Genomic DNA, 55,023 nt, shown 5'->3' with positions numbered 1-55,023 from the left:
CGGCCACGGCTGCCTACCTGGACCGCGCCCGCTGGTGCGCTAACGGTTGTGGCAAGCCTGTCGCCACAGGCGAAAACGGCTGGACTCCATGTTGTTCGGAAGCTTGTCACGGCCAGTGGGTGGCCGTCGTCGCGGCGCATTTCGACTCGCAGCAGGCGCGACGCGCCCGGCGCACGGTTTGAGACTTATCTTAGAAAGCCTATGGATAGTTTCTGGGCCGATGGGTAGCTTTGGATTACATGTAGCCGAAAGCTACCCACCTAGCTGTGGACATTCGCAAATAGCGTTGTGCGTTCTCAATTAGGCGGTGAAACCTACACCGGTGAGCTCGTGGAGTCCCAGTGATGCAAAGGTTTTTCATCGACGCGCAAGCTGCGCGCCGTTTCATGCGGAAGGAATGCGGCTGACCGGATCGGGATATCGATGCGCTGGCCAGCGTGCGGCCCTTGGATGGCTGCGAGTGCGAGCCGTACTTAGGCGCCTGGATTGTTTGGCAGGCTTGCGCTGGCTGCGGCAAAAAGCTGCCGTGCGCGCCGGATGCCGTGGCCGACTATGCCTGCGACGCCTGCGGCAACGACACGGACCAGGCTCTTTGACAGAAAACGCCCCCCTTTGTGGTATTCGCGCCCATAGCGTAGTCCCGCCCCATGTGCGACAGTAGGCTCCCAACTTCACATCAGGGCGCAAATAATGGCGAGTAAGCAAGACGCAATCGATGCAATGGTCGACCTACTTCATAACGGGAAAAACGGCACTGACCGTGCTGGCGCCGCAGCGGGACTCGGCGTGGTTGGAGGCGAGGCAGCGAGAACGGAATTGATCGCCGCGCTGAAGAAAGCTAAGTCTTCCGAAGAACGGGGGGCTATCGCAACGGCCCTTGGGCACGCGACTCTGCGTTAGACGTCTGTTCCCCCGAGCCGCCCGCGAGGCGGCTTTTTCACGACAGCCCCCCATGCCGATAACTGAAATTATCGGCATGGCGTTTGCCCGCAACTCAGGTGCCAGCGCCGGTCACTTCGGCGATTCCCGCGACCTTCTTGCTATCTCTGTCCTTGTCCTGACTCGTCTCTGGACTAGGTTGAACTTGTCTGCGATTACCGCCGCTGACGCCCAACAAGTGTGCAAGGCTTCCAAGCGGCAACAGCAGAGTATTGGAAGCTGCCGGACCCCGCCGCTTCAGTATTTGCGCGCGTACGAAACCTCCTGGCGCTGGCTCAAGCGCAATACGAAGCGGGGATGCGGATGCGTCGTTCGCAGCCGATGCCGAACGAATGGCGAACACCAATGCGTCCGTCGCCGCGGTCAGGCCCTGCAAGCGCCGGATACCTACTGGCCGCACCCGGGGCAACCATGCCACAAGCGCGCCGAGGGCATTCGACCGCAAGATGGTCTCGCACGCCCACTGTGCGTCGGCCGGAGATTCCGCCTTTACCCATCGAACGTGCTTGCCCACGCCAATGCGCGCAAGCTCGGGCCCGTTTGGAGCAAATGGACACCCTACCAACCATATCGGGCGATTGCGTTGTGCCGCTGCGTCCAGCGCTCCTCGAAGCATTGATAGTTCGCCAATGCCCGAATGCTTGACGATTAGTTCGGCCACTGATCCTTCTGCCCAGCCGCCGCCAGGCAACTCCCCATCCAGAACATCGATGCCGCTCGGCACAACTTTGCCAATGGGACGGGCGAGTTGGCTGGCTCGCCATAGAGAAGGGTGGATCGCGCCTGGATCTGTTAGGGGGTTCAACCTGCCGGAGCATCTGCTTGGTTCTGTTGGTTCCGGTGGCTGCAGGGCAAGGTTCGTGGCGATGGGGCGAACAGGCTCCACGTCACCCAACAGCGACATCTGCTGGGTAGGTACATCAGGCGGATGGTGCGCGCGAACTCTCTGCATACTGTACGTATATACAGTATTCGAAGACCCCTTGCAATTTAATTGATAGATATCTAGTAGCTACTAGATATCTATCGTCGCGCTTGTGTCGCGCCATTTAGCCGGCTAAACGGCTTTGTTTACATTGAACATAAGGTTAATTATGCTTTATAAATCACATTCGGTAGCTTTTGCGCCACACGCCTTTAAATTTGTGCTCCGCCGCCCACACGTCGAGAACCTGCCGCTACACTAGCTCCCCGCCGGGAAATCATTCTCGCTGCGGTTTTGGCGAAGGAGTGCCTATATGTCTTCGTACAAAGACGAAGAGCTCGATAACTATGCGCCCAGCGTAGAAGAGCAGAACGAGCAGGATGCGATGCGTGCGCTCGGGTTCGACGGGCTCTCGGACGACGAGATTACCGACGAAGTCCGCGCGACCGTTCATGATCTTGCCAAGCAGACTCGATGAGTCAAAAGAAGAGCCCGCCGAGTGCGGGCTCTTTCTTTTTAGGTCCACCAAATGATCGACCTACTAGCCATCGAAAACATCGCGCAGGCGTGCCGAACCGGCCTTTTAGCGCTTAGACAAAGCTCCCGCTTCCGCGATTTCCCCCGCGGAAATTGTGGCGAAGCGGCGGAGTTAGTTGGCAGAATTCTGAAAGAAAGGTTGGATTGCGACGGCCATTACGTTTGCGGGTCTTACCACCCTCTTCTGAAGCGAACGCAAAGTCACGCGTGGTTCGAAACCAGTGGCGTCATTGTCGACATCACTTATGACCAATTTGGCGCCATCGGCCTTGCCGGTTGGGTATTTCCGGCTGGTTCAGACTGGCATGCTGCCTTCACTGAGATCGACAAGCAGGACGTGTGCATGCCCGAGCACTGGCTAATGTATCCGCATGAAGGGTATCGGTCGATGCTCCAAGAGCTCGCAGAACGTCCGTAGGACCCTACCTGATACCCCAATGTTGCCCCGAGGAGAACACTAGAAGAGGGTCAACAATGGAGACCATCATGGCCAACGATATTCACGTGGTTCCGGCTGGCGAGGGCTGGGCGGTTGAGGCGGCTGGAGGGGGCAAGCGGACGATGTTCGCCACTCAGGAAGAAGCCATATTGGCTGGCACCGAGCGCGCCAAGCAAGACAAGGTCGAGCTGCTGATTCACGGCCGCGACGGCCAGATCCGCGAGCGAAACTCGTTCGGCCATGACCCGCGAGACGTTAAGGGCTAAGTCCCATGCCGCGCGCTATGGCGCAGTTGGATCTTGCCGCGTTCGCGCCCATGCTTCCAAGCCTGCGTAAGTCGCTGCCACGCGGCGAAGGCTGGTGGGCCGAGGTCAAGTACGACGGTTATCGAGCCTTGGCCTTAACAGGCTCGGTCCCTTCTGTGCGAACGAAGAACGGTGCGGACTGCACCCCCTGGTTCCCAGAACTGCTTCAAAGCCTCAGGGCCCTTCCCGCCAGCACCGTGCTCGATGGTGAGGTATGCGTGTTGGATGCCGTCGGCCGCGCCGACTTTGAGCGGCTGCATCGGCGGGCCAGGCGCAAGTGCTGGTATGAAGGCGCTGATCCGATTGTCTACTGCGTCTTCGACATCCTTGCGTTCAGGGGTCGGGACGTGCGAGTGCTGCCGATCGAGGAGCGTAAGGCCATGCTGCGCCCGCTACTCGCTTCCCTGCCCGGCCTTCTCTACGTCCAGGCTGTCCTTGATCAGTCCGATTGGCTCTTCGCGAACGCGCTGGCGCTCAATCTAGAAGGCATCGTCTGCAAGCGTGCCAGCAGCCCCTATCGAGCCGGGCCTTCGGTGGACTGGATCAAGGTAAGGCGTCGTGGAGTGCATGAGCACGGCGCGTTCAGGCGTGGACCCTGATCTCGCGAAAAACAGTCACGCAGTCTCGATGGCCACGCGCAAGTTGTTGAACCACGCCGAAAATTCATCGGCCTCAGTAAATACTCGCACCGGCGCTTCGGCATTGCCAAGTCCAACCGAGTAGCCGCCATTGAGCAAGCTGACAATGCTGTCCTCAAAAATCGATGGATTTCCCTGTTTTGTCAGCGAATCGCTGATTGTCTCCTGGGAAATATAGACCGCAGGCTTGTCCATAGTTTTTCTCTCGTTGTTTGCGTCAGGCTCCGAGCCCGTGCGGCCCACAGATACCTCCGCCATTGTTGGTTACCCGGGCATGTCGATGAGCCAAAAAAATGACCCGCAGTTGATTGCGGGCCGTCATAGTCCTCGTGGGGTCAAGTCACGAACACGGGATTGTGAGTCCGAGGTGCTTCATTGTCACCCCGACACTTGGGGGATACAGCTCTCGCACCACTTACCGTGCATGTGCCTTGCCGCAAGATCGATGAGCACTGTATATTTATACAGTATGCTGTTTGAAGTCATGAAACTCTGCCTGGAAGGACGCCGGCTACACCGAGGATGGTGGGGCGGGCAGCTGCTTTGGCGTGGCCAAGTGGTAATCGAGGACCGGATGGATACGCGCGCCCACCGCGTCATACCGCATGCGATCATGACCCACAGCAAGCACCAAGACACAGCCGAACTTGGCATCTTGTATGACGCGCGGATCGTGAGAATGTCCGGAGACGATTTGGTCCTTACGGGATTCGAGCGCGCCGACTTCGAACTGAAGGAATATCGGCAAGCGTGGCTAATGCGGCCGATCACGCGCGAGGAGATGGAAACGCCCATCCCTGCCGACGTGGTACGCGGCCGGGGGAAGTCCGGCAAATTGAATGGAGGGTGATGATGTGCGTCAACTACGCGCCGGTCCAACGGCAAATGCTCCGGAACGTGTTTGGCGTCGAACCGCCTGTCGGAGAATGGCGATCGGAAGCCTGGCCTGACTACTCTGCCCCGATCATCCGCGCAACTGAGAGTGGTGAGCGTGAAGCCGTGCTCGCATCTTTCAGTATGGTGCCCAAGGGGAAGATTCCACCCGGCGTACGCTACTACCCCACAGCCAACGCTCGCGCCGAAACCATCGGAAAGCTCAGCTCGTTTGCAAAACACTGGAAGGCTGGTCAGCTATGCCTGATAGGAGCAACATGAGTCGCCCATGTGGCGCATACTCCTTTGTATTACTCCTCTCTTTCGCATAGCTTGGAAATATGGAAGAGCAAGACATTGTCCGCTCCCTCGCGGCGCTAGCCCACAACATCCGCCTGCAAGTCTTTCGGATGCTGGTAGTCGCTGGCCCGGGAGGTTTGACCCCGGGGGCCATCGCCGAGGAGCTTGACGTGCCGAGCGCCACGCTGTCGTTCCACTTGAAGGAACTGATGCACGCGCGCCTGGTGACGCAGCAGCGTGAGGGTCGCAATCTGATCTATCGGGCAGAGTTCGCCCATATGAACGAGCTGCTCGGCTTCCTGACGGCCAACTGCTGCCAGGGGCATCCCTGCCTGGAAGCCAGCGCTACCTCATGCCAATGCTGACGGAAATTCCGCAACAAGAGCCACGGCAAGCGCGCGGCGGCTGCGCCAATTTCATTGAGTCTTCCGATCAGCATCGGGCGGGTCGGTACTGAAGGCAACCTATGTCGACTCCGACCTTTCGACTTGCTCGCCCCGACGACTTCGCGTCCATCCGTGCGCTGCTGGCCGAAGAAGACCTCCTTGTCGAGGACGTAGCTGCAGAAAACTCCAGCCGCTTCTTCGTGGCTGTACAGGACGGAAGCCTCTTGGCCTGTGCTGGGTTAGAGCCCTATGGGACGGATGGACTGCTCCGATCAGTCGCCGTTGCGAAGGATGCCCGCCACAATCAGTTCGGCCGCGTCCTGGTGGACCTCATAGAACGAGATGCCGGGACGATCGGTGTACGACGACTCTACCTGTTGACGACCTCCGCAGCGGACTACTTTCTCAATCTTGGGTACAGGATCGTCGAGAGAAACGCTGCGCCCGCAGCACTGCAATCCAGCGCGCAGTTCGCCGCTCTATGTCCAGCATCTGCGACTTGCATGACGAAGGCCACCGCCTGAGGCTGGTGGCCCGTCGACGCCGGCGCGAACGCCGGCGTGCAGTGTGATGCGCGCCTAGGCCGACTCAAAGCGACGTCTCTTGAAGCTGACAGTCTCCTTGAAATCTTCGCTGCTGCCGATTCGGCGAAGATCTGCCCAAGTACCCTTGTAGTAAGGCACGACATTGCGATCCGTCCACGGTGTGGTCACGTTGCCCATGACACCGTTGTAGTGGCCGAACTGCATGAAGGTCTGATTTCGCTTGATGTCTGGCTCGAGATAGGCCAGCGCGTAGGTCGAGCCATAATCGTTGTAGACCTCGACCACGTCGCCGGAGCTGATGCCGAGCGCACGTGCATCCTCGGGGTTGATTTCGAGATAGGCCATCGGCACCCTGGCGCGCACGAATTCGTTGAACTGGTCGTGGTACATCGTTTGCCAGACTTCGTTGACGCGGCCGTTGTTGATCCAGAAATGGTACTTGGCCTTCTGGTCTGCTACGGGCTTCGGCAGGCCGGGCCAGGTTGCTGGCTTGAACTCTGCCTTGCCGTCGGCGGTATCGAACTTGCCGTCGGTGTAGAGCATCTCGGTGCCGACTAGCTTGCCATCGCGATACGCCTGAACCGGCAGTTGAACGCCGTTGTTGCCCATGGCGCGCAGGCGCTCAAAGGTAACGAGGTTGCCCGTCTTGCCACCCTGGCTATCAATCGGTGCTGCGCCGGGCTGCCCAGCCTGGCGGAATCCGTCATTGAAAGCATCCTCCTCAGTCTTCCAGTCGAAGCCGCTGAAGCGTGCCGCCATGTCCTGCTTGCCTTCCGCCTCGTACGTGCGCTTGAGGGTATTGGCGATGGCTGCGGCGATCAGGCAATCCGGCCGCGCCGTGCCCGGCGGATCCATGAACCGATCGGACAGCCGCATCCGGCGCTCACCATTCATTGACGTGAGGTTCATTTCGCCGGGGTGGGCAGCGGGCAGCATCAGGTGAGCCCCGTCCGCCAGGGTGGTCGGGTAGAGGTTGATGTTGACAAGGAAGAGGCCGCCCTTGCTTTTCACGGCGTCGTAGATGGCATCCACCATCTGTTGCATCGACGCACCGCGTTGGCGGGACATGGCCTCCCGGACGATTCCCGACCGATGAAGAATGACGGCACGATGCTCTTGAGCGTTGAGCGTAGTCTGGAACGGATTCGCGCCCCATGCCGTGTACATCAAGCCCTTGCCGTGAATGATCTCCTGATCGACATAGATCTTGGTGTTGCCGGGGTATGGCGGCCTGGCGTAACCCTCCTGGTGCCCACCCATGCGTACGACGCCCGTGCCACGTCGGCCAACATTGTGCGTGGCCAGCACCAGGTCCACGAGTGCGGACTGAATCAGGTAGTTGTCATTGCCCCAGATAATGCCTTTCTCATAGGCATGCATCGTATGAGGGCGATGGCCAGAGGCCTTCGGCTTGTACGCCCACTCTGCCACGCGGCGCAGCTTGTCGGCAGGCACGCCAGTGATGCGACTGCATTCATCCAGCGGCAGCTTGTTGGCGCGCAGCGCGGCGTCGAACCCCTTGGTGTAGGTGGCAATAAACTCCTTGTCGTGCCAGCCCTGATCCACCACATAGGTAAGCAGCCCATTGAATAGCGCGATATCGGTACCGGGCTCGATATCCAGGTGCAAGACGTTTTCCTTGCCGGCGGCCTGCTCCGCTACCGCGATCGTTGTCGTGCGGCGCGGGTCGACGAATATCACCTTGGCGGCGGCCATGGTCTCGCCGGGGAAGCGCTGCTTGCGCTTGTCCATCGTCTGGCCCTGCAGGTTCGGCAGCCAGTGGGCGAGGAAATAGTTGGTCTGCGTCTCGTATGAGTTGCAGCCAATCGCCATGATCACATCGGCTAGTTCCGCGTCCTCGTAACTGTTGTTCAGCTCCCCAATTCCCATCTCGCGCGTGGCGTGGCATTCGGAGTTGTAGGCCGGGCGGTTATGGATGCGCACCAGCGGCGTTTTCAGCGCCGTGAACATCAGCTTGCCTGTGCCCCAGGTGTTCTCGAAGCCACCGCCAGCGCCACCGTGATCGAAGCAGTCAAACGCCAGTGCGGCGGGGCCGTCCCGATCGAGGATCTTCTTGGTCAGGCCGGCATAGAGTGCAAGGGCATCGTCCCAACTGGTGTCCACCCACTGGTCGGAAACATAGACGCGCGGGCTGCGCAGTCGCGCACGGCCCACGCCATCCGGCGTGAACATTACCTTGGCCAGTTGACCACCGCGCGTGGACGAGAGCCCCTTGTTCACCGAGCACTGCTTGTCAGGCACGATCATGATGTTCTGGCGCCGGCCATCGCGATCGACGATCGTGTTCTGCATGGCAGGTGTCATGATCACAGTCAGCGGTGGAAGCTGCTTGCGAAAATCCAGGCCGAGTGCGTTCTCGCCCGGCGCTCGGCCGCCTTCGCTATTTTCCGGCCACTTGTAGACGTGATACCCACATCCGACAATGCAGAAGTGGCATGTCAGGTTGGTCCGCTGCGCGCTCACGGGCGGCAATGTCACCCGATCCTTGTTCGTTGCCATGGCAGTGCCCCCTTACAGCAGGTTGGCTTGACGGCCGTAGATCAACCCGTCGACGCCAATGGCTTTCACGCTGCCATCTGCGGCGCTGTACTCGAGCTGGATTCTCGGAAGATTCTCGGTGGCCTGGCCGGATACCATCTGCCCGGACTTCTCGGGGTCAAAGATGCTGAAATGACAGGGGCATCGGAATGTGCGCGCCGTGGAGTCATAGGCGACCGGGCAACCCATGTGCGTACAGAGCGTGCTGTAGGCAACAATGTCACGGTCGGGGCCAACGCCACCTGGAACCGGCGCACCCGTCTTGATTACCGCGCATGGCGATGAGGCATCAGGGTACGTAAAGGTGACCGGTGTGTTGGGCCGAAGCTGGCCAGCCCGTGCGATCACCTTAGGCTTGAATGGCAAGGTCGTGCGACCTACGTCCGCTGGTGGCGCGGCAGCACCGGCCGGACTCACCACCGTACCCGAGATGCTTACGCCGGCCGCGGAACCGCCAGCAGCCTTCAGAAACTGCCTGCGCGAAATTGACATGTCGCCCTCCTTCCAAATGCGATCTCGGACCGAGCTGGGTGGCCTGAGGTACATCGTGGTCGCGGGGCTTTAGAGGGCGATTTGCCGGGCGGCCGCGCTCCCCGAGGGATCACGCGACTAGATCTTGATAATTCTGGAATTGTGTAACTAATTTCTAGGGCAATGACAGCCCCACTGCAAGTTGCATAGCAAAATAAAGCGGCGCCGATGGTCACGATGTTTGTACGCCATAGAGCACATCAAACAAACAGTGGGTAGTCTGATCTAGCGCAAGGAAAACAGCGCATGCAATCTCTTTATTTTGATAATATTGGAAACATGGAATTATGGGAACGCCGGAGCGATTCCTTCCCGTCTCCCTGAACACCGCACACCGTTCACCGATTGCTGTCAGCGAGCCCGAGGGCCGACTTTTTGAAAGGAAGTCATCATGAAAAAGCTGGAAGTGTTTGACCCTGCCATGTGTTGCTCGACGGGGGTCTGTGGCGTGGATATAGATCCGATCCTGGCGCAATTCGCGGCCGACCTCAAATGGGTCGAAGAACAAGGTGTCACTGTGACCCGGTACAACCTGGGGCAGGAGCCTCAAGCATTCGTGGCCAACCCCTCTGTGGTCAAGGAAATGGAGGGTGGCATGGATCGTCTGCCCATCATTGCAATCGATGGCCATATTGTATCCACCGGCATGTACCCCTCGCGCCAACACCTGGCGCAGAAGCTCAATCTTGCGCCGGCAACGGCCGAGAAGCCGCGGGTCAAGGCGGGTAGCTGCACACCCGGCTCCGGCTGCTGTTGAAGCGGGGACGCCATGACCTTGCCTTCTACACGTACCCGCTATCTGTTCTTCACCGGGAAAGGCGGGGTCGGTAAGACCTCGCTATCCTGTGCCACCGGGCTGGCCTTGGCCGAAGCCGGGCGTTCGGTGCTCATCGTTAGCACGGACCCTGCGTCTAACCTGGACGAGGTGCTGGGCGTAGGCCTGAGTCAACTGCCAACGGCGATCCCCGGGGCGCCTGGCCTGCACGCGCTGAACATCGACCCGGAAGCGGCGGCACACGCCTACCGGGAGCGGATGGTGGCCCCTTACCGAGGCATATTGCCGGCTGCTGCAATCCAAAGCATGGAGGAGCAGTTCTCCGGCGCGTGCACCGTCGAGATTGCTGCGTTCGACGAGTTCTCGAAACTCCTTGGCGACTCGTCCGGTACGGCCGACTTTGACCATGTCATCTTCGACACGGCTCCCACCGGACACACCCTGCGTCTGCTGACAATGCCCTCGGCATGGGACGAGTTCATTTCCTCATCCACTGGCGGCGCCTCCTGCCTCGGTCCGCTGGCCGGGCTGGAAAAACAGAAGGCGCTATACGCGGCAACCGTCGATCGTCTTTCCAATGCAGACGAGACCACGGTCATCCTGGTTGCCCGTGCCGATACCGCATCCTTGAGGGAAGCCAATCGCACGGGTGCCGAACTGGCGGATCTTGGGATACGTAACCAGGCCCTGGTCATCAATGGCCTGTTCACGGACGCCGGCTCCGGCGACCCAACGGCGACGGCCATGGCGCAGTTGGCGGACGAAGCATTGGCAAACATCCCGGCCGAATTGGCCGGGTTGCCGCAGGCGCGTATCCCCTTCCTGCCGCGTGGCACCGTCGGATTGGACGCGCTACGCGAAATGGCCCATCCCGAGACTGTGGCATTGCCGACCAGTCACGAGATGCCCGAAACCAGCTTGCCACCTGGCTTGAGCGGTCTGGTCGAGCGCATGGCGTCGGCCGGCCATGGCGTCATCATGACGATGGGCAAAGGCGGCGTGGGCAAGACCACTGTCGCTGCAGCAGTTGCCGTGGCACTTGCGAAGAAGGGCCATCGGGTCGTGCTTTCAACGACTGACCCGGCTGCGCATATTGCCGCCACCATTGAAGGCGAGCTTCCTGGCCTGACGATCGCCCGAATCGACCCAGCGGAGGAAGTGCGACGGTACACGGAGGAGGTGCTCTCCAAGGCTGGCCAGCAACTCGACGCCGCTGGGCGCGCGATGCTGGAAGAGGACCTGCGTTCGCCATGCACCGAGGAAATTGCCGTATTCCGAGCCTTTGCCCGCACCGTCGACGAAGGCAAGGACGGATTCGTGGTGTTGGACACGGCCCCCACAGGCCACACGATCCTGTTGCTCGATGCGGCGGAGGCCTACCACCGGGAAGTGATGCGCACGCAAGGGGATATGCCTGAGGCTGTGCGGCAGTTGTTGCCCAGGCTGCGCGACCCTGGCTATACGCGAGTGCTTATTGTTACCTTGCCGGAGGCCACGCCCGTTCACGAGGCGGAGCGTCTTGCCAAGGACCTGGCCCGAGCTGGTATCAAGCCTTACGCGTGGGTCATCAACCAATCGCTCCTGGCGAGTGGGACGACGCACCCCGTGCTGTGCCAGCGCGGCGCTTACGAGGTGCCTTTCATTCGCCGCGTCGTCGACGAGCTGGCGCAAAGCTGCGCCCTAATACCGTGGCTCTCCGAGTCCCCAGTCGGAGTCAAGGGCCTGGAGCATCTGGTCGCTCGCGAGCCAAACCGCGAGCCCGATCCATCTTCTGTGAGGTAACACCGTGAAGACACTTCCTATCGTTTGGCAGCGCCTCGTTTCCGGTGGGGAAACTTGCCCACGATGCGCTGGCACCGGAGATGAGGTTGAGCGGGCCTACCGGCAACTGCGCGAGCAGTTGATGCCGCTGGGCATCGAGCCAGTATTGGAGACTCGAGAGATTGATGACGCCACCTTCAAGGCCAATCCGTCTGAATCCAATCGGATCTGGATTGCGGGAAAACCGATGGAGGAATGGGTCAATGCCTCGGTAGGCAGCAGCCCCTGCTGTTCGGTTTGCGGCGACTCCGAATGTCGCACCGTCGACGTTGGTGGGACCGCCTACGAGGTAGTGCCAGAGGACTTGCTGGTCAAGGCCGGGCTCATTGCCGCGCTGACGATGAATGCGGAAAAGTAGGAACGGATGTGCCATCTGCAACTAGACGTCACGTTGGGACCGAGCGACATATTTGCCGTGTTGAGCTACGAGCGAGCGACAGGTCAAGCACGAAGTTCTCGCGCGGAACCCGGCCGCCCGGCCGGCGAGATGCATAAGCCGCTTGACCTTCCCCCTGTAGCAAGGTCGATAGTGTGAATAGGACCACCCTGATTGGGCGCCAATACATCATCGCCCGGCACTGGAAGTGCACAATGACTGACTTGTCTTCCCTTCCATTGGCGGAAGCCGTCTATGCCGCGTACGCACTGGCGTTGAGCCAACGGAACACAGACGTCGCTGATCCCCTGCTGCGCGCACTTGAGCTATTGGCCGCCCAGTCCGGGGATAGCTCACATTTGAATGCCGCCTACACGCTTATTGAGCGGTCCATAGCCGCGACGCACAACCTGCGTCCTCACGAGCGTTCCACGCACTAGGTCGGCGGCTATACCGGCAGGTCTTCCAGCATTGCAGATCACTCGGCAAAAAACTCCGGGTGGCGAGCTTGCAGCTCGTCTGCCGGCAATTCGCACTCTCCAGTGCAGGCTTCCTCGCCCGTCGTCATACAAAATTCACTTTGCAAGTTTTCATAATTCGAATATAGTCGAATCATGAAAACGGACCACGCCCTTGAAGCGCTTGCCGCGCTTGCCCATTCGATACGCCTGTCGGTGTTCCGGCTACTGGTAGAAGCCGGGCCCGAGGGGCTTGCCGCCGGTCGAATTGCCGAATTGATGGAAATGCCAGCGTCATCGCTATCGTTCCACCTGAAGGAATTGCACCGCGCCGGCTTGCTTTCCAGCCGCCAGGACGGTCGCTCGATCATTTACATGGCTCGCTTCGAGACCATGAACGCATTGCTGGGTTACCTCACGGAGAACTGCTGCGGCGGCAATCCGTGCTCTCCTGTGTCCAACTGTTCCGTCGCCACCGAGGCCCAATCATGAAGCGCTTCCACGTTCACGTCAGCGTCGCGGACCTGTCTGCGAGCATTCGTTTCTACTCGGCACTCTTCGCAGCCGAACCCACTTTGGTGAAAGAGGACTACGCGAAGTGGATGCTTGAGGACCCTCGCGTGAACTTCGCCATTTCGGCACGCGGTGCCGAAACCGGGGTAGACCACCTCGGGTTCCAGACCGATGACGCAGGCGAGCTGGCGGAGTTGAAGGCGCGAGCCGAAGCGGCCGATATGGCGCTGCTAGACGAAGGCGAGACCACCTGCTGCTATGCGCGAAGCGACAAGTACTGGGTCACCGATCCGCAAGGCATCGCGTGGGAGCACTTCCATACGCTTGGCAATGTGCCCGTGTACGGCGAATCCAGAAAGATCGAAGACGCCAAATCGGATTCAGCGTGCTGCGCGCCCAGGGGAAAGCCAGTCGGTATTGCGGTCAACTCCACGCCGTCCTGCTGCTAAGGGTGCCTCATGAGCGAGAAAATCTACAACGTGCTGTTCATCTGCACCGGCAATTCTGCGCGTTCGATATTGTCGGAAGGGCTGATGAACCATTTGGGCAAGGGGCGCTTCCGCGCGTACTCAGCGGGCAGCCATCCCACCGGTGCGGTGAATCCGCTCGCGCTGGCAGCACTGGCGCGCCACGGCATGGACACCACGGGTTTTCGCAGCAAGAGCTGGGACGAATTTTCACAGGACGGTGCGCCTCAACTCGATTTCGTCTTCACGGTCTGCGACAAGGCCGCGGGAGAGATCTGCCCCGTGTGGCCAGGTCAGCCGATGACAGCGCATTGGGGCGTACCCGATCCGGCCGCCTGCGAAGGTACCGAAGCCCAGAAGCAGCAGGCCATCAACGAAGCCGCCATTTCACTCAAGCGCCGTATTGAACTGTTCCTGTCGCTGCCTCTGCCGAAGCTTGACGCGGTCGCGCTTCAGAAGGCGATCCGGGACATCGGCACGCGCTGAAACGCTCCCCAAATTACTTGTTGTTGCAGCCCCCATGACTACCAACGTACTGATCCTCTGTACCCACAATTCCGCCCGTAGCGTTCTGAGCGAGGGCATGCTCAACCATCTGGCCAAGCAATTTGGCCGCGATGTGCATGCCTACAGCGCCGGAAGCTCCCCGAGCGGACGAATCAACCCGTTCGCCATCGAGGCGCTTGAAAACGCCGGCGTCGATGTTGGCGGCTTCCGCAGCAAGAACTGGGATGAATTCGTCGGCGAGAATGCGCCCCACATGCGCGTCGTGATCACGGTCTGCGACAACGCGGCCGAAGAAGAGTGCCCGTACTGGCCAGGTAGCCCGGTGAAGGTGCACTGGGGCTACCCAGATCCGTCGAACACGGAAGGCGGCGACGAGAAGAAGCGTCAGGCATTCGAGCTGACCCGACAGGCCATCGCCTACAGGATGCTGCAATTGCTGCTGCTCCCGATCGATGACATGAACAACGCAGAGTTGCAGGAGACCCTGCAGCGCCTGGCAGGGAGCTGAATATGAGTAGCCAAAACGTAGCAGCGACCGGCCAAGCCGTGGCCAAGCCGGCGATCAGCTTTTTCGAGCGCTATCTGACCGTTTGGGTCGCGCTGTGCATTGTCGCCGGTATCGCACTCGGGCAGATCCTTCCTGAAGTCTTCCAGGCGATTGGGCGGATGGAATACGCGCAGGTCAACCTGCCAGTGGGCATTCTGATCTGGGTGATGATCATCCCCATGCTGATCAAGATCGATTTCGGCGCACTGGGCCAGGTGAAATCGCATTGGCGAGGCATCGGCGTGACCCTGTTCATCAATTGGGCAGTCAAGCCATTCTCGATGGCGCTGCTCGGTTGGATTTTTGTGCGTCACCTTTTCGCGCCGCTATTGCCTGCCGACCAGCTTGATAGCTACGTGGCCGGTCTTATCCTTCTGGCCGCCGCTCCTTGCACCGCCATGGTGTTTGTCTGGAGTCAGCTCTGCAAGGGCGATCCGTACTTCACGCTGTCCCAGGTCGCTCTGAACGACGCCATCATGGTGGTCGCCTTCGCGCCGGTGGTAGCACTGCTGCTGGGCCTGTCGTCCATCACAGTGCCATGGGACACTCTGCTCACGTCAGTGGCCTTGTACATCATTGTGCCGGTCATCATCTCGCAACTGCTGCGCAAGATGCTCCTAAGCCGCGGCGTGGCCTACTTCCAGCGTGTCGTGCACCGACTCGGGCCGTATTCCATCACCGCGCTGCTCCTTACGCTTGTTCTCCTGTTTGCATTTCAGGGCAAGGCCATCATCGATCAGCCACTGGTAATCGCGCTGCTCGCGGTACCGATCCTGATTCAGGTCTTCTTCAACTCTGGACTCGCCTACCTGCTGAACCGCAAGCTCGGCGTCGCCCATTGCGTGGCGGGCCCGTCCAGTCTGATCGGCGCCAGTAATTTCTTCGAACTTGCCGTCGCGACCGCAATCAGCCTCTTTGGCTTCCAGTCGGGGGCTGCACTGGCGACAGTGGTAGGCGTTCTCATCGAAGTGCCGGTCATGCTGCTGGTTGTCGGCATCGTCAACCGGTCGCAGTCGTGGTATGAGGCCAAGGGCCATTAAGGAACTGGAATGTCGGTAACGATCTACCATAACCCCGCGTGCGGTACATCACGTAACACCTTGGCCATGATCCGCAACGCGGGCATCGAGCCAAATGTCATCGAGTATTTGAACACACCGCCGGACCGGCAGACACTGCAACAGATGATCCGTGATGCCGGACTCACGGTGCGCCAGGCTATCCGCGAAAAGGGCACGCCGTACGCGGAACTGGGTCTGTCCGATCCTGCGCAGACGGATGACCAGTTGCTCGACGCGATGCTCGCCCATCCGATCCTGATCAACCGGCCCTTTGTCGTCACCGAGCTTGGTGTGCGGTTGTGCCGACCTTCGGAGGTCGTGCTCGACATCCTGCCCTCGCCACAGCGAGGTTCTTTCACCAAGGAAGACGGCGAGGTCGTGATCGACGGCCAAGGTCGGAGAGTGCAATGACGATGGAAATGCCCAACATCGTCCCAGCGGTTCTCGACACGCCGGACCTGTACAAACTGGAGCCGGCACGCATCAGTACCCACCCGCCGCGCATCCTGTTGCTCTATGGTTCGTTGCGCGAAACTTCGTACAGCCGCCTGCTCGTCCAGGAAGCTGAACGGATCCTGCAGCACTTCGGTGCGGAGACCCGTGTGTTTGACCCACATGGCCTGCCAATGTGCGACAGCGTCCCTGCCGACCACCCAAAGGTGGTCGAGCTGCGAAAGCTCTCAGAATGGTCGGAAGGCCAGGTCTGGTGCAGCCCGGAGCGTCACGGCACGCTGACGGCGGTCTTCAAGAATCAGATCGACTGGCTGCCGCTGGAAATGGGCGGCATTCGTCCCACTCAGGGGCGCACACTCGCAGTCATGCAAGTCTGTGGTGGCTCGCAGTCCTTCAATGCGGTCAACGCACTGCGCGTGTTGGGTCGCTGGATGCGCATGGTGACGATCCCCAACCAGTCGTCGGTCGCCAAGGCGTACCAGGAGTTCGAGGCGAATGGCCGCATGAAGCCTTCCTCTTACTATGACCGTGTGGTGGACGTCATGGAGGAGCTTTTCAAGTTCACGCTTCTCGTACGCGATCGCAGCGACTACCTGACGGATCGCTACAGTGAGCGCAAGGAAGCAGCACCGGCCACGGCAACCACGCTCGCAGCAGCGGCGATGAGCCATGAGCAAGACGCGCAGGTCAGCGATACCGACAGCGGCGAAGTCGAATAACGAAGAACGGGATGGCCATGGAGCCAAGCGGCGGCGTGATCGCCAGGCTGGGCATTGCCCAGACCTTGGCGTGGGGTTCGACGTACTACCTGCCGGCGATGCTGGCGACGCCGATGGCGAAGGACCTCGGCGTATCCACCCCTACGGTATTTGCGGCCTTCAGCGCTGCGCTTGTCGTGTCGGCCCTGATCGGGCCGTCTGCAGGCAGAATGATCGATCGGACTGGCGGCCGCTCGATACTGGTAGCCACCAGCATCATATTTGCCTTGGGTCTGGCGGGTCTTGGTTTCGCCCAAGGCCCAGTTGGACTCTTTGCTGCCTGGCTGGTCCTGGGTATTGGAATGGGCGCAGGGCTATATGAGGCCGCATTCGCGACGCTTGTGGCCCTGTACGGCCACCGCTCTCGGGGCGCGATTACCGGCATCACGCTCATCTCCGGCTTCGCCAGCACGGTCGGCTGGCCGCTGTCGACATTCATGGAGGCACACATTGGATGGCGCGGTGCGTGTCTCGCGTGGGCGGGATTGCATCTGACACTCGGTTTGCTCCTGAATGCGAGCGTGCCGCGCGGCCTTGTGTCCCAAGATGCCAAGCAAGACAAGGTTGCTCCGGTGAAGCGCGAGCCCTCGAATGTGGCGGAGAGCGACTCCCAACGGCTCGCCTCGTATGCGTTGGCCTTTGTGTTCGCGGCGACCTGGTTCATCAGCACAGCGATGGCGGCCCATTTGCCGCGCCTCCTGCAGGCTGGCGGTGCAACCGTCGCAACGGCCGTGACGGTAGGCGCTTTGATCGGCCCTGCTCAAGTGGGGGCGCGAATCCTCGAGTTCGGCTTCCTCAGAAAGGTTCATCCGCTGCTTTCCGCTCGCATTGCAGCCGCACTGCACCCCATCGGAGCAATGGCATTTGGCGTGGCAGGCGCTCCCGCAGCGGCATTGTTCGGTGTATTGCATGGTGCCGGCAACGGCATCCTAACCATCGCAAAGGGAACGCTACCGTTGGTCATCTTCGGGCCAAACGATTACGGCCATCGTCAAGGCGTCTTGATGGTCCCCGCACGCGTTGCACAGGCATTGGCACCGTGGCTGTTTGGCATTTGCCTCGACGCATTCGGCGCAAAGGCGCTTTGGCTATCATCGGCTCTCGGCGTAGGGGCCATCGTCATGCTGATGGCAATTCGGCAAACAGAAGAACCCCTCGCAAAGGCGGTCTGAGCCGGCAGCTCGCTCAGCGACGCTATGACTGAATGCCCCTCAGGCAATCACCGGTGTTGCCGAGCGTCCAATAATCGCGTGCATACGTTCATCTGCGCGGAACTCAGCCGATGGCCTATAAAGGGTCGGCAGTTGCCTCTGAAAGCCGCAACCGCTGGACAGGGTGGGCGGAGGGCAGAGATCGGGCCATGAGCGGCCGTTCGCGTAGGCTGGCGACCCGCCTCAAGCGCGCTCGATGAATCGTGCCTGATCAGGCCCACACCCTACCCCTGAGGGGGACGAGAAAACCCCGGCACTGTACGGTCTTTCGTTCGTGTGCCGCGGGGCCGACCGACTTTGCCGTGCCGACCGCCTGCTCGGATTGCTCCACAAGCGGCATCGATCCCAGGGTGCCGTATAAGGAATTTCGACCGCCGCGGCGTCCTCTTTTCGCTGTTGTCACAGGCAATGCTTAAGGCGGAATAAAACGGATGGCCCGGCAGTAATACAGATGAACCCAATCGCGAGGCCTGTCGGATAGTCCGGCAATCTACCTCTCGAAACTGACTCGTGAGGGCAATATGTCATCAGGTCTTCCGTTCGATCCGTTGCGCCGCAGTGCGTTGAAGTGTCTCGCATTCGGCGGCGCGGGCACCGTGTTTGTTTTGGCCGGCGGTGTTCTCTCGCCTATGGAATTGGCCCTTGCCGCCACAGGGAAGAGGCCGTCGGTCGGCTCGGGCGTCCCTCTATTCCTGCAGATCAGCGACACACATATCGGCTTCAACAAGGAAGCCAATCCGGACGTCGCGGGCACGCTCAAGCAGACCATTGACCTCGTCAACGCGATGCCGATCAAGCCGGCGCTGACGATTCACACTGGAGACATTACGCATCTATCCAAGGCAGAAGAGTTCGACCACGCGGCGCAATTGATGTCCGGGCTGAATATCACCGAGTTGCATACCGTGCCCGGCGAGCATGATGTAACCGATGGGCCTGGGACGGAATACTTCAATCGTTTCGGCCAAGCCTCCGGCAATAAGGGCTACTACAGCTTCGACCACAGTGGCGTCCACTTTGTCGGGCTGGTCAACGTGATGCATTTCAAGCCGAACGGTCTGGGGGGCTTGGGCGACGACCAACTCGCCTGGCTGAAGGCCGATCTGAAGGGCCACTCGTCCAGCACACCGATCGTCGTCTTCGCACACATGCCAATGTGGACGATCTACCAACCGTGGGGCTGGGGCACCGGCGATGCCGGCGAGGCGATGACCTATCTGCAGCGCTTCGGTTCCGTCACCGTCTTGAACGGCCATATCCACCAGATCGTATCGAAGGTGGAAGGCAATATTACTTTCCATACGGCGCGTTCGACGGCCTATCCTCAACCGACAGCCGGCAATGGCCCCGGACCGATGCCGCTCACGGTACCTAGTGATCAGCTACCTAGGATGCTTGGCGTGACCAGCATCAAGATCATGCGGCACCCGCTCGCTGCGACGCTCACCGACACGACGCTCGCCTGAACGTCCAGACACCCCACCAACCAGGACCAGAATCATGCCAACGTCTATTCTTCGCCGCGCCTTGGTCTTCTCTCTCGGGGCCGGGGTATTCATCGCGGCATCGGCTTCCGGGTTCTCCGTCGCGCAAGCCGAGGAGAACAATGCCGTCGTTTTGAAGAATTTCCAGTTCTCGCCGATGTCGCTGACGATCAAAGCCGGCACGACCGTCACGTGGAAAAACCTCGATGGCGAACCGCACACGATTGTCAACGACGCCGGCCTCTTCCGCTCCAGCGCGCTCGACCAGAACGACACCTTCAAGTTCAGATTCGATAAACCGGGGGTCTACAACATCTTCTGCGGCATACACCCGAACATGAGGGCGACGATAACCGTCCAGTAGATACAGTTCGAGCCGGAAGCGCGAGGCCAGACAGAGGCGGCCGAGGCCTAGTCCGGCCGCGCTGCAGGGAGGGTCCGCGTGGAGACGCCGGCAGAGATGAACGGCGAACTGATAGTAGCGCTGACCACCGCCGGCAAGCGCGCGCAGGACGAAAAATCCGGCGCTTCGTCAGATGCCGGCATACCACTCATACCCCTGGTCTTCCCAGTAGCCGCCTTTGCCCTCACCAATGCTTTCAAAGCTGCTGACGAGTTCGATGCCCATGATGTATTTGGCCATCTTGTAGCCGAGCTGTCGTTCTACCCGGACGCGTAAAGGCGCGCCATTGGCGATCGGCAACGGCTTGCCGTTGAGCTCGTAGGCGAGAATGGTCTGCGGATGGTAGGCATCTTCCATGTCGATGCTCTCGTAATATTTCGTCCCCTCTGCATCCATCGGGTCGGCGCAGTAAAAGACCACGTAGCGTGCCTCCGGCCTCGGGTGGACACGCGCGAGCAAGGCACTTAATGGTGCGCCTTTCCATTTGCCGATCGCGCTCCATCCTTCGACGCAATCGTGACGGGTAATCTGGCTCCGGGCGGGCAGCGCGCGCAGTTCGTCCAGCGAAAACGTTGCGGGCTGCTCAACCAGGCCGAAAACCTTGAGTCGGTACGCGGCGAATTCGCCGGCGGCCAGGAACTGGTATCGCTCGTCGTCCGGATTGGCGGTGCCATTGCTGCGAAACGTCGGCGAGAGGTCCGCTTCGGTGAATTCCTGCGCCATCGAATGGCGCGAGGTCACCAGATGTTGCGTGGCCTGGCTAAGCTTTTCCCCGCTCTTCAGAAGCTTCGGAAACCACACGGTGCCCGACAATCGATCGCAGCTTGCGAGAAACAGGGCGCCGCTGGCGGCCAGGAGTCGGGCAAGAAAGCGGCGGCGGTTCGGCTCATTCGCTGTCATGATGATCCTCCGTCGCCGGGATCCGATAGCGCCCCGTAACCATTGCGCGCAGGTTGTTCCAGAGCCCTGTGATGATGACTTGAGAGACATGAATGAGGACGAACGCTACCAGTGCCAGGGCGGCGATGAAATGGATCGTGCGCGCGGATTGCCGTCCGCCGAACCAATCGACCCACCCGGGGATCACTGAGTCGAGCCACGGCGACATTGCCCACCCCATCAAAATTGCGAGCGGCAGCAGGCCGAAGATGACGATCAGGTAGGTGAGCTTTTGGAGAACGTTGTAATGTTTCGCGGCTTCGCCCTTGGGATGGCGTAGCAGCAGGTGGTCCTTGAGCGACTTGCGGATGGAATGCCAGTCCTCCTTGGTCGGCGTCAGGTCGCGCACGAGATGCCGGCTGAAGATCGCGTGGATGACATACGCCAGACCATTGATGACTAAGATCCAGGCAAAGAACAGATGCCAGCGCCGTCCCAGTGCCAGCCACTGGGGCCCGGGAATGGTCGCCCAGGCAGGAAAACCCCGTCCGACCAGGTCGCCGTCCGGGCCTCTCGATGCGCCGAGCACACCCGTCGTGTTGAATTCGCGGCCAGCCACCCTGGTGACGCCGACCACTTTTCCGTCCTTGGTTTCCTTGGCGCCCATTTGCAGGATCGGCGGCCGGCCGGTATACGACGACTTGCCCCAGTAGAGCGCAGGGTGCGCGTTGAAGATCTGCAGCCCGCTCATCAGCAGGATGAAAAACGCGATGACGTTGATCCAGTGCATGATCCGCACCGGCAATGTGTGGCGGTAATAAAGCGAGTCTCGGCGAGGGACCGCTGCATCGGAAGACCGCATGGTGTAGCTCTCATCGAATGAAACGCTTGGCAGCGTCGCCTCGACAACTTATGCGTGGCGCGATGCATCAATGATAGGCGTTCGGCGATATCCCGGAGTCAAGGCGGACAGCGGGGCTGCCGCGAGAGCAGTGCTGCGACTGCGGAGAGTTGTCGACGCTGCCGGAATTATTGGGGAGATGTCTGCCCGTGGGCCGGTGGCGGAGCGGAAGCTGACGGCCCACGCGCCGAGTTCCGCTCCGCGCCCCCCAAAGCGCGCGCCACGCTATCAAGAAATCGTGCAGGGGCTTGGAAGCCGATGACTCTCACAGGGCTCTCGCGACCGTCTGCGCCGAAGAAGATGATCGCCGGCGGGCCAAATAGCCCGAAGCGCTTGAGCAGTGCCTTGTCATCGGCGTTGTTCCGGGTAACGTCCGCCTGCAGGATTACTATATTGGCGAGTTGCGCTCGCACGCCTGCATCGGAAAAGGTGAAGCGCTCCATCTCCTTGCAGCTCACACACCAGTCGGCATAGAAATCGAGCATGACCGGCTGGCCGATGGCGGCCGCTTGCGCAATGCGCACATCGAGCTCAGCCACGGTGCGCACCCGCTCGAAACGCAAGGGCTCGTGGCTTGCCAGGCTATCCGGTGCTCGGCGGCCGGCGCTCAATCCCGCCAGCGGCTGCAGCGGATCGCGCCCGCCAGATGCCAGCCCGACGAGCACGACGGCCCCCGCAAGCGCAGCCAGCAAGCCCAGGCCCTTGCCCAACCGGGTCAGCCCATGCGTTTCGGGGCCCAGCGAGTCGAAGGCGTTTAGGAACACGGCGGCCACCAGCAGGAGCGCGGCCCATGCCAACATTGTCATCCAGGCCGGCAGCAGCGCCCTGAGTATCCAGATCGCCGTGCCGAGCAGCAGGAAGCCGAGGGCACACCTTGTCACTGCCACACGGCGCCCGGCGCGTGGCAGCAGGTTGCCGGAGCCAACCCCCACCAGGACCAGCGGCGCTCCCATGCCGAGCGCCATGGCAAACAACGCGCTGCTCCCGATCACGGAATCGCCGGTCTGCGCAATATAGGTCAGCACGCCAGCGAGGGGTTCCGTCACGTGAGGAGCGACGATCAGCGCGGAAATGGCTCCCATCGCTGCGGCGGCGGTTGCATGTACGCCCTGGCGACGCAAAGGCGACGTCATCATCCGCGCCTGCCAACGCTGAGGAAATTGCAGTGCAAGGAGCCCGAACATGGAGAGCGACAGCGCCACCATCCATGTCGCAATGATGCTCAGTACCCACACGGACTGGAGCGCCGCCGAGACCCCCTCGCCAAGCAGCCCGCTGGCCACACCGAGGCCGGTGTAGACCACCGCCATGCCGAGCACATAAGCCAGCGAGACGACCGCAGCACCGCTGCGAGTCACGTGCTCGCCGACCACGATGGCCGACAGGATTGGCATCATCAGCAAGACCGGGGGGGTGAATGTCAGCAGCAGACCCAGGCCGAAGAACAACACGGCAATTTCAGGAATGTTGCGGGCGTCCAGTGCGCCGGTAATGGTTTCCTCGTCCGCCTGCAGATTGCGCTGCGCGAGATTCCCGGTATCAGTCCGGATTTCGGGCGAGGAAGCTGAAGGCACGTTGCGCTCGTGCTGTCCCGTCAGTCCGACTGGCTTGCCGCCTCGCACCTTGTAGACACTTTTCATTGGGGGATAACAGACGCCCTGGTCGGCACAGCCTTGCGAGGTCACCACCAACGTCCACTTGCCATCGGTCGGCGCTTTCTCCACCGGCACGCGGATGATGACACTCCCTTCATAGATTTCCATCGGCTTGCCGAACGCCTCGTCGACCCTGACCTGGCCCGGTGGGAGTTCCGGCGCGCCGAGTTTGACGCCGGCAGGCTGTGCGGTAAAGGCGAAGCGCTCACGATACAGGTGGTAGCCCGGTGCTATGTCGAAACGCACCTCGACGGCATGGTCGTCGAGCTCGCGGGCGGCGAAGCGGAAGGCCTGCTCGGGAGACAGAAGTTCCTCGCTGCCTGCGGCATGGGTGACGACCATGGTGCTCGCGGCGCACAGCCACAGCGCAACGAGCAGGCCAGAAATGATTCGTGCCATGTTCAAGGTCGGCATCCGACTCGGGCCGCCGAAGAATGACACGGCGCACCGCACCTCATACTCTCACCGCCTTTTCTGATCTTGCCGCCAGACCGCCCGATGCGCGCGCCTGCCGCAAAGCAACTCGGCGGACGTTTGATAGGCGGGCAATCGCGGCCGGCCGGGGCCTCAGGCCATGCCGCACTGGCCGAGACGACCTGCCGTCTCACGGATTGAGCTCTGTCGCAGGGGCATGAAGATGCAGCAATTGATCGACCGGCATGACCGCCACGATGCCGGCCCCCGGCACTGAGGAACGTGCCACCTGGAAAATTGCGTCAGCGATGGCCTGAACGCTTTCCTCCTCCACAAAGATCTCAATTTTGGTATGCACACTGGTGAGGTCGCTGGAGAAGAAGTTCTTGTACTCCCCATACCCCTTGACTCGGGTCGCCGTCAGACCGGGTACGTGAACGGTTGCGAACTGCTGTTCAAGCTTTTCCAGCAGATCGGATGGGACGATGGCGACGACGCATTTGGTGCTCATGGTGGTCTCCTTGATGGCTGTGGCACTTCTCGCTAAGCGCGTTCAGGAATACATTGTCATTCGGCCCCGAAGCGATCCCTGCCGACGACCAGTCGGGTGTCGCCCAGATACTCGTGGGGCGGAATCTCCAGATTGAGCGGCGCCGGAACGCTCTTGAAGACACGCCCCGCCAGGTCGAACTTGGAGCCATGGCATGGGCAAAAGAAGCCCCCGGGCCAGCGATCCCCCAAATCCGCGGCAGCGACTTCCGGCCGAAAGATTGGCACGCAGCCCAGATGGGTGCAGATGCCAATCGCCACAAAGAAATTCGGCCGGATAGACCGCGCTTCATTGGCGGCATAGGACGGCTGTTGGCTCTGTCTCGACTGCGGATCGGCCAGCAGGTCGTCATGCTTGCGCAAGCCCGCCAACATGGCCTCGGTCCGGTGCAAGATCCATACGGGCTTGCCCCGCCAGGCAACCGTGACCACGTTACCGGGCTTCACGGTGTCGAGCCGGACATCCACAGGCGCGCCGCTCGATCTGGCGGCATTGCTCGGGGCCATGCTTTGCACAAACGGCAGCATGGCGCCCGCGATCCCTATCCCGCCGAGGGTACCGGTGGCTCGTAGCAGCAATCTGCGCTGACGCAGATCTCGCGGCATGGCAATGGAACCGTTCATGGCAGTTACCTCCATCCGGGACCAACGCGTCCGCCAGGCGGCGCGCTGGCACAACCGGCGCATTAACCAAAAGCGCCGAAAAGCCGCCTCCACTGGCCGCGCCCAGGCAGGAACATCGGCACCCGACGCATGTAGTCCGCATAGGTCGCGCCAAACCGGCAAATCATGTCTCGCTCCTCCTTGCGCGCCAACCGGACATAGACGAACACGATGGCCGGGAACAGTGCCAGGGTGATCAGCGTGGGCCAGTGCACGACCTCGCCAAGGACCGCCAGCAGGATGCCGGCGTATTGCGGGTGGCGTATCACCCCGTACAGGCCTTCCCGTGCGATCCGTTCCTCGCAGCGGGCCGCGTATACCGCAGTCCAGCCACGGATCAGCAGCACGATGCCCGCGGCGAGCAAGGCATAGCCGAGCAGCATTTCCACGATCGCACCGATAGCGCCATAGCCAAGTAAGGTCGCCCACAAATGCCCCGCGTAGGGAGTGTGCGGAATATCGAGGCCGAGGAAGCCCGTCAACAAGTAGATCGTGAGCGGGAACCCGAACATTTCGGCGTAGAGCGCGACCAGGAACGCTTGGACAAGGCCCGCCCCTGCCCACTCACGCCAACCGCTCGGTGCCGCGTATCGGTAGAACGCCCACGATACCAAGACAATGAGGAAGAGCACGAGATCCCAATGGCCATAATGCGCGGCGAAGCCGCTCATGGGGTTCATGGAAAGGCTCCAGGAAGTTAGCCGATCACGAGACCGTCCCGAGATCCCCGGGTCCATTCCTTCATAGGCATCATTTGTCCTCTCGATGCGTTGATTCGTCCTTGCCTGGTGCCTGCATTCCCCGCATCCCGAAGTACATTGCGAGCGGACATACCAGCACACATACGAGCACGAGCGCGAACGGCGCAATGGCCCGCATCGCGGCGTGATACTGTGGCAGCAGCACATACGCGACAACGAGCAGGCCAGCCAGCCCGACTCCAAGCTTCACCATCGTCTTGAGGCTGCACATGATCGGATCTCCTTGCACGCGGCAGTTGCAATGCCCTGGTCCGTTGGTCAAGCGGCGGAACCTCAGTACAAACATGCGTGCTCACTCCTTTCGCCGAAGCGGCCCGGATTGAGGTTCCTGTCGTTTCCCCGGGGATTCCGTGTCCCGGAAATCGTCATACGCGCTAATGCTCTTCATCATCAGCCACATGAACAACGGGCATAGCAGGAGCAGCAGGTACGGCCCGACGCCCACAACAAGCGCGCGGATGCCCGGGGACACTGCGTAGGCAGCGCCCAGCATTGCCAGCAGGGCACCTCCAATGGCTATCATGGTTTTCGCGTTGCGTTTCATCGCAGTACTCCTGTCGACGCGAGATTGTCATACACGACGCCGTTGTCACCTATTTCTGTACCGGCACCTGGACCTTGTCGGCGTACTTGCGCATGATTTCTCCCATGGCCTGCATCATTTCGCCGTGCATTTGCATCAAGAGCTTTTCGTTTCCAGGCGGTAATTGCCCCATCATTGGACAACTGCCCATCATGCCGCCGCCCATCGCGTGGTCCATCCTCATCGCGTGCCCTTTTTCCTGCGACTGGGTCTGGGCCTTGTCACCCGCATCGCCTTGGTCTGCGTCGGCCGCCATGCTCCATCCACCGGCGCCTAGCAGGGTCACCGCAAGCGCTACCGCCATCACTGACTTTGTGTTCATGTCCATCTCCATATCTGCTTGGGTTCCTCGCTTCCCGCCACTTCCGGCGCCGTGAGCGCGGGAGGAAGCGAATCCGGTCACTTGGCTTCGCTCGGGCCCATCGGAGTCATGGGCTGCGCGTCCTTGCCGCTGCTCATCGGGTGGGAACCCATCTTTTTCATCATTTGGTCACATTGCGCCAGCCTGGCGGCTTGGATTGCGGCGGTCGTGTCGCGCTGCTGCGCGGCGGCACGCGCGCTGTTAATGACGTCCCAGTTCGGGCCGGCCAGTGCGAAGCCAGAGAACACGCCGAGTGAAACAAGAAGGATGGATTTGAAAATGGTATGCATGATGATCTTCCCCAAATCTGATGGCTTGCCGGCTCGACCATGCGCAGCCGAGTGACACGCGCGCGGTCAGGCAACCGACATCACGGCAGGTGGCCAGGTTTGGCCACGCGATGGGGAACGATCAGATTCGCAACCGTGCCGTTGCGAGATAGACTGGATCAGGTGGTGGGTGATGCCGCACGGCGGCAGTCAGGGGCGCGCGTCCGGCGGAGGCGATCGGCGCGAGAAAGTACGCGGGCCCGCTCGCCATGGCAGGCAAGAGGCCGAGATCGGGAGAATGCCCATTATTGTCGGCCCAGTGCCGGCCATCCTGTTGGTGGTCAGCGCACAGCGCCGGCTGTGCCTGGTCCATACCCTGACAGGGTTCGGTGGCTGCTATTGCCATGGCATCCGCCGCGTCGCCTGAGCCGGTCGGGCATACGTACCCCGCAATCGCGAGGCGCATGAACAGCACCGACGCCAGCAAGACCAGCGCGAGGAGTCGCGAGAGCGGGCTATGGGTAGGCTTCATGGGCCAATGAAAACAAGTGCTTCCAGTCTAGTCTTGCCAAAACCTGGCAGCAAGGTCACTGCGGACAGCCGTCGCAGGAAATCGCTCACGCATGCTCACCGCGTACGTTGCGCCGCCTCATTCACTTTCGCGCTCAGCCGCAGCGCGTTACTCACCACCGATAATGAACTCAGGCTCATGGCCAGCGCCGCGATCATGGGCGACAGCAGCCATCCGGTCAGCGGGTACAGCAAACCGGCCGCCAGAGGGATGCCCAACGCGTTATAGACGAAGGCGAACGCCAGGTTCTGCCGCATATTGGCGATGGTGGCCTCGGACAGTTCCCGCGCGCGGGCAATGCCGCGCAGGTCGCCTTTCACCAGGGTCACCTGGGCGCTGTGCATCGCTACATCCGTACCCGTCCCCATGGCGACGCCCACATCGGCTTTTGCCAGCGCCGGGGCGTCGTTGATGCCGTCGCCTGCCATCGCCACCACGCGGCCTTCCGCTTGCAGCGTCTCGACCAAGGCCAGCTTGTCGGCCGGTGTGACTTCGCCGTGAAACTCGTCGATGCCGAGACGGCCGGCGACCGCTTTTGCCGTGGCGACGCCGTCGCCGCTTGCCATCACCACGCGTATCCCAGCTTGACGCAATGCAGCAAGCGCGTGTGGCGTGCTGGCCTTGATCGGGTCCGAAACGGCGAGCAGTCCGGCCAGCTGGTGATCGACCGCCAGATACATTACGCTGGCGCCTTGCCGGCGCAGGTCATCGGCCTGCGCCGCCACCGGTTCAATGTCGACTTGCGACGCGTGCATCAACGCGGCATTGCCCAGCTCGAGATGCTGGCCGTTCAACTGGCCGCGCACGCCCATCCCGGCATCCGACGCAAAATTCTCCACCCGATCCAGCGACAAGCCTCGCTCGCGTGCCGCCGCGACGATCGTGGCGGCCAGCGGATGTTCACTGACCTGGTCAAGGCTTGCCGCCAGATGCAACACCTCGGCCTCGCCGAACGAGGCGACACCAAACGCGCGCTCGAAGCCTGGATGGCCCTCGGTGAGGGTGCCGGTCTTGTCGACAATGAGGGTATCGACCTTGCGGAAGTTCTCAATGGCTGCGGCGTCCCGGAACAGGATGCCGTGGCTTGCCGCCTTACCGCTAGCCACCATGATGGACATGGGGGTGGCAAGACCGAGCGCGCACGGGCAGGCAATGATCAGCACCGCCACCGCGTTGACCAGGCCAAAGACCCAGCTCGGCTCAGGACCAAACAGGCCCCACGCAAAGAAGGAAAGCAAGGCGATGCCAACGACTACGATGACGAAGACTCCAGCTACCTGGTCCGCCATTCGTTGCATGGGCGCCTTCGAGCGCTGCGCCTGTGCCACCATCTGAACGATCTGGGACAGCACCGTCTGGGCCCCGACTTTTTCGCAGCGCATTACCAGCGCACCCGAGGTATTGATTGTGGCACCGATCACATGATCGCCGGCGCGCTTGGAAACGGGAAGCGGTTCTCCTGTCAGCATCGATTCGTCAATTGCGCTCGCGCCATCAGTCACGACACCATCGGTCGGCACCTTCTCGCCCGGGCGAATCCGCAACAGGTCGCCAATGTGCACATGTGTCAGCGGCACGTCTTCCTCACTGCCGTCCGCGTTGAGACGGCGTGCCGTCTTGGGGGCAAGGCCGAGCAGCGCCTTGATGGCAGCAGACGTTCGGGAGCGTGCCCGCAATTCAAAGACCTGGCCCAGCAGTGTCAGCGAAATGATCACGGCTGCCGCTTCGAAATAGACCCCGATGCGGCCATGCATGACGAACGAGTAGGGAAACAGGCCCGGGGCGGCTGTGGCGGCAACGCTGTAGACGAATGCCGCGCCGGTCCCGAGGCCGATCAGGGTCCACATGTTGGGGCTGCGATTTCGGAACGATTGCAGGCAGCGGACGAACAGCGGGAAACCGGCCCATAGCACCACCGGCGCGGAGAGCACGAGCTCCACCCAGCCCTGTATTGCCGGATCGACCAAGGCAATGCGGTGGCCCAGCATGGCGAGTAGCACGGTGGCGACCGTCAGCGGTAAGGTCCACCAGAAGCGGCGGCGAAATGTCTCGAGTTCCGGATTCTCTTCCTCTTCCAGGCTTGGCATTTCTGGTTCAAGCGCCATGCCGCATTTTGGACAGGCGCCTGGATGGTCCTGGCGGATCTCGGGGTGCATGGGGCACGTGTAGATCGTGCCCAGTGCCTCCGCTTCCTTGGGGGCAGGTGCAGCCTGCGGGCTCGCATAGCGAGCCGGCTCGGCATCAAATCGGCGCTGGCAGGATGCACTGCAGAAGTGGTAATGCGCCCCGGCATAGTCGGACTGGTACGGTCCATCGCGCTCCACAAGCATGCCGCACACGGGATCGTGCGCCAGCGCTTTGGCCCCGTCATTGACCTTGCTAGTATTCCGTGCGTACGCGTGCTCGCAATGCTGGTGCGCGTGGCCTTGATGCTTGTTGCCAGGGCCACCCTCGACCTCTAATGCTGGCGACGAGGCCGCTTGCGCCCTGGTAACCGTATGCCGTTGCCGATTGTCCATGCCGATGACTCCTGCTTTAAGTCCCGCTCAAGTCCTGCCCGCTTGCGTGAACGCGCGGAGACTGGAGCCCCCGGGACAGTGGGCTTCGATGTTTTTGCCCCTGCGAACTCACCAGGCGATGTCGCGGTTCTGCACTGCCGATCGCGTCAAGGATCGGGCAGGCGGGCCGGTCATCGCCTTCGCAATGCTCCGCGAGCTCCATGAGCGTGTCTCGCATGCGAGACAGCTCAGCAATCCGCGCGTCCAGTTCGCGCATGTGCCGGAGCGCGATCGCCTTCACAGTGGCGCTAGTGCGGCGCTTATTTCGCCACAGGTCAAGCAGTTGCCGAATCTGCTCCGTCGAGAAGCCCAGCCTCCTGGCGCGCCCGATGAAGCGCAGCGTATGGATGTCATCCGCGTCGTAGGTCCGGTAGTTGCCGGCGGTGCGATGCGCCGCAGTAACCAGGCCAATCCGCTCGTAGTAACGAATCATCTTGGCGGGCACGCCGGACGACCCCGCCGCTTGTCCGATGTTCACGATGCGCTCCCTGGATAGGACCACCCTTAGCGCTGCACTAATGCGAGCGAACTTTGTGACCTGATCAGCATGGTTTCAACATAGACCTTGCCCATATGGGAAGGTCAAGAGCAGGTCGTAGCGCGCAAAGTGATGTGGCTTAATAAGCACCCTACTCGCGATCTTTGGTAGGTGCCGCACAACGCGGCCTGCGAGCGACGTTGCAATTCGAGACAAAGACGCTATGCTTGCGCGTGTCAACGCTCAAAAACACCCTTGCATCACTCGGCCCGCCGGCATCCCTGGTTCGCTGGCTTCCTTCTCGTTGTCTTCCTGACAGTCCAGCTGGCAGCGGCTGCGTACGCCTGTACCGGTAGCCGCTACCAGATGGAGGACGTCAACGCGGCGTCAGCCCTGATGGAGTCCTGCCCCGACATGGCGGACCACAAGAGCGACCAGGGCGGCAACCAGAAGGCACTCTGCCTGGGGCACTGCCAGGCGGACTCCAAGAGTGCCGACCATGTTTCCCCGCAGATTCCGGCATTCTTGCCTGTTCTGGTGAACGTCATCGAGCCAGCGCATCTGGTGGTGGCTGATCTGCGCACCGTACTGAGCGTCGACGCACAGCCGCGTGCGCCGCCCCCGCCGCTGGCCATTCTTCACTGCTGTTTTCGCACGTAGCCTCCGGAACAACGCCGAACTGTTGCCATCCCCCATGCCGGGGTGGTTGTCGTTGCTCTCGGAGGCTGTATGCTTTTTCTACGTCGCCTGACGCTGGCGCTGCTATGCGCGCCTGTTCTCGGCATGACGGTGTCGCAAGCCGCGACGCCGCAATCCACTGACTCCCTTTCCCTTGCGGAAGCCATCGCGCTTGCCTCCGCGCATGCTGGCGATGCTGAATCTTCCCGGGGTTCCGTCGAGGCTGCCGTTCAGATGGCGGTCGCCGCCGGCCAGTTGCCCGACCCCGTGCTGAAGCTTGGGCTCGACAATGTTCCGGTCACCGGCCCCGACGCGTTCTCGCTCAGCCGGGATTTCATGACCCAGCGCTCCATTAGCGTGATGCAGGAATTCACGCGGTCGGACAAGCGTCGCGCCCGTGCCGCTCGCTTCGAGGCCGAGGCCTCCGCGGCCGATGCGCAACGCGCGGTTGGTCTGGCCAACGTACAACGCAATGCCGTTGCGGCATGGCTTGACCGTTGGTATGCGGAACAGGCCGGCGTGCTGCTCGGCCACCATGGCCATCCGCTGGATCTCGCGCTCCAGGCCGCGACTGCCGCATACCGCGGCGGGCGCGGCACACGCGCGGATGTGCTCTCGGCCGAACTGGAAGTCCAGAAGCTGCGAGACCGGGAGGATGAAAATCGGGCCGCCATCGCAACCGCCGAGGTAAATCTCGCGCGCTGGATTGGTACGGACGCGAGCCGTCCACTCGGCAAGCGGCCTCCTCTTGATGTGCCCGAGCGCGTCCGGCAACTTGCCCTGACAGATTTCGATACCGTGCCCGAGATGGCCGCCGCACAGCGTGACGTCACGCTGGCGGAGTCGGAAATCCGCTCCGCAACCGAGAACAAGAAGCCGGATGTCACCGTGGAGCTGATGTACAGCCAGCGCGGCTCCGCGTACTCCAACATGGCTTCGCTGAACGTCAGCTTCCCCGTCCCGTGGGACCAGGGAAACCGCCAGGACCGTGAAGTCGCCGCCAGGTTGGCGCAGGCGCAGGAGGCTCGCGCCAAATCCGAAATCATCAGGCGCAATACCAAGAGCATGATTGACGCCAAGCTGGCCGAACTGCAGCGCAATCTCGACCGGCTCAAGCGCTATGACGCGTCAACGCTGCCGCTGGCGAGCGCTCAGGCAGACGCCGCGCTGACGGCATATCGGGCCAATACGGGCTCGCTGCTCGCTTTGGCCGAAGCGAATCATCGCGCCATTGACACCGCGTTGGAGCGGCTATCGCTGGAGGCGAAGACCGCAAGGCTGTGGGCTGACTTGACCTTTCTGATTCCACTGCCCACCGCCCAAACTGAGCCTGCCGCGAAGGACCTCAAATGAAGAAACCACTGATGATCACGGCGGCATGCCTCGTCCTCCTCGGCGCGGTGGGCTATGGCGGCTACCGCTTCGGCGTCACGCGGGGCGCGCAGTCGCCGCAGGCGCCGGCGTCGGCCGGCGCGCCGTCCGGCCAGAAAGCGGGCGACATGGACCCGCAGACCGGCAAGAAGATTCTGTACTGGCACGATCCGATGGTGCCCGGCCAGCGTTTCGACAAGCCCGGCAAGTCCCCGTTTATGGACATGCAACTCGTGCCGGTCTACGCGGATGGCGATGGCGGCGGTAGCGGGGTCACGGTGGATAGCCGCGTCGCTCAGAACCTGGGCATTCGCACCACCGAGGTCAAGGCGAGCCAGATGGGCCCGGTGCTCGAGGCGCCCGGCAACGTCGCCATCGATGAGCGCAGCGTCCAGGTCATCCAGGCACGCACCAGCGCCTTCGTCCAGCACGTTGCCGTACGGGCGACGCTCGACCCCGTGCGGCGGGGCCAGACGCTGGTGACGCTGTACTCGCCCGACTGGGTCGCCGCCCAGGAAGAATATCTTGCCGTCTCACGCCTGCCCGCTGGCGCGCAATCCGACCTGTCGGGTGCGGCAAAAGCGCGCATGCTTCAGGCGGGTATGACCCCTGGGCAGGTGAGCGCCGTGGAAAGCTCCGGAAAGTTGCAGCCCAGCCTGGGCATTCCTAGTCCGGTCGATGGCGTAGTGACGGAAGTCGCCGTTCGCGATGGCATGACCGTCTCCCCCGGCATGACGCTATTTCGCCTGGCCGACCTGAGCCAGGTCTGGGTGATTGCCGAGGTGCCGGAAGGACAGGCCCGTACCCTCGCGGCCGGCCTGCCTGCCAAGGTGTTGCCCACTGGCGTCTCCGACCCGATCGTGGGCAAGGTTGATACCGTCCTGCCTGACGTCAATCCGGCCACGCGAACCATCAAGGTGCGCATTGTTTTGCCCAACAAGGGCCAGCATCTGCTGCCGGGTATGTTTGCGACCGTTCGGTTCGATAGCGGCCCAGAAAAGGAAGTGCTGCAGATTCCCGTGGAATCCGTCATCCGCACCGGCCAGCACAGTGTCGTCTTCGTCGATGCCGGCAAGGCGGGCTTCGTGGCCACCGACGTCAAGACCGGCCGCGAGGCCGAAGGCATGGTGGAGGTTGTGGATGGACTCAAGGCTGGCCAGAAGGTCGTCACCTCGGGCCAGTTCCTGATCGATTCGGAGGCGAGCCTGCGCGGCACGGCCGAGCGCATGAGTGTGGCGCCAGCGGCTTCCGCACCCGCTGCATCGGCTGCGCCGGCGCCGGAGCACGAGGGCGTCGGGCGCATCGAAGCGGTAACGGGCGCAGGCCTGACGATCTCACACGGCCCCATCCCGTCGGCACAGTGGGGAGCCATGACCATGGACTTTGCCGCCCCGCCCGCGGGCCTGCCCAAAGGGCTCAAGGCGGGCGATCGCGTGCGCTTCCGCTTCCATCTGAATAACGACGGCATGCCTGTCCTGTCCGCGGTCGAGCCCGCCGCCTCTGTCCAGGGAGGCAAGCCATGATCGCCCGACTCATCCTGGCGTCAATTCGCAACCGCTTCCTGGTCCTGCTGGCAACGGTCATGCTGACCGCCTGGGGCCTATGGGCGGTGCGCAGCACGCCGCTTGACGCGCTGCCGGACCTGTCCGACGTACAGGTCATCATCCGCACGCCGTTCCCCGGCCAGGCGCCGCAGATTGTCGAGAATCAGGTCACCTATCCGCTGACGACCACGATGCTATCGGTGCCTGGCGCGAAGACGGTGCGCGGCTATTCCTTCTTTGGCGACTCCTTTGTTTATGTGCTGTTCGAGGATGGCACCGACTTGTACTGGGCGCGCTCGCGCGTGCTCGAATACTTGAACCAGGTGCAATCCCGCTTGCCGGCTGCGGCCAAACCGGCTCTGGGCCCGGATGCCACAGGCGTTGGATGGATCTACGAATACACGCTCGTGGACAAGACCGGCCGGCATGACCTGAGCCAGTTGCGCGCCTTGCAGGATTGGTTCCTGCGTTTCGAACTGAAGTCGCTCCCGAATGTCGCCGAAGTCGCGTCCCTCGGCGGGATGGTCAAGCAGTACCAGGTGGTCCTGATGCCGGACCGCCTGCGCGCGTACAACCTGTCACAGGGCAAGGTGCTGGCGGCCCTCAAGGGCGCCAACCAGGAGACCGGCGGCTCCGTGCTGGAACTGGGCGAGGCCGAGTACATGGTGCGCGCCTCGGGCTATCTGAAGACACTGGACGATTTTCGGCGCATCCCGATAGTCACGAGTGACGCGGGCATTCCCGTGCGCCTGGGCGATGTCGCCACCGTCCAGCTTGGCCCCGAGATGCGGCGAGGTATCGCCGAACTGGACGGGCAGGGAGAAGTAGCGGGCGGCGTGATCGTGATGCGATCGGGCAAGAATGCGCTGGAGACCATCGAGGCGGTGAAGGCCAAGCTGGCGGTCCTCAAGAAGAGCCTGCCGGCCGGTGTCGAGATCGTGACGACCTATGACCGCTCCGCGTTGATCAACCGTGCGGTCGAGAACCTGACGCACAAGCTGATCGAGGAGTTCATCGTCGTCGCGCTGGTCTGCCTGGTCTTCCTGTTTCACCTGCGCTCCGCATTGGTGGCCATTGTCTCGCTGCCGCTCGGTGTGCTGGCGGCCTTTCTCGTCATGCGATATCAGGGCGTGAACGCCAACATCATGTCGCTGGGCGGCATCGCCATCGCCATCGGCGCCATGGTCGATGCCGCGGTCGTCATGATCGAGAACGCTCACAAGCATCTGGAACACTGGCATGCGGACAACCCCGGACGAGATCTGAGCGAGCGCGAGCGCTGGAGCGTGATTGGCGAGTCGGCCGCCGAGGTGGGACCCGCGCTGTTCTTCTCGCTGCTGATCATTACGCTGTCGTTCATCCCGGTGTTTACGCTGGAGGCGCAGGAGGGCCGCCTGTTTTCGCCGCTGGCGTTCACGAAGACCTACTCCATGGCCGCGGCGGCGGGATTGTCCGTCACCCTGGTGCCGGTCCTGATGGGCTACATGATCCGTGGCAAGATCCCCTCGGAGCAGTCCAATCCGCTCAGCCGCTGGCTCATTCGCGGCTATCAGCCGGTGCTGGCAAAGGTGCTCGCCTACCCGAAAACGGCCGTGGCGATCGCCGCGCTCCTGATGGCGGCGACCGCCTGGCCGATCATGCGAATTGGCGGCGAGTTCATGCCGCCCCTTGACGAGGGCGACCTGCTCTACATGCCGTCGGCACTGCCGGGCCTGTCCGCCGGCAAGGCGGCGCAACTGCTGCAGCAGACGGACCGGCTGATCAAGACCGTGCCCGAGGTCGAGACCGTGTTCGGCAAGGCCGGCCGTGCCGACACGGCGACCGACCCAGCCCCCATCGAGATGTTCGAGACCACCATCCAGTTCAAGCCGCGCGACCAGTGGCGCGCCGGCATGACGACCGACAAGCTGGTGGAAGAGCTCGACCGCGTGGTGAAGGTGCCGGGCCTGTCCAATATCTGGGTGCCGCCAATCCGCAACCGGATCGACATGCTCGCCACCGGCATCAAGAGCCCGGTCGGCATTAAGGTGGCGGGCACCGACCTGAAGGAAATTGACCGACTGGCCACGAGGATCGAGGATGCTGTCAAGGCGGTGCCAGGCGTCACCTCTGCACTCGCCGAACGCCTGTCCGGCGGGCGCTACGTCGATGTCGACATCGACCGGATGGCCGCCGGGCGGTATGGGCTCAACATCGAGGATGTCCAGAGCATCGTGTCCTCGGCCATCGGTGGCGACAACGTGGGGGAAGTGGTCGACGGGCTGGCGCGCTTTCCCATCAATGTCCGATATCCGCGCGACTACCGCGACTCGGTGGAGCAACTGCGCAGCCTCCCCATCGTCACCGACCGGGGTCAGCAGATCACCCTATCCGACGTCGCGCGCATCCAGGTCGTGCAAGGGCCGCCGATGCTGCGCAGCGAAAACGCCCGCCTGTCCGGCTGGGTGTACGTGGACATTCGCGGACGTGACCTGCGTTCGGCCGTCCAGGACATGCAGGCCGCCGTGGCCAAGGCGGTCCCGATGCCAGCGGGCTATTCCCTCAGTTGGTCGGGTCAGTTCGAGTATCTGGAGCGGGCCACCGCGAAGCTGAAGGTGGTGGTGCCGTTCACGCTGCTGATCATCTTCGTGTTGCTGTACCTGGTGTTCGGCCGTCTCGATGAAGCGCTACTGATCATGGGCACGCTGCCGCTGGCGCTCATCGGCGGATTCTGGCTGCTTTACTTGCTGGGCTACAACCTTTCGGTAGCGGGGGTTGTCGGCTTTATCGCCCTTGCCGGCGTGGCAGCCGAGTTCGGCGTCATCATGCTGCTCTACCTGAAGCAAGCCTGGAGCGAACGCGAGGGCCGAGGCGAAACCAGCGTGTCCGCATTGCTGGACGCCATTCAGGAAGGGGCAGTGCTGCGGGTCCGCCCCAAGGCCATGACCGTCGCTGTCATTCTTGCCGGCCTGATTCCCATCATGTGGTCGCATGGCACCGGCTCGGAGGTCATGCAGCGCATTGCGGCTCCGATGGTTGGCGGCATGGTCACCGCGCCATTGCTTTCCCTGTTTGTTGTGCCGGCGGTGTACTTGCTGATACGCAGACGGCAGGCCGAATCTGTCTCACTTTCCACCCACCCCTCACTCCCGGAGGAATCACAATGAAATACGTCAAAACTCTTGCCATCATGGCTGCTCTCGCTGCCACACCGGCTGCGTTCGCGGCAGGGTCGATGGACGGCATGGATATGAAGGGCATGGACATGAAGCCGTCAGCCGAAACGAAGCAGGCCCCCCACCCGGTTGCGGCAGAGGTAAAGAAGATCGATGCGAAGGCAGGGAAAGTTACCCTCAAGCACGGCCCGATCGAAAATCTCGGCATGTCCGCCATGACCATGGCGTTCCCGGTCAAGGATCGCGCTTCGTTGAAGGACTTCAAGGAAGGTGATGCGGTTACCGCCGTATTCGACACGGTCGACGGCAAGCCGACAGTCGTGGACATGCAGCGCAAGTAAAACTCAGGCGGCACCACCGCTCGCATCGGGGCAGTGTGCCGCCTGCCATGGCCAAAATCCTCCGTCACGCCGCTTCGGTAGACCTCCGAATGGCGTCGTCGGGATCGAAACCGCTTTCCATGAACGTTCGGCCACAGTGAGCCGCCCACCCTTCGACCTGCCACGTGAAGTCATCGTTGTCATCGTGTTTGCCGTGGCGTTCACGGTGTGTGCTACAGGTTCGCTTGCCTGGCATTTTCGTCGCCAGATGCGCATCAAGCGCGGCCTCGAGAATGACAGATCAGGTTCGTCCACGCGACGTCGCATAACTTCAAGACGGCGCAAATAGTCCTGTCAGATCCCACCTGAGCATTCATGCTGGATGCAGCTTGCGAGCCGGTTTCACCAACGAGAGCGGCTTTAGACATCAGCATCGCGGCCCTGCGAGACGTCTTCGGTGGCCAGACGAACTTGCGGATCCGGTCGTTCAAACGGATAAATCAGTTGCTCGCCGTAGCGGTGCGGCACCGGGTCGCCTTCGATGCCGATTGCGCCCAGTGGCGCCTGCGGTTGATAGAAGGTACCGAAGAGGTGGTCCCATACCAGCCAGAACTCCCCGAAATTGACCTGCGCGTCCGCGAAGCGCTCCCGATGGTGCCAGCGATGGAGTTCTGCCACGCCTAACATATACCGCACCGGCCCCAGGCTATAGTCCAGGTTGGCATGCTGGAATGCCAGATGGACCGCCAGGATTGCGAACCAGCCGGCCACTACCTCGGCCGGCGCGCCTAGTATGCCCAGGACCAGTAAGCCCGGACCCGCCATCAGGGCTGCATGCAGCGGGTGGCGGCGTTCCCCGTTTAGCCAGTAGAGCCGCCGCGACGAATGATGAATGCTGTGCAGCCGCCACAGAAAGCCGTAGTGGTGGCTGAGCCGATGGACGGCATACAGCGACAGGTCCAGTGGCGCCCCTGCGAGTAATACCTGCAACAAGTATGGCCATTCCGCAGGCCACCATAGCTTGGGCCAACCCGTTCCTTCCCGCAGCACCACGAACCCCAGCACGGCACCGTGCATCACGGCCAAATTCACAACGGCATGGGCGACATCCGCCGGAAAGTCGAGATCCCGCTTTTGCCACCGTGCATCGAACGGGACAATGCGCTCCAGCCAAGCAACAAGAAATAGCCCGGCGGCGGCCCACAACGCCAGCCAAGCCAGCGGCGTGCCGTGGGATGGGGCGACCGAAACCCCTGTGATTACCAGGGCCATGATGGTCGGATAGGCGCCGTACCGCACCACAGAACGCGCTGTCATTGCGACTCCAGAGTTCAATTTCCTCCAGTTTCTCCAAGCGACAGACAGCTAGCTTGAATAAACATGCTGTGTGCGGGCGACGTCTTGACTCTATAGCAGGTACGGGGTGTGAAATTACTCAGATCTTCTGTGGAAACAGGCGGGTTAACAAAGGAGTTGCATGAACGACCACTTCCCCGACAAAGAACGCCTTGACCTCGACGCGAGTCAGGCGGCCGACCGCCGGATTCTGTGGCTGGTACTACTGATTAATGTCAGCCAATGTCTGGCAGGTATGGGCGTGGGCCTTTGGGCGGCGTCCACGGCGGTGCTTGGTGCGGCTCTGGACAACCTTGCCGACGCGTTGGTGTATGGCGTCAGCCTGTACGCCGTCGGCCGATCGCGAGCCATCAAGGTGCGGGCAGCGCGGCTATCGGGGTGGCTTTTGATTGGGCTGGCCCTGATGCTATGCGTGGAAGTCCTGCGCCGGTTCTTTGGCGGCGAGGCGCCATTGGGGCCGGCGATGATGGTCATGGCAGCGATCAATGCGGCGCTGAACATTATTTGCTTGCGCTTACTGAAACGCCACCGCGGGGAAGACGTCAACTTCAAGGCTTCCGCCATATTCACCAGCAACGACTCGATTGTGAATCTGGCCATTGTGTTGTCCGGAGCGCTCGTGATGTGGTCGGGCTCCAACCTGCCAGACCTGGTTCTGGGTCTGGTGGTATCTGCGATCGCCGCTAACGGAGGTCGTGAAATCCTGGTTGACGCGACAGAACATGAGGAAAAGGCCCGTTCCGAGGCAACTTAACCTCCGACCAGGAGGCAGAGCCCTTGACTCTGTATCTACTTTAGGGTGTGAAATTCTGACATATACAGAAAGAGGCGAATGATGAAACTCGACCAAGCCCATGCCGAAAGTGATGCGAGATCAACTCAAGAAAGGAAGAAGGCGGAGGACCTGAACGGCGCGACATCCGTCTTCCGCATTCCCAACATGGATTGCCGCAACGAAGAAGCGGCAATCCGTGCACGGCTTGCCAAATTGCCAGCGGTAGAGTCCCTTTCGTTCGACCTTCCCCAGCGCCGCCTCACCGTCCGGCATGGGCTACCGAACCCGGGGCCGTTGCTGGAGGCCCTCCATGAGATCGGCATGCAAGCATCGATGGAGGACGACGGCGAAGCCGCGGGCAACGCCGCTTGCGGATCCGCGTGCGCTGGATCCTGCGCCGGCAGCCAGAGCGCTGCGTTAGAAGAGTCAAAAGACACATTCACGATTCCAAACATGGATTGCCGCTCCGAAGAGGCGGCGATCCGCGCGCGGCTGGAGCCGTTGGCCGGCGTCCGGTCGCTCGAGTTCGACCTACCCGCACGCCAGCTGTCTGTCGTCCACACCTTGTCCTCGGTGGAACCCCTGCTGACGGCGTTGCAATCGATCGGCATGCAGGCAAGGCTGGGCGAAGACACAACTCCTCCGGGCGCGAATTGCGCAGCGACAACGGAGACTGCCTGCGGTCCCTGCGGCACGCCCCCCGTCTCCTTCGTCCCTGCAGCCACGGGCAATACCACGCAGTTCCTGATCACAAACATGGACTGCCCCACCGAGGAAGCTTTGATCCGCAAGCGCCTAGGCAAGGTGGAGGGCATCGAACGCCTCGACTTCGACCTGATGAATCGCCGACTGGAGGTGCAACACCGCCTGCCCGATCCGGCACCGGTCCTCGGCGCACTGCGCGAGATCGGCATGCATGCCACGGTCGAGCGCGAGGCAGGGGCAAGTTCCAAGGGACAAGCCACCTACTTGATCGAAAAGATGGACTGCCCGACCGAAGAGGCGCTGCTGCGCAAGGCGTTGGAAGGCATGCCGGGTGTCAGCAGCCTGCAGTTCAACCTGATGAGCCGGACCCTGACCGTCAGCCATTCGCTGAAGGACGAGGTGCCAATCACAGCGGCCATTGAGCGACTTGGCATGCAGCCGGTGCTGCGCGACCATAGTCGGCCTGCCCCCGCAGTCACGAGGGACTTTGGCACCGGCATTTCGAAGGCGGAGTGGCTGCGCATGGGGGCCGCCGGCGTGCTGGCGGTTGGCGCGGAAGTCCTCACATTCGCCGGGATGGGTGAATCGGCATGGCCGGTGGTGGCCGCGTCGCTGGCGGCCATTGCGTTGGGCGGTATCGAGACCCTGAAGAAAGGCTGGATCGCGCTGCGCACGCTGTCACTGAACATGAACCTCCTGATGACGATTGCCGTCATCGGTGCCGCTTTGATCGGCCAGTGGCCGGAAGCCGCCGTGGTGATCTGGCTGTTCGCCATCGCGGAGATGATCGAAGCGCTAAGCCTGGACCGGGCGCGCAACGCGATTCGCAAGCTGATGGACCTGGCGCCGGAAACCGCACTCGTCCGCCAGGACGACGGTCGCTGGCAAGAGGTCAAGGCCGAGACAGTGCCGCTTGGAGCCGTCGTGCGCGTTCGTCCCGGCGAACGTATCGCCTTGGATGGGGTCGTGGTGTCGGGCGCATCAGCCATCAACCAGGCGCCCATCACCGGCGAAAGCATGCCCGTGGAAAAGAACCCCGGCGACACGGTGTTCGCGGGCACGATCAATGAGCGCGGCACATTGGAATTCGAAGTGCACTCGCGCAAGGGAGAGACCACGCTCGACCGTATCGCGCGCTCGGTCCAGGAAGCCCAAGGCCAGCGCGCGCCGACGCAGCGTTTCGTTGATCGTTTCGCGAGCGTCTATACCCCCTCTGTCTTTGCGCTGGCGATCGCCATTGCCGTGATCCCGCCGCTGTTCTTTGGGGCGCCTTGGTTCGAATGGGTCTACAAGGCGCTGGTGATGCTGGTGATTGCTTGTCCCTGCGCCCTGGTGATCTCGACACCGGTGACGGTCGTCAGCGGCCTGGCTGCGGCCGCGCGGCGTGGCATCCTCGTCAAGGGTGGCCTGTACCTGGAGCAAGGGCGTCTGCTGCGCGCGGTGGCACTGGACAAGACTGGCACCCTTACGCACGGCCGCCCGGCGCTGACCGATACGGTACCGACGGGCGCGCTCTCGGAGACGGAAGTGCTGCGCATTGCCGCCAGCCTGGATGCGTTGTCCGAACATCCAGTGGCCACAGCTATCGTCAACGCCTACGGCGACAAGCCGCACGCCTCAGTGCAACGCTTCGAGGCTCTGGCTGGCCGTGGCGTCAAGGGCGACATCGACGGCCAGACCTACTACGTCGGCAACCACCGCCTGGCAAATGAGCTTGGCGTGGCCAGCGAGCAGGTCCGCAAGCTGCTGGAGAGCCTGGAAGCGCAGGCCAAGACAGCAGTGGTGCTTGCCACCGATAAGCAGGCACTGGGTGTCCTGGCAGTTGCCGACACGGTCCGGGACAGCAGCAAGCGTGCGGTAGCGGCGCTCAAGCAGTTGGGCGTAGAGCCGGTGATGCTTACCGGCGACAACCGCAAGACCGCGGAAGCGGTGGCCGCCCAGGTGGGCATCACCGACGCGCGCGGCGACCTGCTGCCGCACGACAAGTTGGCTGCGATCGCAGAGCTTGGCGCGAAGGCGCCGGTAGGCATGGTCGGGGATGGCGTCAACGATGCGCCCGCGCTGGCCAAATCGAACATCGGCTTTGCGATGGGCGCTGCTGGCACCGACACCGCGATCGAGACCGCCGACGTGGCGCTGATGCAGGACGACCTGCGCAAGCTGCCTGAGTTCATCAAGCTGTCGCGCCGGGTGGGTGGCGTGCTGAAGGCAAACATCGCCTTCGCGATCGGTACCAAGGCGGTCTTCATGGTGCTGGCCTTCACCGGCCATGCCAGCCTGTGGCTCGCGATTCTTGCCGACATGGGCGCAAGCCTGGCCGTGGTGTTCAACGGACTGCGCCTGCTGGGGACCAGCCCCTCCACTGAGAGTGACCACCATGCGGGCTGATCGCAGCATTGGCCTGGGTTTCGTATTGGCGGCCCTTATCGTGGCGATGGATATCGGGACGAAAGTAGCCATCGTGGCCTGGGTCGACTACGGTGCAAGCCTCGACTGGCTGCCCGTCCTCAACGTCGTGCATGTGCTGAACCGAGGTGCCGCCTTCAGTTTTCTGCACGGCGCGGGGGGCTGGCAGCGATATTTTTTCATTGGAATTGCCTTGGCGGCCTCCGCGTTCCTTGTGTACATGATTCGGCGTACTGGTACCACCGATACCGAGCGGATCAGCTACGGACTGATCTTGGGCGGCGCGTTGGCCAATATGATCGACCGGGTCGCACGCGGAGCGGTGGTCGACTGGATCGATCTTCATTGGGGTTCGTACCATTGGCCGGCCTTCAATGTGGCTGACATCGGCATCACACTCGGTGCTGCCTTGATCGTGTTCCATGAGCTCTTCGGCAGAATGCAGGCACGCCCAGCCCGCGGATGAACACGAAGCATCCGACAGGCAGCCGCTGCTGACCATCGGCCGCGGCTGGGCCATTTACATCGGACCGATAGAGGCCGGTCGGTTGCACCGACATCAAGCAGCTCAGTTGGCATGGAGCAAACAGGGGATGTTGCTCCTCGAAGGGGCCTGGGGCGGATTGCAGGCCCCGGGACATTTTCTTGCGGCCGGGGTGCCGCATCGTCTCGTAGCGGCCGGCCCGGTGCGCATGGTGTTTCTCGACCCGACCATGCACAGCGTTTGCCCTACTGGCCGTCGGCCCGCAGCCACGATGGCGCCGAGCCCCGTGCAGGCGGATATGCTGGAACATGAGCTGGACCGCTGGCTGCGAGGCGCAATGCCGTCTGAAACAGCGAATGTGTCACAACCTGCCACGGAGGCTTCGCGTTGGGCTGCGGTCCTCCAGTGGCTGGAAACGTCGCTGGAGGGACCCGTGCATGTCGCACATGCCGCCGACGCCGTAGGCCTGTCGTCCTCCCGTTTCATGCATTGGTTCGCGGAGGCGAGCGGACTGTCGTTCCGGGCGTACGTGCGTTGGTTGCGCCTGCAGCGTGCGGTGCGCACCCTCTCCGATGGTTGTACGCTCACCGAGGCTGCTCATCTCGCCGGCTTCGCCGACAGCGCGCACCTGACGCGCACCTTCGTGTCCACATTCGGAGTCCGGCCAGCGCCGCTGCGTGGCGCTCGGATTGTCTGTACGGCACAGTCCAAACCTCCATTCACACTGCACGGACTTGAATTTGTCGACACCATCCGGCATGGAGGGCGTCAGACAGGAGCCCAACAAAGGGGAAAAGCATGAAGATCGGCAAACTTGCTCAAACCGCCGGCACCACGGTGGAGACTATTCGCTTCTACGAGCATGAAGGCTTACTGCCGGCGCCGGCTCGTTCCTCTGGAAACTACCGACTCTACGCTTCCCAGCACCTTGAGCGGTTGGCGTTCATCCGCCATTGCCGCTCGTTGGACATGACCCTGAACGAGATTCGGTCCTTGCTGCGTCTCAAGGATGCGCCCCACGAGGACTGTGGAGAGGTCAACGTCCTGCTAGAAGGCCACATTCGACACGTGGCGCGCCGCATACAAGAGTTGATGGCATTGGAACGTGACCTGAAGCAATTGCGCAGTCAATGCGGTCTGTCGCGAGAGGCCAAGGACTGCGGCATTCTGGAGGGCCTTACGAAAACAGCCCATCAGACACCACAGCTGTTGGGAGAAGAGTAGGGACGCGGATCCCACGAAGGACTACAGGCAGATCCGCCTTCAGCGAACGCTTTCCTGTCGCCGGCGCTAAGCGGCATGTGCGCCACCCCAAACAGCGCAGGCGGAAGCGTTCCCGACGCGCAAGGCAGCCTCTGCCATAGCCCCGCAGAAAGGCACAGACTCCCAAGTGCGCCTCCCAAGCCGCCAAAACGTCTGCCGGGAAATGCATGCCTGCGACCAGACGCGACCAGCCAACAAGGTCCACGCCAGTTTGGGCTAGCCCCTTCTAGTGCTTCATCTAGCACTGTGTAGCTGCCATAGGGTCAAGGAAAACGCTACGCGTTTGCCGAACTTTTCTCCTGAAGTGCGGCGCGGGTGCTTTGTTCGTAGCAGGCGGCATATATGCGTGCAGCCTTGTCTTGACCCTGTAGCCACTACATGGTGTCAAATCGCACCGACATATCAGCTGACAGGCTGCCAATGAGAGGCGCTGGGCTAAAGGCGACCGGCCATATCATTGGGGCATGCCTCGGCACTGCTCTATAACCTGCCGAGCGCGGGATCCAAGCCGACCGATCCAATGTGCTGCAACATCTTCGATTTCACTACACTCGAGCCCATGAATTTCTGCATGCCAAACGCCACTCCGAGAAGTAACCGGTAACCGCCATACACTCACAAAAGGTACGGCTCCGTCGCTCATGCAAACGCCAACCCCACATCCGAAAACTCTGATAGCGGCGGCGCTGTCCGCCGCCATGCTGTGCGCGGTAGGACCGGTGCTAGCGCAGCCAGCGCGCATTGCCGTAGTCAATTCCGAACTTATTCTGCCGGACTCGTTGCCAGCCAGGCAGGCCCACAACAGGCTTGCACAGGAGTTTTCCACGCGCGACCGTGAACTGCAGGACATGGACCGGAAGACCAGGGCCTTGGCTGACAAGCTCGAGAAGGAAGCGGCCGTGCTCACAGATCTTGACCATCAGCGCCGCCAGCACGAAGTGGCCGAGCTGACCCACGAATTCCAGCGCAAGCAGCGTGGATTCCGAGAGGACTTGCAACAGCGCCGCAACGAGGAACTGGCACGGGTGCAAGAGCGCGCCCAGCAGGCGATTCGCCAGCTTGCCGAGCAGCGCGGGTACGACCTTGTCATACAGGCAGTCTATGTGAATCCGCGCATTGACATCACTGAAGACGTCATGAAAGCGCTGGACGCCAGCAGCAAGTAGGAAACCTTCATGGGAGGTCGCAGCAGGCTGCGCGGAGATGCTTGGCCCCGCTCTGTAGGTAATTCATGTTCACTCACGCGATGTGACCCTTCAAGGCATAGAAGCATCATCCACTTTGTCTGACATGGTGCAATGCTGGGTTCATTCCATCGAGGCCGGCTGAGGTCCCTGCGGCACTGCCATCTCGCTCGTCCCTGCAGCCACGGGCAACACCACGCAGTTCCTGATCACCAACATGGACTGCCCCACCGAGGAAGCCCTGATTCGCAAGCGCCTGGGCAAGGTGGAGGGGATAGAACGACTCGACTTTGACCTGATGAACCGCCGGCTGGAGGTGCAATACCGTCTACCAAATCCGTTACGGCATGCATGCCACGGTCGAACGCGAGGCAGGGGCCTGATCTGTCCGATGAAACGGCCCCCCTCCTTCAGCGCCCCGAGAGAATGAGAGCCACCGCAAGCGTGTAGGCACCACAACGGTCGAAATCCCAGTCATCGCCATCCCAAAAGCCGACCGGTAGGATGCCGCGCATAGCCAACCGCGAACGTGATACGACCGAGCAGATACAAGCTCACCAGAATCGGCATCAGCCTAAGTTCGGCGCCATACAGCACTGTCGCAAGAATCAAATGCGCGCCTACCGCCAGTACGGTCTGTTCGAGCGAGTTCTGTAGCACCGCCACGCGCAGCTCAATAGCGGGACTAGGACGCGAAAACGCCGAGCCCTGGATATCGGCTTGCGATAAAAAGCGTCCCTTGCTTACGGCTCTCACGCAATCTGCTAACCATAGGAAAACAGGGAGATCGGCCTTGAGCGCAAACGCGACACGGTCGCCAATACCAAGCTGTCCATCGAGGCCGAACAGAGCGGGGGGAAGCCAGATATAACCCGCGCCAAGAACTACCGCGCAAACTAAGCAGGCAAGCATCGAATCACGTACGATGCGACGTTGTTGCAGACTCCATGGCATGGTTGCACTCCTCGCCTGTTACCCCGGCACGACGATCCTTGGTACGTTAAGCAGCCCCCTTCAATAACCGGCTCGAAAGAGCCAAACTGCCGAGCGCTACTAACCAGCCCGCCAAGACGTCCGCCGGGAAGTGCATCCCTGTGGCCAAACGTGACCAGCCGACTAGCGCGACATAGGTAAGTAGAGCCGGTCGCCAGTGGGCGCGGACCATTGGCCATAACCCACCAGCAACCAGAGCGGCGTACGTGGAATGTCCACTCGGAAGACTGTAGTGCGTCTCAATTGAACCGATTGAATGCCACAGGTGACCGAACACGGCAGCCGGCCGCGGGAAATCGAAGAGAAACTTTGATGCTCCAACTACAGCAAATGCCATACCGAATGCGACTACAAATCGTGCCAAGTGAGCCTGTAGCTCCAACGAACGATCTACATCCGAGGTTGTTCTTGACCAGACCCAAAAGCCTCCCATGACAACAGGCGCGGTCCAATAGTTGCCCAATAGGTAGCTAAACAGCTTGGCCAAAGGCAAGAACATTGCCGGCGTGCCTTCATTGACCAGTAGGAAGATCTCTCGATTCCAGCCGCTCCAGTCGTAGAGAACAAGTGCCCAACTCATCGGATCACCATCCTCCGCCCCTCGCATCCCACCATACGGTAAGGACTCGCGATATGGGGGCGTTGGGTTCTATTGTTCGCAATCGTGCGAACGCCTGAAAGCCGAGGCGGAGGGTCGCCCGAAGTTGTGCGCACCTCACGTAAGCGCATTGCACCCTCCCGCATCTTGCACGCGGCTGCACTTGGCTCGACCCCATACGAGCAATCCGCCGGAAGTCCCCATCGGTTTGTGTTGCGCTGACTCAAAGTAGGTCGCCAGTATTGACTAACGTTGTTATTTCTACGCCCTCTAGCGGCTATAGAGTCAAGCGCGATTCCCCATACTTCCATCACCAAGATGGGTCGCTCGCGCAAACGATATGAATTACAATCATTCGCATTTGTCCGCGAAAACTGCCGCCCGCCCGGCGTGTTCCTCATGCAAGCCCTGCGCATCCTCTCCCTCGTTCTAGTCTCCTTGGCGCTATCCGTCTCGACGGCTTTGGCCGAGCCTCTATCCACGCAAGACAAGGCCAAGCAAGTCTGGCAATTGCTGGACTACCTTGCCGTTGACTATGGCGGTTCAGTCAACGATGGCCGCATCACCAATGAGGCTGAATATGCCGAGATGCAAGAGTTCGCGCAGACGGTCGCGCGACAGCTAGGCGAATTGCCGCCAGGACCCGCCTCCGAACAACTAGGCAAGGAAGCTGGCGCATTGCGTTTGTCCATCGCAGCGAAGGCCTCGCCAGAAACTGTCGCCGAACTGGCTCGGAAGTTGGCCAGCGGCGTCCTCACAGCCTATCCGGTTCCTATGGCACCAAGCAAGGCGCCTGATTTGCAGAACGGGGCGAAGCTCTATCAAAGCCATTGTGCGTCCTGCCACGGCGTATCCGGTAACGCGGACGGCCCCCTCGCAGCGAAACTCAACCCGCCCCCGATTGCGCTGGCCGACCACGCGCGCGCGCAGGAACGCAGCGTCTTTGCCTTGCAACAGATCATCACGCGCGGCGTGGAGGGAACATCGATGCCGGGCTTTGCCCATCTCTCCGAAGACGACCGATGGGCTCTGGCCTATTTTGCTTCGACGCTGTCTTATTCAGATACTGACCGCCAGGCGGGCGCCAAGCTTTGGACTGCTGAACCGGGGCTGCGCGCGGCGGTTCCCACGCTCGACAAGCTTAGCCAGACCTCGGAGGCGGCACTTGCTAAATTCGTGGGTGCACAGACCTCTCGTGATGGTCTTGCATACCTGCGAAGCTCACCGGACGTACTGGCCGCATCGACCACCGATAGTCTCTCAATCGCCAAGGAAAAGCTGAAGGAAAGTGTCACTGCGCTTGACAAGGGAGACACGCGGGCCGCATCGCAACTGGCTTTGTCCGCATATCTTGATGGGTTCGAACCAGTTGAGCCTGCGTTGGCTGCCAAGAACCAGGCTCTCTTCCTGGACATCGAGAAGACGATGGGACTCTATCGAAATGCCGTCGCGAATGGCCAGGCAGAGCGCGCGCATGACATCGCAGCGCAACTGCAGTCAAGGCTGGACGAGGCGCAGGAAGCGCTCGCAGGCGCCAATGACGCATTCTCGACCTTCCTTGGCGCCTTTACGATCCTGCTTCGTGAAGGGCTTGAAGCGCTGTTGGTAGTCGTAGCCATGCTGGCGTTCCTCAAGAAGGCCAATCGCACTGACGTCCTTCCCTACGTTCACGCGGGTTGGGTCACTGCGCTGGGAGCCGGTGGATTGACGTGGGCGGTAGCTACCTACGTCGTTGATCTGAGCGGCGCTAGTCGCGAAATGACCGAAGGCTTCTCCGCGGTCTTCGCGGCGGTCGTCCTACTCGGCGTCGGCATGTGGATGCACCAGAAGAGTCTGGCGGGACGCTGGCAATCGTACGTGAAGGAAAAGCTGTCGTCGGCATTGAACAGGAAATCGGCGTTTATGCTCTTCCTGCTATCGTTCGTCACGGTCTACCGGGAAGTATTTGAGACCGTGCTCTTCTACGCGGCCCTGTGGTCCGATGGCAACGGTGCCTACATGCTCGCGGGACTCGGTTGCGGTATTGCTGTGCTGGCAGTGATTGCGTTTCTGCTCCTGCGATCGACGGCGCGTTTGCCGATTCGACAATTTTTCGCGTTCAGCTCCGCCTTGGTTGGCGTGCTTGCCGTGGTCCTGATTGGCAAGGGCGTGGCGGCACTGCAGAAAGTTGGCCTGTTGCAAGTGACGCCGCTCTCTATGCCGCGTATCGATGTCTTGGGCGTTTACCCCTCTGTGCAAACCATTGCCGCGCAAGTGGCTATTCTCCTCATCATCGTTGCCAGCGTGACCTATAACTTGCGATCGCAACGTACCGCGAGGGTGTGAGCCCCTGTCAGGCGCGAAGCTTTGTTCGTCGACCATTTCAAAGTCAGCGATTTGGCCCAAATGTGGCGGACTTTTTGCGACTACCTTCCATTCGCGGCAGGATCGATGGACGGCATGGACATGTAGGGCTGCCAAGGATGTCACGCAACTGTCGTGCTGTGCGGGCTGAGAAAAAGCCAACCTTCTGGAACTCGGCGATCGCCAAGCTGGCCAATTGGAATGCCGCCCTCGACCTGTTCCGCGAGGACTACCGGGTGCCGCTGGTGCCCTCGGAGTCTGCGGCCTGCCTGGCGGTGTCAATCGAGCTGACCGCCCCAGCTTTGCTGTTGCTGGGACTGGCGACCCGCGCCGTGGCGATGCGACAAGGCAACGCGCGCTGTCGCTACGGCCCATCATCCGCAAACGTGGCATCGACAAAGGCCCGCAACTGCGTCAGGTCGGTCCTGGCATAGGCCGCCGTGGTCTGCACCGAGGCGTGGCCGAGCAGCGCCTGGGCGGCCGGCAGCGGCACCTGGTGGTCGACCACCAGTGTGCGCGCATAGGCATGGCGCAGCCAGTGCGGGGAGGCCGCGCGCAGTAAGAGCGCCTGCGCCGGCTCGCGCGCCTGCAGACCATCGGCCACGGCCGCAAAGATCGCCTTGACCTCCCGGTACAGGCCTGCCGACTGTAGCGCTTCGCCCTTGTTGCCGTGGATTACAGGCAGCGCCTCGTGCGCCGGCGGCTCGGACGGCAGGCCGCGTGCTTGTCGGTAGGCGCGCAATACCGTCACGCACGGCACCGGCAGCGGAATGGCCCGTGCCTTGCGCCCCTTGCCGCAGACATAGAGCGTCCACCGCCCGGGCGCCTCGGCCTCCAGGCGGGGCAGTGCGATCTCTGTCGACCAGGCCAGTTCCGCCAGGCGCACGCCGGCGTAACGATACAGCGCCCAAATCGCGCGCCGCCGCTGCGCCGCCAGCGTGTTGGTCGTGTTGGCGGCGGCAAACTCCGGCGCCTCAAGCCAGGCATCGCACGCGGCCAGCAGCGCTGGCGGGATCAGCCGCGTCGGCGCGAAGCCGGCCCGGGTGCGGCTGCCGGCGGACAGGCCCGCGGCCGGATTGGCATGCAAGTAGCCGGTGTCGTACCAGTAGCCGTAGAGGCTTGCCACCACCGCCAGCGCGCGCGTGCGGGTCGCTTCTGACAAGGGCGGCGCGGCGTCCTCCCTGCCGGTCTCCCCGTGCTGCAGCGCGTGCCGGTAGCCGAGCAACCGCTGGCGCGTGAGGTCCGAGAGCGGCCCAAGCTCGTGCGCGCCGCACCAGCGCATCAGGCGGCGCAGTTCGGCGCCATAGGCGCGCAACGTGTGGGGCGAGCGCCCGGTTCGGTCGCGCAGGAAGAGCGCCAGCGCCTGTGCATCGTCGGCGGCGCCGAGCGTGTTGGCCGCCGCGTGCGGCTGGGCGAAGCGGCCGGCGCGCGTGAGCCACGCGTGGTCAGCAGGGCCGTAAGCGGCCAGCCACGGGTTCGCCGCGACAGCTCCCCTCGCTTCCGCGGCGGTCGGCACCGTTGCTTCGCTCGCTAAGGCGGCGGTGGACCGGATGCGGCGCCGGTGCGTGTGCAGCAGCCGCGCGAGGACCGTCTCCGGGCGGGGCGCCAGATCCGCCGTCACCGTGCGCAGGCGCCCGCGCTCCCAGTATTCGACTGCCCCATCGTGCGCCAGCAGCAGCTTGAGCACGGTCGGCTGCGCGGCCTTGGCGTCGGCCAGCGAGCCATAGCGGCGCTTGACGCGCGCCAGCGTCCAGTGCGCGTAGACCGGGTGCCCGAGTGCCTCCGCCAGGTAGGCGAGGGCCGCCGCGACGGTGGCCGGCAGTGGGCGCGGCGGCACCGCGCCCGTATCGATCCAGTCGGCCGGCTTCATGACTGGGCGGTCCGCTTGGCGGCCGCCTTGCCCGTCGATCTGGGCACGCGCGTCTTGGCCGCTGGTGGCGCCGCGGCCAGGGTCGCACGCAGCAGCTCGTCGAGCTGGGCGCGCTGGCTGGCGGTGACGGCCTTGAGTGCGCTCGCCTCGCCCGCGGCGGTCTGGCGCGCGGCCCGCTCGCTGGCCAGGTCGGCGTCGAGTCGTGCGCGCTCGTCTTCCAGCGCGGCGATGCGCCGCTCGGCGAATTTGAGTTGGGAGGCCAGTTGCGCGCGCTCGGCCCGCACCGCGTCGCGCTGGTGCGCGGTTTCCTGCAGGAGCTGCTTCGACAGCGCCTCGTAGCGCGCCTGGGTGGTGGCGATCGCCTCGGTGTGGGTGCGCTCGCCCGCCGTGGCGCGCTCCTGGGCGGTCGCCAGCGCCGCCTCGAGCTCGCCCCGGCGTGCGGCTTGCTCATCGGCGCGCGCGCACGCCGCCGCCTGGGCGGCGCACGCTACGGCCAGCGCGGTGTCGCGCGCGGCGAGCTGGCCGCGCACCTCGCTCAGTTCGGCCCGCAGCAGCTCGACCCGCAGTTCGGCCTCGGCGCGGGCGGCCTCGGCGGTGTCGGCTGTGGCTTGCGCCTCGCGCTTCAGGCGCACCACGTCGTCGAGCTGCACCGCGACCGCGGCCTGCCACAGCGCGCGCATCGCTTCGGCGATCTCGACCGGAATCTCGGGCAGGGCGAGGTCGGCCAGGCCCGAGCGCACCACCTCGGCCTCGATCGCGTTGAGCGTACGCGACAGCGTTGCAGGGTCACCGCCGCCCAGGCGGTCACGCAGCTTGCGCACCGACACCACGCGGCGAAAGCGTGCGGCCGTGGGCGGCGCCGCGTCGCCGGCCTCGGTGAGCATGGCCAGCACGGTGGCGCGGATCTGGTCGGGGGTGGCGGCGAGGCGGGGCATGGCAGTTTCCGGAGGCGCATTTCAGCCTATCTTACGCACATACCTAACGTTAGAAAAGCCATTTATGTGTTGCTTGGGAAAACCAAAGACGGATAAATCTAGTTATCTTGCGGAAACAATGGCTTCCAGCCACAGGGCGCGCTTGGCCGCGCGGCGGGGGCGGTCAACGTTCCAAAACCAAGGGGAAAAGGACCAGTCAGCAAGTGACTGATTTGACTAGGGTTTTAGGGTGGGCATCACCCTGGAACCCGCATGGCTGCTACGGGTGGCTACCCCGGTAAATTGCGGCGAAATCAAGGGGACCCCTGATCCAGACATTCGTCTATTCGCTGGCCTGGCCGCATATCCAGTGGGCGGCGATGCTGGTGGTGCGGCTGCGCCCGGGTGCGGGTAACTAGTCGCTGGACGAACTGTAGGGGGCGAGCACTAACCGTCTCGCGCGGCGGCTTGCGAACCATAGGTCGGCCCGCGGCCGGAAAAATGCTTGACCTTCCCTGCCGTGGGAACGTCCATATTAACCATGGGGGACAGAAGCCCCTGCGGCGTGGCAGGACCAAGTCGGCAGAGAGCATCGGATTTTCCGCCGGAGGTTAGTCAAATGGGCGTTCCGGGGCGCACGTTGTATGAAGAGGTCTTTGCGGTGTTCGAAAGGGCATGCCAGGAAAGCGATTTCGAGCTGGCCGAGGACCTCCTGCTCGCCCTAGAAGCGATGGATCGCCGGCAGGAAGCTCATCGGCAACTCGACCGCGCCTACCTGCTGCTAGCCGATCTCTGAGAACGGGAGTCCCCCGACTTTGGTTTCTACCTGCTTGCCATCGGCTGGCCAATGCCCCTGGGGACAGCAGTGGTCCTCTTCCATGCCTTAGCGTGCAATATTTTCCGTTTTCTGAAGTGACCCCTTCTTTACGGAGTCCCGCGTATACCAGTCGTTCTTCTCGACAACCGGCTCTTTGCGATAGTGCCGCATGACCCGAAGAAAGCACTCGAGAGGCTGTTCTTCTTTCGTAACCATCGGGCCTAACGTCGTCGGAGACAATTGCACGTTCCGGCTAATTCGAGAAACATCGTCTATTTTGCAGAAAGCGGCCGCTAACCGATCGAGCGGGGGAGTATCCGAAGGTCTTGCGAGCGCCGAGGCAATTTCTTCCATGTGCGCCGGGCTGCAAGGAAACTCATGTCGATCGGACAGTGCGCTCACTTTGGCTTGCAGAGCCGGGTTCGTGCCCTCGTGAAGGTACGCAAACAGGTTGTAATCCAGGTAAATTCTCATGCGATGGAGTTTGCGTATTGTTAAGCGCGCTCATACGTTTGGGAAATGCTGGCCGAACCTGAAGTTGGCGCATTCGCGCTGCACGTGGCTTGGGAGCAGTGGGAGTCTTACTTCTTCGACATTTGAAGGATTCTGAGCACGATGAGTGCGAAGGCAGTCGCGACGATGGCCGTCACCGCATGGCCCATGCCGGCGGCCACGCCGATCGCGGCAGCAATCCAGATGCTCGCGGCAGTTGTGAGCCCCCTGACGTGTGTCTCATTGTCCGGCTTCAGGATCGCCCCTGCACAAAGGAATCCGATGCCTGACGTGAGACCCTGAAGCACGCGGCTCATGTCGGCAAGCTGCACGCCCGCCTGGAGGGGAACCACGACAAAAACGCATGCCCCCAGCGCGACGAGCATGTGAGTGCGCACGCCTGCGGATTTTCCCGAGCTCTCCCGCTCGTACCCCAGCAAGCCCCCCAAAACGATAGAGACGGTCATTCGAACGACGGCACGTACTGCCTCGGCAGCATTAGCGAGATCGGAGAATTCCGAGCTCAATGTGCGGATGATGTCGTTCATTGCGGAGCGTCTCTGGGTGTGTCCTGAAAATGGCCAAGACAGTCTATGTCGCAGAAGATGACTGTCAGATTGCCGAGCTATGACACAACCGGATTCGCTGGCCCGGGGGCAAGATTAACAACGTATTACATTTCGGCAATAAAGCCTGACAACGGAAGGGCAACCTTAGAATGCCGGCCATTAGTGCTCGTTTTCGCGCCAGTGTGTCCACTCGAAGTGCGCGACATTCTCCTCCAGCCCCCGAACCGCATGACCGATTCTTCAATCTCCCCGTCCCAACCCGCTGGTCTCTCGAGGGCGCTGGACAATTTCCTGACACGCCACCGCATCGGCGTTTGGCGTGTTGTCGTAACGTTTGTCCTGGCAAGTCTGGTCTTTGGCCATTCTCGCTGGGACGGTACCTGGGTGTCGCCGCTGCTGCTGACGCTGGGGATGTTGGGGGTGAGCCTGGCCACGGTCGGGCGGCTCTGGTGCGCGTTGTACATTTCCGGGCGCAAGAACAATACCTTGGTGACCTCGGGTCCATATTCACTGTGTCGCCATCCGCTCTATGTCTGCAACTTGCTAGGCATTATCGGACTAGGGGCGATGACCGAGTCGCTGGCGGTTACCGCAGTCCTGGCGCTCGCATTTGCGCTGATGTACCCGGCTGTCATCCGGACGGAAGACCGCTTTCTGGCTTCCGCCTTCCCGGAATTCGCCGAATACGCACGCCGTACACCAGCGTTCTTTCCCCGTCTGTCGCTGTATAGGG

57 protein-coding genes and 2 pseudogenes (1 of these 59 cut by a window edge) are annotated in these 55,023 nt (G+C 62.0%); 37 read left to right on the top strand and 22 right to left on the bottom strand.

Annotated features, from left to right (window positions below; translation table 11 throughout):
• The first annotated feature begins 2,177 nt into the window (after positions 1–2,177).
• The 4 genes from ABDB81_RS08290 to ABDB81_RS08275 all read left to right on the top strand — a co-directional run bounded on the left by ABDB81_RS08290 (position 2,178) and on the right by ABDB81_RS08275 (position 3,744).
• Positions 2,178–2,342: a hypothetical protein gene (locus ABDB81_RS08290; protein ID WP_160475171.1), complete on the top strand. Its 165-nt coding sequence runs from the start codon at positions 2,178–2,180 to the stop codon at positions 2,340–2,342.
• 51 nt (positions 2,343–2,393) lie between these two features.
• A complete protein-coding gene (locus tag ABDB81_RS08285; protein WP_137924311.1) occupies positions 2,394–2,819 on the top strand; it encodes a hypothetical protein in 426 nt (141 codons plus the stop codon).
• Positions 2,820–2,884: 65 nt separating this feature from the next.
• Positions 2,885–3,106, top strand: coding sequence for a DUF2188 domain-containing protein (locus tag ABDB81_RS08280; protein WP_137924352.1), 222 nt, complete (start codon positions 2,885–2,887; stop codon positions 3,104–3,106).
• A 5-nt stretch (positions 3,107–3,111) separates the two neighbouring features.
• Entirely contained in the window at positions 3,112–3,744 is a 633-nt protein-coding gene (locus ABDB81_RS08275) for an RNA ligase family protein (RefSeq protein ID WP_237380979.1), read from the top strand.
• 15 nt (positions 3,745–3,759) lie between these two features.
• On the opposite strand, the gene ABDB81_RS08270 is transcribed toward ABDB81_RS08275, so the two are convergent.
• Positions 3,760–3,978 carry a hypothetical protein gene (locus ABDB81_RS08270; protein WP_137924313.1) on the bottom strand — a complete coding sequence of 73 codons (219 nt, stop codon included), beginning with the start codon at positions 3,976–3,978 and terminating at the stop codon, positions 3,760–3,762.
• 379 nt (positions 3,979–4,357) lie between these two features.
• Here ABDB81_RS08270 and ABDB81_RS08265 point away from each other — a divergent pair, with 379 nt between their 5' ends.
• The 3 genes from ABDB81_RS08265 (at position 4,358) to arsN2 (ending at position 5,866) form a co-directional block, all read left to right on the top strand.
• On the top strand, positions 4,358–4,633 hold the full coding sequence (locus ABDB81_RS08265) for a hypothetical protein (protein WP_137924314.1): 276 nt from the start codon (positions 4,358–4,360) through the stop codon (positions 4,631–4,633).
• Between the two features lie 364 nt (positions 4,634–4,997).
• Positions 4,998–5,321, top strand: a complete 324-nt coding sequence (locus ABDB81_RS08260; protein WP_137924315.1) for a metalloregulator ArsR/SmtB family transcription factor — start codon at positions 4,998–5,000, stop codon at positions 5,319–5,321.
• 101 nt (positions 5,322–5,422) lie between these two features.
• The gene (gene arsN2 / locus ABDB81_RS08255) at positions 5,423–5,866 is read left to right on the top strand and encodes an arsenic resistance N-acetyltransferase ArsN2 (RefSeq protein ID WP_137924316.1); all 444 of its coding nucleotides are present in this window, start codon (positions 5,423–5,425) and stop codon (positions 5,864–5,866) included.
• 54 nt (positions 5,867–5,920) lie between these two features.
• On the opposite strand, the gene ABDB81_RS08250 is transcribed toward arsN2, so the two are convergent.
• Both ABDB81_RS08250 and ABDB81_RS08245 read right to left on the bottom strand, forming a co-directional pair.
• Entirely contained in the window at positions 5,921–8,407 is a 2,487-nt protein-coding gene (locus ABDB81_RS08250) for an arsenate reductase (azurin) large subunit (protein WP_137924317.1), read from the bottom strand.
• Positions 8,408–8,419: 12 nt separating this feature from the next.
• Complete coding sequence (locus tag ABDB81_RS08245) at positions 8,420–8,938, bottom strand: arsenate reductase (azurin) small subunit (RefSeq protein ID WP_137924318.1); 519 nt, start codon at positions 8,936–8,938, stop codon at positions 8,420–8,422.
• A gap of 430 nt (positions 8,939–9,368) precedes the next feature.
• Between ABDB81_RS08245 and arsD the strand changes: the two genes are divergently transcribed.
• The 13 genes from arsD (at position 9,369) to ABDB81_RS08180 (ending at position 19,772) form a co-directional block, all read left to right on the top strand.
• On the top strand, positions 9,369–9,734 hold the full coding sequence (gene arsD / locus ABDB81_RS08240; protein WP_137924319.1) for an arsenite efflux transporter metallochaperone ArsD: 366 nt from the start codon (positions 9,369–9,371) through the stop codon (positions 9,732–9,734).
• Between the two features lie 12 nt (positions 9,735–9,746).
• Positions 9,747–11,534, top strand: a complete 1,788-nt coding sequence (gene arsA / locus ABDB81_RS08235; protein ID WP_137924320.1) for an arsenical pump-driving ATPase — start codon at positions 9,747–9,749, stop codon at positions 11,532–11,534.
• A gap of 4 nt (positions 11,535–11,538) precedes the next feature.
• Complete coding sequence (locus tag ABDB81_RS08230; protein ID WP_137924321.1) at positions 11,539–11,931, top strand: DUF2703 domain-containing protein; 393 nt, start codon at positions 11,539–11,541, stop codon at positions 11,929–11,931.
• Positions 11,932–12,563: 632 nt separating this feature from the next.
• On the top strand, positions 12,564–12,899 hold the full coding sequence (locus tag ABDB81_RS08225) for a metalloregulator ArsR/SmtB family transcription factor (RefSeq protein ID WP_137924322.1): 336 nt from the start codon (positions 12,564–12,566) through the stop codon (positions 12,897–12,899).
• Positions 12,896–13,369, top strand: a complete 474-nt coding sequence (locus tag ABDB81_RS08220; protein WP_137924323.1) for an ArsI/CadI family heavy metal resistance metalloenzyme — start codon at positions 12,896–12,898, stop codon at positions 13,367–13,369. The genes ABDB81_RS08225 and ABDB81_RS08220 overlap by 4 nt, the downstream gene beginning before the upstream one ends.
• A gap of 9 nt (positions 13,370–13,378) precedes the next feature.
• Positions 13,379–13,873, top strand: coding sequence for an arsenate reductase ArsC (locus ABDB81_RS08215; protein ID WP_137924324.1), 495 nt, complete (start codon positions 13,379–13,381; stop codon positions 13,871–13,873).
• Positions 13,874–13,907: 34 nt separating this feature from the next.
• The gene (locus tag ABDB81_RS08210) at positions 13,908–14,402 is read left to right on the top strand and encodes an arsenate reductase ArsC (protein ID WP_137924325.1); all 495 of its coding nucleotides are present in this window, start codon (positions 13,908–13,910) and stop codon (positions 14,400–14,402) included.
• A 2-nt stretch (positions 14,403–14,404) separates the two neighbouring features.
• A complete protein-coding gene (gene arsB, locus ABDB81_RS08205; protein WP_137924326.1) occupies positions 14,405–15,481 on the top strand; it encodes an ACR3 family arsenite efflux transporter in 1,077 nt (358 codons plus the stop codon).
• Between the two features lie 9 nt (positions 15,482–15,490).
• Positions 15,491–15,913, top strand: coding sequence for an arsenate reductase (glutaredoxin) (arsC, locus tag ABDB81_RS08200; protein ID WP_137924327.1), 423 nt, complete (start codon positions 15,491–15,493; stop codon positions 15,911–15,913).
• Positions 15,910–16,674, top strand: coding sequence for an arsenical resistance protein ArsH (gene arsH / locus ABDB81_RS08195; protein ID WP_137924328.1), 765 nt, complete (start codon positions 15,910–15,912; stop codon positions 16,672–16,674). The genes arsC and arsH overlap by 4 nt, the downstream gene beginning before the upstream one ends.
• A gap of 17 nt (positions 16,675–16,691) precedes the next feature.
• Positions 16,692–17,885, top strand: coding sequence for an MFS transporter (locus tag ABDB81_RS08190; RefSeq protein WP_137924353.1), 1,194 nt, complete (start codon positions 16,692–16,694; stop codon positions 17,883–17,885).
• A gap of 560 nt (positions 17,886–18,445) precedes the next feature.
• Positions 18,446–19,390, top strand: coding sequence for a metallophosphoesterase (locus tag ABDB81_RS08185; protein ID WP_137924329.1), 945 nt, complete (start codon positions 18,446–18,448; stop codon positions 19,388–19,390).
• Between the two features lie 34 nt (positions 19,391–19,424).
• Entirely contained in the window at positions 19,425–19,772 is a 348-nt protein-coding gene (locus ABDB81_RS08180; protein WP_137924330.1) for a cupredoxin family copper-binding protein, read from the top strand.
• A 168-nt stretch (positions 19,773–19,940) separates the two neighbouring features.
• Here the strand turns inward: ABDB81_RS08180 and ABDB81_RS08175 are convergent, their stop codons facing one another.
• The 10 genes from ABDB81_RS08175 to ABDB81_RS08130 all read right to left on the bottom strand — a co-directional run bounded on the left by ABDB81_RS08175 (position 19,941) and on the right by ABDB81_RS08130 (position 26,867).
• A complete protein-coding gene (locus ABDB81_RS08175) occupies positions 19,941–20,711 on the bottom strand; it encodes a molybdopterin-binding protein (RefSeq protein WP_137924331.1) in 771 nt (256 codons plus the stop codon).
• Positions 20,698–21,552: a cytochrome b/b6 domain-containing protein gene (locus ABDB81_RS08170; RefSeq protein ID WP_137924332.1), complete on the bottom strand. Its 855-nt coding sequence runs from the start codon at positions 21,550–21,552 to the stop codon at positions 20,698–20,700. Before ABDB81_RS08170 ends, ABDB81_RS08175 begins: the two co-directional genes overlap by 14 nt.
• Before the next feature lie 167 nt (positions 21,553–21,719).
• Positions 21,720–23,645 (bottom strand): protein-disulfide reductase DsbD, encoded by a 1,926-nt coding sequence (gene dsbD / locus ABDB81_RS08165; RefSeq protein WP_237381009.1) that lies wholly within the window; start codon positions 23,643–23,645, stop codon positions 21,720–21,722.
• Between the two features lie 205 nt (positions 23,646–23,850).
• Positions 23,851–24,171: a P-II family nitrogen regulator gene (locus tag ABDB81_RS08160; protein WP_137924334.1), complete on the bottom strand. Its 321-nt coding sequence runs from the start codon at positions 24,169–24,171 to the stop codon at positions 23,851–23,853.
• A gap of 56 nt (positions 24,172–24,227) precedes the next feature.
• A complete protein-coding gene (gene petA / locus ABDB81_RS08155) occupies positions 24,228–24,833 on the bottom strand; it encodes a ubiquinol-cytochrome c reductase iron-sulfur subunit (RefSeq protein ID WP_137924335.1) in 606 nt (201 codons plus the stop codon).
• Positions 24,834–24,895: 62 nt separating this feature from the next.
• Positions 24,896–25,552 carry an isoprenylcysteine carboxylmethyltransferase family protein gene (locus ABDB81_RS08150; RefSeq protein ID WP_137924336.1) on the bottom strand — a complete coding sequence of 219 codons (657 nt, stop codon included), beginning with the start codon at positions 25,550–25,552 and terminating at the stop codon, positions 24,896–24,898.
• A 70-nt stretch (positions 25,553–25,622) separates the two neighbouring features.
• The gene (locus tag ABDB81_RS08145; protein WP_160475182.1) at positions 25,623–25,844 is read right to left on the bottom strand and encodes a DUF2933 domain-containing protein; all 222 of its coding nucleotides are present in this window, start codon (positions 25,842–25,844) and stop codon (positions 25,623–25,625) included.
• Positions 25,845–25,925: 81 nt separating this feature from the next.
• Entirely contained in the window at positions 25,926–26,177 is a 252-nt protein-coding gene (locus tag ABDB81_RS08140) for a DUF2933 domain-containing protein (protein WP_137924338.1), read from the bottom strand.
• A 49-nt stretch (positions 26,178–26,226) separates the two neighbouring features.
• A complete protein-coding gene (locus tag ABDB81_RS08135) occupies positions 26,227–26,544 on the bottom strand; it encodes a hypothetical protein (RefSeq protein ID WP_237381008.1) in 318 nt (105 codons plus the stop codon).
• Positions 26,545–26,615: 71 nt separating this feature from the next.
• Complete coding sequence (locus tag ABDB81_RS08130; protein ID WP_137924339.1) at positions 26,616–26,867, bottom strand: hypothetical protein; 252 nt, start codon at positions 26,865–26,867, stop codon at positions 26,616–26,618.
• A 277-nt stretch (positions 26,868–27,144) separates the two neighbouring features.
• Between ABDB81_RS08130 and ABDB81_RS08125 the strand changes: the two genes are divergently transcribed.
• Positions 27,145–27,273, top strand: a complete 129-nt coding sequence (locus tag ABDB81_RS08125; protein ID WP_255459763.1) for a hypothetical protein — start codon at positions 27,145–27,147, stop codon at positions 27,271–27,273.
• Between the two features lie 200 nt (positions 27,274–27,473).
• On the opposite strand, the gene ABDB81_RS08120 is transcribed toward ABDB81_RS08125, so the two are convergent.
• Both ABDB81_RS08120 and cueR read right to left on the bottom strand, forming a co-directional pair.
• Complete coding sequence (locus ABDB81_RS08120; protein ID WP_160475181.1) at positions 27,474–29,936, bottom strand: heavy metal translocating P-type ATPase; 2,463 nt, start codon at positions 29,934–29,936, stop codon at positions 27,474–27,476.
• 124 nt (positions 29,937–30,060) lie between these two features.
• A pseudogene (cueR, locus tag ABDB81_RS08115) lies at positions 30,061–30,453 on the bottom strand (Cu(I)-responsive transcriptional regulator); the annotation flags it as partial.
• A gap of 255 nt (positions 30,454–30,708) precedes the next feature.
• On the opposite strand from cueR, the gene ABDB81_RS08110 reads away from it, so the two are divergent.
• The 5 genes from ABDB81_RS08110 to ABDB81_RS08090 all read left to right on the top strand — a co-directional run bounded on the left by ABDB81_RS08110 (position 30,709) and on the right by ABDB81_RS08090 (position 37,542).
• Positions 30,709–31,113 carry a hypothetical protein gene (locus ABDB81_RS08110; protein WP_137924342.1) on the top strand — a complete coding sequence of 135 codons (405 nt, stop codon included), beginning with the start codon at positions 30,709–30,711 and terminating at the stop codon, positions 31,111–31,113.
• A 69-nt stretch (positions 31,114–31,182) separates the two neighbouring features.
• A complete protein-coding gene (locus tag ABDB81_RS08105) occupies positions 31,183–32,484 on the top strand; it encodes a TolC family protein (RefSeq protein WP_137924355.1) in 1,302 nt (433 codons plus the stop codon).
• Complete coding sequence (locus tag ABDB81_RS08100) at positions 32,481–34,025, top strand: efflux RND transporter periplasmic adaptor subunit (RefSeq protein ID WP_137924343.1); 1,545 nt, start codon at positions 32,481–32,483, stop codon at positions 34,023–34,025. The genes ABDB81_RS08105 and ABDB81_RS08100 overlap by 4 nt, the downstream gene beginning before the upstream one ends.
• Positions 34,022–37,192, top strand: a complete 3,171-nt coding sequence (locus tag ABDB81_RS08095; RefSeq protein ID WP_137924344.1) for an efflux RND transporter permease subunit — start codon at positions 34,022–34,024, stop codon at positions 37,190–37,192. Before ABDB81_RS08100 ends, ABDB81_RS08095 begins: the two co-directional genes overlap by 4 nt.
• Entirely contained in the window at positions 37,189–37,542 is a 354-nt protein-coding gene (locus ABDB81_RS08090; RefSeq protein ID WP_053821791.1) for a copper-binding protein, read from the top strand. The genes ABDB81_RS08095 and ABDB81_RS08090 overlap by 4 nt, the downstream gene beginning before the upstream one ends.
• Positions 37,543–37,941: 399 nt before the next feature.
• On the opposite strand, the gene ABDB81_RS08085 is transcribed toward ABDB81_RS08090, so the two are convergent.
• On the bottom strand, positions 37,942–38,838 hold the full coding sequence (locus tag ABDB81_RS08085; protein WP_082371464.1) for a sterol desaturase family protein: 897 nt from the start codon (positions 38,836–38,838) through the stop codon (positions 37,942–37,944).
• Between the two features lie 160 nt (positions 38,839–38,998).
• On the opposite strand from ABDB81_RS08085, the gene ABDB81_RS08080 reads away from it, so the two are divergent.
• The 7 genes from ABDB81_RS08080 to ABDB81_RS08050 all read left to right on the top strand — a co-directional run bounded on the left by ABDB81_RS08080 (position 38,999) and on the right by ABDB81_RS08050 (position 46,124).
• Positions 38,999–39,631, top strand: a complete 633-nt coding sequence (locus ABDB81_RS08080) for a cation transporter (protein ID WP_053821792.1) — start codon at positions 38,999–39,001, stop codon at positions 39,629–39,631.
• 150 nt (positions 39,632–39,781) lie between these two features.
• A complete protein-coding gene (locus ABDB81_RS08075; RefSeq protein WP_255459777.1) occupies positions 39,782–42,745 on the top strand; it encodes a heavy metal translocating P-type ATPase in 2,964 nt (987 codons plus the stop codon).
• On the top strand, positions 42,735–43,229 hold the full coding sequence (gene lspA / locus ABDB81_RS08070; RefSeq protein WP_053821794.1) for a signal peptidase II: 495 nt from the start codon (positions 42,735–42,737) through the stop codon (positions 43,227–43,229). Before ABDB81_RS08075 ends, lspA begins: the two co-directional genes overlap by 11 nt.
• Positions 43,186–44,049 carry an AraC family transcriptional regulator gene (locus tag ABDB81_RS08065; RefSeq protein WP_082371465.1) on the top strand — a complete coding sequence of 288 codons (864 nt, stop codon included), beginning with the start codon at positions 43,186–43,188 and terminating at the stop codon, positions 44,047–44,049. The genes lspA and ABDB81_RS08065 overlap by 44 nt, the downstream gene beginning before the upstream one ends.
• Positions 44,046–44,471, top strand: coding sequence for a Cd(II)/Pb(II)-responsive transcriptional regulator (gene cadR / locus ABDB81_RS08060; protein ID WP_053821795.1), 426 nt, complete (start codon positions 44,046–44,048; stop codon positions 44,469–44,471). Before ABDB81_RS08065 ends, cadR begins: the two co-directional genes overlap by 4 nt.
• A gap of 680 nt (positions 44,472–45,151) precedes the next feature.
• A complete protein-coding gene (locus ABDB81_RS08055) occupies positions 45,152–45,676 on the top strand; it encodes an OmpH family outer membrane protein (protein ID WP_115737194.1) in 525 nt (174 codons plus the stop codon).
• A 181-nt stretch (positions 45,677–45,857) separates the two neighbouring features.
• Positions 45,858–46,124 carry a heavy metal-associated domain-containing protein gene (locus tag ABDB81_RS08050; RefSeq protein WP_338123553.1) on the top strand — a complete coding sequence of 89 codons (267 nt, stop codon included), beginning with the start codon at positions 45,858–45,860 and terminating at the stop codon, positions 46,122–46,124.
• A gap of 44 nt (positions 46,125–46,168) precedes the next feature.
• Here the strand turns inward: ABDB81_RS08050 and ABDB81_RS08045 are convergent, their stop codons facing one another.
• On the bottom strand, positions 46,169–46,648 hold the full coding sequence (locus ABDB81_RS08045; protein WP_115737192.1) for an MAPEG family protein: 480 nt from the start codon (positions 46,646–46,648) through the stop codon (positions 46,169–46,171).
• Between the two features lie 46 nt (positions 46,649–46,694).
• Positions 46,695–47,186 carry a phosphatase PAP2 family protein gene (locus ABDB81_RS08040; protein ID WP_227314372.1) on the bottom strand — a complete coding sequence of 164 codons (492 nt, stop codon included), beginning with the start codon at positions 47,184–47,186 and terminating at the stop codon, positions 46,695–46,697.
• 498 nt (positions 47,187–47,684) lie between these two features.
• Between ABDB81_RS08040 and ABDB81_RS08035 the strand changes: the two genes are divergently transcribed.
• Together ABDB81_RS08035 and ABDB81_RS08030 are read left to right on the top strand one after the other, a co-directional pair.
• Entirely contained in the window at positions 47,685–49,610 is a 1,926-nt protein-coding gene (locus ABDB81_RS08035) for a cytochrome c/FTR1 family iron permease (protein ID WP_053823089.1), read from the top strand.
• A 182-nt stretch (positions 49,611–49,792) separates the two neighbouring features.
• Positions 49,793–49,969 (top strand): annotated as a pseudogene (locus ABDB81_RS08030) (DoxX family membrane protein); the annotation flags it as partial.
• Between the two features lie 23 nt (positions 49,970–49,992).
• On the opposite strand, the gene ABDB81_RS08025 reads toward ABDB81_RS08030, so the two are convergent.
• Both ABDB81_RS08025 and ABDB81_RS08020 read right to left on the bottom strand, forming a co-directional pair.
• Entirely contained in the window at positions 49,993–51,498 is a 1,506-nt protein-coding gene (locus tag ABDB81_RS08025) for a tyrosine-type recombinase/integrase (protein ID WP_004635319.1), read from the bottom strand.
• Positions 51,495–52,433 (bottom strand): DNA-binding protein, encoded by a 939-nt coding sequence (locus tag ABDB81_RS08020; protein ID WP_004635320.1) that lies wholly within the window; start codon positions 52,431–52,433, stop codon positions 51,495–51,497. Before ABDB81_RS08020 ends, ABDB81_RS08025 begins: the two co-directional genes overlap by 4 nt.
• 598 nt (positions 52,434–53,031) lie before the next feature.
• Here ABDB81_RS08020 and ABDB81_RS08015 point away from each other — a divergent pair.
• The gene (locus tag ABDB81_RS08015) at positions 53,032–53,208 is read left to right on the top strand and encodes a hypothetical protein (protein WP_004635326.1); all 177 of its coding nucleotides are present in this window, start codon (positions 53,032–53,034) and stop codon (positions 53,206–53,208) included.
• A gap of 87 nt (positions 53,209–53,295) precedes the next feature.
• Here ABDB81_RS08015 and ABDB81_RS08010 read toward each other — a convergent pair whose 3' ends face one another.
• Both ABDB81_RS08010 and ABDB81_RS08005 read right to left on the bottom strand, forming a co-directional pair.
• Positions 53,296–53,703 (bottom strand): hypothetical protein, encoded by a 408-nt coding sequence (locus ABDB81_RS08010; RefSeq protein WP_004635327.1) that lies wholly within the window; start codon positions 53,701–53,703, stop codon positions 53,296–53,298.
• A 107-nt stretch (positions 53,704–53,810) separates the two neighbouring features.
• Positions 53,811–54,269 (bottom strand): MgtC/SapB family protein, encoded by a 459-nt coding sequence (locus tag ABDB81_RS08005; RefSeq protein ID WP_004635330.1) that lies wholly within the window; start codon positions 54,267–54,269, stop codon positions 53,811–53,813.
• Positions 54,270–54,518: 249 nt separating this feature from the next.
• Here ABDB81_RS08005 and czcN point away from each other — a divergent pair, with 249 nt between their 5' ends.
• Positions 54,519–55,023 carry the 5' portion of a heavy metal efflux RND transporter CzcN gene (gene czcN / locus ABDB81_RS08000; protein ID WP_020206397.1) on the top strand. Its footprint extends 146 nt past the window's final position, so the window shows 505 of its 651 coding nt (coding positions 1–505); the start codon lies at positions 54,519–54,521; the stop codon falls past the right edge of the window.

The organism is Cupriavidus sp. DL-D2, assembly GCF_039710735.1.
Lineage (GTDB): Bacteria > Pseudomonadota > Gammaproteobacteria > Burkholderiales > Burkholderiaceae > Cupriavidus.
Note: the sequence above shows the minus strand (reverse complement) of the source record. Positions and strands in the feature narration are given on the sequence as shown.

What these genes read in the sequence shown, in the direction of transcription:
- ABDB81_RS08290 (WP_160475171.1), top strand. Translation starts at nt 2,178, where the DNA reads ATGTCTTCGTACAAAGACGAAGAGCTCGATAACTATGCGCCCAGCGTA.
- ABDB81_RS08285 (WP_137924311.1), top strand. Translation starts at nt 2,394, where the DNA reads ATGATCGACCTACTAGCCATCGAAAACATCGCGCAGGCGTGCCGAACC.
- ABDB81_RS08275 (WP_237380979.1), top strand. Translation starts at nt 3,112, where the DNA reads ATGCCGCGCGCTATGGCGCAGTTGGATCTTGCCGCGTTCGCGCCCATG.
- ABDB81_RS08270 (WP_137924313.1), bottom strand. Translation starts at nt 3,978, where the DNA reads ATGGACAAGCCTGCGGTCTATATTTCCCAGGAGACAATCAGCGATTCG.
- ABDB81_RS08265 (WP_137924314.1), top strand. Translation starts at nt 4,358, where the DNA reads ATGGATACGCGCGCCCACCGCGTCATACCGCATGCGATCATGACCCAC.
- ABDB81_RS08260 (WP_137924315.1), top strand. Translation starts at nt 4,998, where the DNA reads ATGGAAGAGCAAGACATTGTCCGCTCCCTCGCGGCGCTAGCCCACAAC.
- arsN2 (WP_137924316.1), top strand. Translation starts at nt 5,423, where the DNA reads ATGTCGACTCCGACCTTTCGACTTGCTCGCCCCGACGACTTCGCGTCC.
- ABDB81_RS08250 (WP_137924317.1), bottom strand. Translation starts at nt 8,407, where the DNA reads ATGGCAACGAACAAGGATCGGGTGACATTGCCGCCCGTGAGCGCGCAG.
- ABDB81_RS08245 (WP_137924318.1), bottom strand. Translation starts at nt 8,938, where the DNA reads ATGTCAATTTCGCGCAGGCAGTTTCTGAAGGCTGCTGGCGGTTCCGCG.
- arsD (WP_137924319.1), top strand. Translation starts at nt 9,369, where the DNA reads ATGAAAAAGCTGGAAGTGTTTGACCCTGCCATGTGTTGCTCGACGGGG.
- arsA (WP_137924320.1), top strand. Translation starts at nt 9,747, where the DNA reads ATGACCTTGCCTTCTACACGTACCCGCTATCTGTTCTTCACCGGGAAA.
- ABDB81_RS08225 (WP_137924322.1), top strand. Translation starts at nt 12,564, where the DNA reads ATGAAAACGGACCACGCCCTTGAAGCGCTTGCCGCGCTTGCCCATTCG.
- ABDB81_RS08220 (WP_137924323.1), top strand. Translation starts at nt 12,896, where the DNA reads ATGAAGCGCTTCCACGTTCACGTCAGCGTCGCGGACCTGTCTGCGAGC.
- ABDB81_RS08215 (WP_137924324.1), top strand. Translation starts at nt 13,379, where the DNA reads ATGAGCGAGAAAATCTACAACGTGCTGTTCATCTGCACCGGCAATTCT.
- ABDB81_RS08210 (WP_137924325.1), top strand. Translation starts at nt 13,908, where the DNA reads ATGACTACCAACGTACTGATCCTCTGTACCCACAATTCCGCCCGTAGC.
- arsB (WP_137924326.1), top strand. Translation starts at nt 14,405, where the DNA reads ATGAGTAGCCAAAACGTAGCAGCGACCGGCCAAGCCGTGGCCAAGCCG.
- arsC (WP_137924327.1), top strand. Translation starts at nt 15,491, where the DNA reads ATGTCGGTAACGATCTACCATAACCCCGCGTGCGGTACATCACGTAAC.
- arsH (WP_137924328.1), top strand. Translation starts at nt 15,910, where the DNA reads ATGACGATGGAAATGCCCAACATCGTCCCAGCGGTTCTCGACACGCCG.
- ABDB81_RS08190 (WP_137924353.1), top strand. Translation starts at nt 16,692, where the DNA reads ATGGAGCCAAGCGGCGGCGTGATCGCCAGGCTGGGCATTGCCCAGACC.
- ABDB81_RS08185 (WP_137924329.1), top strand. Translation starts at nt 18,446, where the DNA reads ATGTCATCAGGTCTTCCGTTCGATCCGTTGCGCCGCAGTGCGTTGAAG.
- ABDB81_RS08180 (WP_137924330.1), top strand. Translation starts at nt 19,425, where the DNA reads ATGCCAACGTCTATTCTTCGCCGCGCCTTGGTCTTCTCTCTCGGGGCC.
- ABDB81_RS08175 (WP_137924331.1), bottom strand. Translation starts at nt 20,711, where the DNA reads ATGACAGCGAATGAGCCGAACCGCCGCCGCTTTCTTGCCCGACTCCTG.
- ABDB81_RS08170 (WP_137924332.1), bottom strand. Translation starts at nt 21,552, where the DNA reads ATGCGGTCTTCCGATGCAGCGGTCCCTCGCCGAGACTCGCTTTATTAC.
- dsbD (WP_237381009.1), bottom strand. Translation starts at nt 23,645, where the DNA reads ATGGCACGAATCATTTCTGGCCTGCTCGTTGCGCTGTGGCTGTGCGCC.
- ABDB81_RS08160 (WP_137924334.1), bottom strand. Translation starts at nt 24,171, where the DNA reads ATGAGCACCAAATGCGTCGTCGCCATCGTCCCATCCGATCTGCTGGAA.
- petA (WP_137924335.1), bottom strand. Translation starts at nt 24,833, where the DNA reads ATGAACGGTTCCATTGCCATGCCGCGAGATCTGCGTCAGCGCAGATTG.
- ABDB81_RS08150 (WP_137924336.1), bottom strand. Translation starts at nt 25,552, where the DNA reads ATGAACCCCATGAGCGGCTTCGCCGCGCATTATGGCCATTGGGATCTC.
- ABDB81_RS08145 (WP_160475182.1), bottom strand. Translation starts at nt 25,844, where the DNA reads ATGTGCAGCCTCAAGACGATGGTGAAGCTTGGAGTCGGGCTGGCTGGC.
- ABDB81_RS08140 (WP_137924338.1), bottom strand. Translation starts at nt 26,177, where the DNA reads ATGAAACGCAACGCGAAAACCATGATAGCCATTGGAGGTGCCCTGCTG.
- ABDB81_RS08135 (WP_237381008.1), bottom strand. Translation starts at nt 26,544, where the DNA reads ATGGACATGAACACAAAGTCAGTGATGGCGGTAGCGCTTGCGGTGACC.
- ABDB81_RS08130 (WP_137924339.1), bottom strand. Translation starts at nt 26,867, where the DNA reads ATGCATACCATTTTCAAATCCATCCTTCTTGTTTCACTCGGCGTGTTC.
- ABDB81_RS08125 (WP_255459763.1), top strand. Translation starts at nt 27,145, where the DNA reads ATGCCCATTATTGTCGGCCCAGTGCCGGCCATCCTGTTGGTGGTCAGC.
- ABDB81_RS08120 (WP_160475181.1), bottom strand. Translation starts at nt 29,936, where the DNA reads ATGGACAATCGGCAACGGCATACGGTTACCAGGGCGCAAGCGGCCTCG.
- ABDB81_RS08105 (WP_137924355.1), top strand. Translation starts at nt 31,183, where the DNA reads ATGCTTTTTCTACGTCGCCTGACGCTGGCGCTGCTATGCGCGCCTGTT.
- ABDB81_RS08100 (WP_137924343.1), top strand. Translation starts at nt 32,481, where the DNA reads ATGAAGAAACCACTGATGATCACGGCGGCATGCCTCGTCCTCCTCGGC.
- ABDB81_RS08095 (WP_137924344.1), top strand. Translation starts at nt 34,022, where the DNA reads ATGATCGCCCGACTCATCCTGGCGTCAATTCGCAACCGCTTCCTGGTC.
- ABDB81_RS08090 (WP_053821791.1), top strand. Translation starts at nt 37,189, where the DNA reads ATGAAATACGTCAAAACTCTTGCCATCATGGCTGCTCTCGCTGCCACA.
- ABDB81_RS08085 (WP_082371464.1), bottom strand. Translation starts at nt 38,838, where the DNA reads ATGACAGCGCGTTCTGTGGTGCGGTACGGCGCCTATCCGACCATCATG.
- ABDB81_RS08080 (WP_053821792.1), top strand. Translation starts at nt 38,999, where the DNA reads ATGAACGACCACTTCCCCGACAAAGAACGCCTTGACCTCGACGCGAGT.
- lspA (WP_053821794.1), top strand. Translation starts at nt 42,735, where the DNA reads ATGCGGGCTGATCGCAGCATTGGCCTGGGTTTCGTATTGGCGGCCCTT.
- ABDB81_RS08065 (WP_082371465.1), top strand. Translation starts at nt 43,186, where the DNA reads ATGAGCTCTTCGGCAGAATGCAGGCACGCCCAGCCCGCGGATGAACAC.
- cadR (WP_053821795.1), top strand. Translation starts at nt 44,046, where the DNA reads ATGAAGATCGGCAAACTTGCTCAAACCGCCGGCACCACGGTGGAGACT.
- ABDB81_RS08055 (WP_115737194.1), top strand. Translation starts at nt 45,152, where the DNA reads ATGCAAACGCCAACCCCACATCCGAAAACTCTGATAGCGGCGGCGCTG.
- ABDB81_RS08045 (WP_115737192.1), bottom strand. Translation starts at nt 46,648, where the DNA reads ATGCCATGGAGTCTGCAACAACGTCGCATCGTACGTGATTCGATGCTT.
- ABDB81_RS08040 (WP_227314372.1), bottom strand. Translation starts at nt 47,186, where the DNA reads ATGTTCTTGCCTTTGGCCAAGCTGTTTAGCTACCTATTGGGCAACTAT.
- ABDB81_RS08035 (WP_053823089.1), top strand. Translation starts at nt 47,685, where the DNA reads ATGCAAGCCCTGCGCATCCTCTCCCTCGTTCTAGTCTCCTTGGCGCTA.
- ABDB81_RS08025 (WP_004635319.1), bottom strand. Translation starts at nt 51,498, where the DNA reads ATGAAGCCGGCCGACTGGATCGATACGGGCGCGGTGCCGCCGCGCCCA.
- ABDB81_RS08020 (WP_004635320.1), bottom strand. Translation starts at nt 52,433, where the DNA reads ATGCCCCGCCTCGCCGCCACCCCCGACCAGATCCGCGCCACCGTGCTG.
- ABDB81_RS08015 (WP_004635326.1), top strand. Translation starts at nt 53,032, where the DNA reads ATGGGCGTTCCGGGGCGCACGTTGTATGAAGAGGTCTTTGCGGTGTTC.
- ABDB81_RS08010 (WP_004635327.1), bottom strand. Translation starts at nt 53,703, where the DNA reads ATGAGAATTTACCTGGATTACAACCTGTTTGCGTACCTTCACGAGGGC.
- ABDB81_RS08005 (WP_004635330.1), bottom strand. Translation starts at nt 54,269, where the DNA reads ATGAACGACATCATCCGCACATTGAGCTCGGAATTCTCCGATCTCGCT.